Source organism: Micromonospora sp. ATLC16, from assembly GCF_057196645.1.
In genome coordinates this window covers 1-57,324 of the sequence record NZ_JBXUOW010000022.1, presented here as the reverse complement: position 1 = coordinate 57,324, position 57,324 = coordinate 1, and the positions used below count along the sequence as shown (strand labels likewise).

The following is a 57,324-nucleotide window of genomic DNA, read 5'->3' as shown; positions in this document are numbered from 1 at the left end:
GTGTCGAACAGCTCGCCGAGATCCTCGACCGGCAGCCGGGCGGTGACCCGCACCGCACCGTCGGGCAACTGCTCGACAGGTGGGCGCTCGACGTCGTACTCGTCGGTGATCTCCCCGACTATCTCTTCGAGAATGTCCTCGATGGTGACCAGGCCGCCGGTGCCGCCGTACTCGTCGACCACGATGACCAGGTGGTTACGGGCGGCCTGCATCTCCGACAGCAGATCGTCGACGGGCTTGGACTCGGGCACGAAGGTCGCCGGCCGCATCAGCTCGGCCACCGGCAGCTGACGGTCCTCGACGGCCCCGCCCTGGGTACGCCGGATCAGGTCCTTGAGGTAGAGGATGCCGAGCACGTCGTCGACGCTCTCACCGATCACCGGAATCCGGGAGAAGCCGGAGCGCAGGAACAGCGCGAGCGCCTGGGAGAGGTTCTTGCCCGACTCGATCCACACCATCTCGGTACGCGGCACCATCACCTCGCGGGCGATGGTGTCACCGAGCGCGAAGACCGAATGGATCATCTGCCGCTCGCCGTGCTCCACCACGCCCCGCTGCTCGGCGAGGTCGACCAGCTCGCGCAGCTCGACCTGGGTGGCGAACGGCCCCTCCCGAAAACCACGGCCCGGCGTGACCGCGTTGCCGATCAGGATCAGCAGGGAGGCCAGCGGGTTGAGCACCCGGCCCAGCCAGCGCACCAGCGGCGCGGCCGAACGGCCCACCGCGTACGCGTGCTGTCGGCCGAGGGTGCGCGGACCCACGCCGACCACGACGAAGCTGACCACGGTCATCGCCCCGGCGGTGACCAGCGCCGCCCGCCAGCCGGCGCCGAAGGTGTCCACCGCCACCAGCGCCACCAGCGTGGTGGCCGTCAGCTCGGCGAGCAGCCGGAGCAGCAGCAGGAGATTGAGATGCCGGACCACGTCACCGGCGACCGTCTGGAGGGTACGGGCTCCCCGGATCCCCTCCCGGGCCAGCTCGGCCGCCCGGGCCGGGGAGACCGCGGCCAGGGCGGCCTCGGTCATCGCGATCAGGCCGGCAAGCACCACCAGCCCGGCAGCGAACACGAGCAGTTGCAGGTCGGGTAGGCCGGTGGCGGCCGCAGCCAGCGGATTTTCCATCACCGGGAGCGGGCCGACCGCCAGCTCGCCAGCAACCGAGTCTGGAGCCCGAACATCTCCCGCTCCTCCTCCGGCTCCGCATGGTCGTAGCCGAGCAGGTGCAGGACACCGTGCACGGTGAGCAGATGCAGCTCGTCGGCGGTGCGGTGCCCGGCAGTGGCGGCCTGCTTCGCCGCCACCTCCGGACATAGCACGATGTCGCCGAGCAGTGCGGGCTCACCACCGGCGGCGGCGGTCTCACCCGGCCCGTGGTCGACGCTGCCCTCGTCCATGGGAAAGGCCAGCACGTCGGTCGGACCGTCGCCGCCCATCCAACGATGGTTCAGCTCGGTCATGTAGTCGATGTCGACCAGCAGCACGGAGAGCTCGGCGAGCGGGTTGACTCCCATCTCGTCGAGCGCGTGCCGGGCGACGGCGAGCACGGCGTCGGTGTCGACCTCGGCACCGGACTCGTTGGCGATCTCGATGGACAACTGTCTTCCCTCGGGTCTAGCGGCGCCGGCCGCCGCGGTTGCCCTGGGCGCTGCGCCCGGACACCGCGTGCACGCCCTGCGCCTGCTGGTTCTCGGCGTCCCACCGCGCGTACGCGTCGACGATCTCCCCCACCAACCGGTGACGTACCACGTCGGCACTGGACAGCTGCGCGAAGTGCACGTCCTCGACCCCGGCCAGGATGTCCCGGACGACCCGCAGCCCGCTTGTCGTCCCACCGGGCAGGTCGACCTGGGTGACGTCGCCGGTGACCACGATCTTGGAGCCGAAGCCGAGCCGGGTGAGGAACATCTTCATCTGCTCGGGCGTGGTGTTCTGCGCCTCGTCAAGAATGATGAACGCGTCATTGAGCGTGTTGTGCGTGACCAGGAAGTCATCGGTGACATACAGCGAATCCTCCGCCGCCACCTGGATGCACATCGTCTCCTGGACACCGGCGGGGACGATCGAGTCGATGAAACGCTCCGGCCGGCCGCCGCCGCACTCCGCGTACCGCTGGCGCTTACGCAAGAGCCGGAACGGCGGTACGCCCTCCGGCAAGCGGATCTCCACGACATATGCGTCCGACCGGTACGCGACCGGTCGGCCGTTCGCCAGGCCAGGCGTGCGGCCCTCAGCCACTCGAACGCGCCAGGTGGCCACCCCACCGAGCGACTGCACCAGGTGGACGACGTCGTCACGCAGTCGGGGAGAGGTTGTCGAGTACTGCACCCGGCAGGTGCGTCCCGCCTGGACGACCGGTCCGCCGTCGGTGTCCAGCAGCCCCTGCAGGACGGCGAGGCGGACATCGACGCTGTTCTGGAGATACACGGGAGGAACGAACTTGGTGCCCGACTTCGTCCCGGCCAGACCCAGCTCGCGGAGCGCGGCCGTCACCGGGTCCGCGACGATCACTCCGCCTCGGTGCCCCTTGGTGTGCCGGAGTACGTAGTCGTATTCGCTCTTGCGGTGCAGCTCGATGTCGACGAGGTTGTCCTCGATCGCCCGGGCGAGTTCGGCATCCGCTGTGGTGAACCCCGGCGTCGTCCGGCACGAGATCGACCCGTCACCGAGCAGCAGGCCGAGGACGTACGGATCGAGCGGCACGTCCTGCGGCTCCAACCGGACCGGAGCCACCACCGGCAGTTCGTAGCGGCGGATGTGACCCCGCCGCTCCTGCCCGATCATCTCCTGGGTCTCCAGCGTGCGTCGGCGACCACGCCGCTTGTCCTCGGGGGTGGCCACGGTCCAGAGGTGCTCACCGCAGCACAGGGTGGAGGCCCCGTCCTGCGTGGTCACCCGGTAGACCTGCTTGGGCCCCTGCGGGTAGATCCCGATCACCGGGGTCGGCATGCCGTTCGAGCCGATCACCAGGTCACCGACCTGGAGTGAGCCGAACCGCTTGAAGCCTTCCGGCGTCAGTACGCGGGCGTCGTACGGCTGCGCCCGGCCCCTCATGTATGCCAGGGGGGCGACCTCGATCGTGCCGGCGGCCATCAGCTTCGGGATGGTCTCGGGGTCGAGCATGTCGTGCAGGGCGTCGTAGAGCGGGCGCAGGTAGGGGTCGATCTTCTCGTTGAGCGTGCCGGGCAGGAAACCGAGTCGCTCCCCCGCCTCGACCGCCGGCCGGGTCAGGATGATCCGGTTGATCTGCTTGGCCTGCAACGACTGCACCGCCTTGGCCATGGCGAGGTAGGTCTTGCCGGTACCCGCCGGGCCGATGCCGAAGACGATGGTGTGCCCGTCGATCGCGTCGACGTAGCGCTTCTGACCGAGCGTCTTGGGACGGATGGTGCGCCCGCGCCGGGAGAGGATGTTGAGGGTCAGGACCTCGGCGGGACGCTCCGTGCCACCCTGTTCGAGCATGCCGACGGTACGCCGGACGGCATCTGTGGTCAGGGTCTCGCCTTTCTCGATGAGTTCGAGCAACTCGCTGAAGAGCCGCTCGGCGAGGGCGTTGTCGGCGGGAGCGCCGGTGATGGTGATCTCATTGCCACGCACGTGCACGTCACTGTTCACCGAGCGTTCGACCAGTCGCAGGATCTCGTCACCCGCGCCGAGCAGGTTGACCATGATCTTCGAATCGGGAACCGTGATCCTGGTCTGCACCCGGGACGGGCCGGGAGGTGGGGTGCCGGTCATAGGTCGGGCCCGAGGGGCCCTGCGCCACCTGCTCTCGATCTCGGTGCCGGGCCCGTGGCACGGCGTGTGAGTGTTGCCCCCATCGTATCGGTTCAACGGCGGGGGCACGCTGCCCATTTCCGCCGCTGTGACGCTCCGGCACGACCGGACAGGGCAGGGCATTCCACCCGAAGTACCGCCCGCTCAGACGCGGAAGTCGAAACCGTCGAAGGTCTCCTGGCGGCGGGTGAACCGATAGGTGGCCCAGTGCATCCGGACCACCGTGCCGGCGGAGTCCCGGGTCAACCGGAGCAGCTCGCCGTTCTCCCGGCCGCAGACGGTACGGAACACGTCCGGCTGGCCCGGCACCGGGGCGAACACCGCCGGTGGCTTGCCCGGCGGGTCACCGGCGCCACGGGCCCGCAGGGCCCCCTCGTGCCACGAGAAGACGTACTCGAAGCCCTCGCCCCACCAGCGGCCGAGCAGCCCGCGCACGTCCGGCGGCGCCGGTTCACCGGGATGCCACGGATCGATGTCGGCCGGATCGTGCTCGACTGCGGCGGCGAGCAGCCGGTGCGGCAGTTCCAGCAGTTCGACGGCGGTGCCGGAGGAGCCCAGCACGGCGGCGCCGAGCGCCCCCGGGGTGCCCTCGCCGCCCCGGCGGCCGTACGCCCCGGCGAGGAAGCCGGGCATCGCCCCGTCGTGCCCGACGTGCACCACCCGCTCACCCTGGGGCACCAGGATCAGGCCGAGACCGAACCCGCCGGCCCACACCGCCTCGTCGGTGACCGTCACCGGCCAGCGCATCTCGTCCAGCGTGGCCGGGGCGAGCACCCGACCCGCCGCGTCCAACGCCGCCGGGTCGGCCAGAAAGGCAGCCCACCGGGCCAGGTCGGTCGCCGTGCTCCACAGCTGCGCGGCGGGACTCACCGCGCCGAAGTCGGTGGGCGGCTCCGGATGCGCCTCGTCGGAGTACGCGTCGACCAGGTACCCGGTCGCGGCGCGCGGGCCCGGGACGGTGGTGGTGGCGGTCAACCCGAGCGGGGTCAGCACCCGCTCGGTCAGCACCTCCGCCCAGGTGCCGCCGCGTACCTGCCCGACCAGGTGGCCGAGCAGTGCCATGCCGAGGTTGGAGTAGTGGTAGCGGCGGCCGGTCGGCAGCACCCGCTCGGCCCGGGCCAGCTCGGTGATCAGCTGGTCGGCGTCCGGCGCCCGCAGCGTGTCCCAGACGTCGCCGTACGGTTCCCGTTGCAGGCCGGCGGTGTGCGACAGCAGCCGGCGTACGGTCAGCTCGCCGTGCGCCGGCAGGTCTAGGTGCCGGCGCAGCGGGTCGTCGAGGTCGAGAAGCCCGTCGTCGCGGCACTGCATGACCAGCACGGCGGTGAACGTCTTGGTGACCGAGCCGATCCGGAACCGGGTCTGGTCGTCCAGGGCGGTGGCGTTGCCGGTGCCGCCGGCGGCGCACGTCCACAGCGGCCGGTCGGCGCGATGCACCGCCGCCGAGATGGCGGGCACCCGGGCCTGCACCTGCACCTGGCGCACCATCCGGTCCAGACGATCGGAGGCGGAGGTGCGGCTGGCGGCGGAGGTCATCCGGGGTTCCGGGCCAGCATCGGGCCGAGTGGGGCGCCGCCGAGCACGTGGGCGTGCACGTGGAAGACCTCCTGGCCGCCGTACGCCCCGGTGTTGAACATCAGCCGGAACCCGTCGCCGAGCAGGCCCTCGTCCTCGGCCACCGCGGCGGCGGTGGCCAGCAACTCGCCGGCCAGTCCCGGATCACCCTGGCCGAGCGTGGCCACGTCGGCGTAGTGCTCCTTCGGAATGACCAGCACGTGCACCGGCGCCTTCGGGTCGATGTCGCGGAAGGCGAGCGTGGTGGGCGTCTCACGGACCACGGTGGCCGGAATCTCGCCATCGACGATGCGGCAGAACAGACAGTCGCTTCCCATCCGGGCAGTGTAAGGAAGGGGTCCTCGGCGATGTTCCCGCGACGCTCACCACCGCAGCAGGCGGGTGGCGAGGACCGCCAGGGCGGCCACCCCGGCGGTGGAGGTGCGCAGCACCGAGGGGCCGAGCCGCACCGGTCGGGCGCCGGCTTCCTGGAAGGCCGACAACTCGGCCGGGGTGATGCCACCCTCCGGCCCCACCACCAGCACGATCTCGCCGTACTCCGGCAGTTCGACGGTGGTCAGCCGGTCCGTCGCCTCCTCGTGCAGCACGTACCCGCCCGCTGCCCCGGCGATCCGGCGGGTCACCGATGCGGTGGTCTCGTCCGGTGCCCCCGCCACCACCGGCAGCCACGCCCGCCGGGCCTGCTTCGTCGCCTCCCGGGTGGTGGCTACCCACCGACTGCGGGCCCGTACGCCCCGGTCACCGCGCCACTGCACCACCGAGCGGCCCGCCGCCCAGGGGACCATCTCGTCCACGCCCGCCTCGGTCATGGCCTGCACGGCCAGCTCGCCCCGGTCGCCCTTGGCGATGCCCTGGACCACCACCAGTCGGGGGTTCGCCGCGTCGACGTACCCCCGGTCGGTCACGTCGAGGTCGAGGGTGCCCCGACCGACCGCGGTGACCACGGCGGTGGCCGTGCCGCCCCGGCCGTCGGCGAGCAGCACCTGCTCGCCGACGCGTAGCCGCTGCACGGTGGCGGCATGGTGGCCCTCGGGGCCGTCCAGCACCATCGAGGCGCTGGTGGGCAGCGACTCGACCAGGAACAGCGGGGCGGACACGTCAGGCGTGGCCGTTGAAGGCGTCGCGCATCCGGGAGAAGAAGCCGCCCTGCTTGGTCAGCTCGGCGACCTCCTCGCCGCGGGTCTTGGCGAAATCGCGCAGCATCCGCTCCTGATCGGCGTCGAGCTTGGTGGGGGTACGCACGTCCAGGTGGATGTAGAGGTCGCCCCGCCCGGCGCCGCGCAGGTGCGGTACGCCCCGGGCCCGCAGCCGCAGGGTGCTGCCCGGCTGGGTGCCCGGTTTGACGTCGACCGGCTCCTCGCTGTCGAGCGCACTGATGGTCAGCCGGGTGCCGAGTGCCGCGGCGGTCATCGGCACGGTGACCCGGCAGTGCAGGTCGTCCCCCTTACGGGAGAAGACGTCGTGTGGCCGTTCGTGGATCTCCACGTAGAGGTCCCCGGCGGTGCCGCCGCCCGGGCCGACCTCGCCCTGCTGGGCGAGGCGGATACGCATGCCGTCCTCCACCCCGGGGGGGATCTTGACGGTCAGCGAACGGCGGGTGCGCACCCGGCCGTCGCCGGCGCAGGTCGGGCAGGGGCTCGGGATGGTGGTGCCGTAGCCCTGGCAGACGGTGCACGGCCGGGCGGAGACCACCTGCCCGAGAAAGGTGCGCTGCACCGACTGCACCTCGCCCCGGCCACCGCACGCCTCGCAGGTGGCCAGGTGGGTGCCGGCGGCGGTGCCGGCACCGGAGCAGGTGGTGCAGAGCACGGCGGTGTCGACGGTGATTGGCGCCTCGACGCCGAAGGCGGTCTCCTGGAGGTCCAGCTCCAGGCGCAGGATCGCGTCGGCGCCCGGGCGGGTGCGCGGACGCGGGCCTCGCCCGGCGCCCGTGGCGCCGCCGAAGAACGCGTCCATGATGTCCTGGAAGCCGACGAAGGGACCGGCCCCGCCGGGGCCACCCGGACCGCCGGGCCCGCCCCCGCCGGGGGCCAGCGGGTCCCCGCCCAGGTCGACGATCTGCCGTTTCCGATCGTCCGAGAGGACCTCGTATGCGGCATTGATGTCCTTGAACTTCTCCTGTGCCTCCGGATCCGGATTCACGTCCGGATGGAACTGGCGCGCCAACTTGCGGTAGGCGCGCTTGATTTCGTCATCGGAGGCACCCTTGCTCACGCCGAGAATGCCGTAGTAGTCCCTCGCCACTGCGTTCCGTGTCCTCGTGTTCGTCTGGAGTTACGCCGTTCGGCGGCGGCAGCCTGCCGTCGGCCCTGACTTGTCAGTTCTGGGCCAGCAGCTCGCCCACGTAGCGTGCCACGGCCCTCACCGTGGCGATGGTTCCGGGGTAGTCCATCCGGGTCGGTCCGAGCACGCCCATCCCGCCGACGATCGTCACGCCCGGGCCGTACCCGGTGCTGACCACTGAGGCCGCCCGCAGGTTGTCGATCTCGTTCTCGTCACCGATGCGCACCCGCAGGGTGCTCGGCTCCACCTCGCCGATCAGCTTGAGCAGCACCACCTCCTCCTCGAGTGCTTCGAGGATCGGACGCAACGAGCCCTGGAAGTCGAGCAGGCCGCCCCGGGCGAGGTTGGCGGTGCCGGCCAGGGCGAGCCGCTCCTCGTGCCGTTCGACGAGCGTCTCCAGCAGCACCGTGGACAGGGTGGTCATCGCCGGGCGCAGGTGCGGCGCGCAGTCGTCGATGACGGCCTGCACCAGCGGCGGGGTCTCCGACAGGCGGACACCCACCAGCTTCTCGTTGACCAGCCGGCGCAGGTCCAGCACGTCGTCGGCGAGGACCGGTGCGGGCAGCTCCACCAGCCGCTGCTCGACCCGGCCGGTGTCGGCGATCATCACCAGCATCAGCCGGGTGGTGGAGATCGGCACCAGCTCCAGGTGACGCACCCGGGACCGGGCCAGGCTGGGGTATTGCACGACGGCGACCTGCCGGGTCAGCTGCGCCAGCAGTCGCACTGTGCGGTGCACCACATCGTCGAGGTCGACGGCGCCAGCCAGGAAGCGCTCGATCGCCCGGCGCTCGGCCGGGCTGAGCGGCTTGACCCGGCTCAGCCGGTCGACGAAGAGTCGGTAGCCACGGTCGGTGGGCACCCGCCCCGCGCTGGTGTGCGGCTGACGGATGTAGCCCTCTTCCTCCAGCACGGCCATGTCGTTCCGGACCGTGGCCGGCGAGACGCCGAGTTGGTGCCGCTCGACCAGCGACTTGCTGCCGACCGGCTCCTGGGTGGCGACGTAGTCCTCGACGATCGCCCGGAGCACGGCGAGCTTCCGGTCGTCCAGAACCATCCTTGCCACCTCCTGTCGCAGGTCAGCCCGCAGCGTCACGGTCATCAGAGGAACACTCTGGCACTCGACTGTAGCGAGTGCCAGTCTACGTCGGCGTCCCCCTCGGCGCGATGATCAAGTCGGCCCGCCCGTCATCGAACCGATCGGCGGGTTGACACTGGCCGGTGTCGCTCTGGTGCGCCGTTGCCGCCGGCACCTACCGTGACCTCCATGACTGAACCACCTCGTCCCCCGGAGTCCGGCGACGAACCCACGACACCACTGTCCGGTTCGCCTGGCCAGGGCGGCTATCCCCCGCCCGGCGGCTATCCACCTCCCACCGGCGACCAGCCGCCGCCGGCCGGCTACCCGCCACCCGGGGGCTACCCGCCGCCGGGCGGTTACCCGCCCCCACCGGGAGCCCCCGGTGTCGGCTACCCGACCGGCGGTTACGGCGCTCCTGGCGGTGGCTACGCCAACAACGAGGACAAGAACTGGGTGCTGATCGCCCACTTCGGCGGCCCGCTCGGCGTGGTCGTCGGTGGCGGGCTCTTCGGCTGGGTGGCCCCGCTGATCGCGATGATGGTCCGCGGGCAGCAGTCCCCGATCGTCCGGGCGCACTCGGTGGCCGCGCTGAACTTCCAGCTCACCTGGGCGGTCGCCGGGGTGCTGAGCTGGGTGCTCGCGACCATCACCTGCTTCGTCCTGTCCTTCGTGCCGATCCTCGTCGCGATCGTGCCGCTGATCTTCGGCATCATCGGCGGTGTCAAGGCCAACGAGGGTGTGCTCTACCAGTACCCGATGACGTACGCGTTCGTGAAGCGCTGACCGCGCCGGCCGGTCTGACGACGGGGATCAGGGCAGCAGGTCGCGGACCACGGCGTCGGCGAGCAGCCGGCCGCGCAGGGTGAGCACGGCGCGGCCGGCGGCGTGGGCGGGCTGGTCGAGCAGCCCCTGGGCCGCCGCCCGGGCCGCACCCGCCCGACCGGCGTCGGTCAGCACGTCCAGCGGCAGGCCGGCGGCCAGCCGCAACCGGAGCATGACGTCCTCCATGTGCGCCTCGCCGCCGGTGAGCACCTCCCGGGCCTGCCCGGGAGACTCCCCGGCGGCGAGGCGTTGCGCGTACGCGGCGGGATGTTTGACGTTCCACCAGCGCACTCCGCCGACGTGGCTGTGTGCCCCTGGCCCGAGGCCCCACCAGTTCCCGCCGGTCCAGTAGAGCAGGTTGTGCCGGCAGCGCGCCTCCGGCGTGCGGGCCCAGTTGGAGACCTCGTACCAGGAGAAGCCGGCGGCGCCGAGGGCGGACTCGGCGGCCAGGTACCGGTCCGCGGCCACGTCCTCGTCCGGGTACGGCAGTTCGCCCCGGCGCATCCGGGCGGCCAGCCGGGTGCCATCCTCCACGATCAGGGCGTACGCGCTGACGTGGTCCACGCCCGCGGCGATCACCTGGTCCAGCGAGGCGGCGAAGTCCTCGGACCGCTCCCCCGGTGTCCCGTAGATCAGGTCGAGATTGACGTGGTCGAAGCCGGCGTCGCGGGCCTCCAGCGCGGCGGCGGTGGCCCGGCCGGCGTGGTGCCGGCGGTCGAGCACGGCGAGCACCCCGGGCGCGGCCGACTGCATGCCCAGCGAGATCCGGGTGTACCCGGCGGCACGCAGCTCCTTCAGCGAGGTGGGCGTCACCGACTCCGGGTTGGCCTCGGTGGTCACCTCCGCGTCGGCGGCCAACCCCCAGGTCCGGTCGATCGCGTCGAGGATCCGGGCCAGGTCGTCGGCGGCCAGCAGGGTGGGGGTGCCGCCGCCGACGAAGACCGTCTCCACCCGTGCCGGTGGGGCCTCGCCGAGCACCCGGGCGGCGAGCGTCAGTTCCGCCAGCACGGTGTCGGCGAAGCCCTCCCGGCTCGCACCGCCGCCCAGCTCGTCGGCGGTGTACGTGTTGAAGTCGCAGTAGCCGCAGCGGCTCGCGCAGAAGGGCACGTGCACGTAGACCCCGAAACCCCGGGCGCCCACTGACGCACGGGCGGACGCGGGCAGCGATCCGTCGGCGGGGACGGGCTCGCCTGCTGGAAGGACGCCGGGCATGGCCACTAGTGTGCCCTGGCATGACCTCTCCCGACGCGCTCGTGCGGGTCGCCACGGCCCACGGGGTGACCACGCTCACGTTGGACAGTCCGCACAACCGCAACGCGCTCTCCACGCCGTTGATGACCGAACTGCTGGCGGGGCTGGCCGCCGCGGTCGCCGACGACGCGGTCCGGGTGATCGTGCTCGACCACACCGGGCCGGTCTTCTGCTCCGGCGCCGACCTGAAGGAGACCGCGGCGGCGTACGCCAGCGGCACGGTGCCCGCCGGGATGCTGGGTGACGTGCTCGCGGCGGTCTGGGAGTGCCCGAAGCCGGTGCTGGCGAGGGTGGCCGGCCCGGCCCGGGCCGGCGGCCTGGGCCTGATCGCGGCAGCCGACCTGGCGGTCTGCGCGACCGAGGCCACGTTCGCCTTCACCGAGGTGCGGATCGGGGTGATCCCAGCGGTGATCTCCGCGACGGTGCTGCCCCGCCTGACCACCCGGGCGGCGGCCGAGCTGTACCTGACCGGCGACACCTTCGACGGCCGGCAGGCCGCCGAGATCGGCCTGGTCACCACCGCGGTGCCGGCCGAGGAGCTGGATGCCGCGGTGCGGCGGTACTGCGACTCGCTGGTCCGTGGCGCCCCGACGGCGTTGGCCGGCGCGAAGCGTCTGCTGCGCCGTCCGGCCGCCGCCGACCTGCGGGCCGACCTGGCGGAGCTGGCCGAGCTGTCCACCGGGTACTTCCTGTCGGCGGACGGGATCGAGGGGGTCACCGCTTTCCGGGAGAAGCGGTCGCCACGCTGGGTGGCGGAACTTGGTGGGTGAGGTACGGCCGGGACGGGGAACCTCGGGTTACGCGTGACCGCCACAGGAGGTGGGAACCGGTCGGACGACCCGAACGGGTCGATGAGGGACGTACGCTTGGCGGACCTTGACCCCAGGAGGTGCGGGTGCGAACTCGGGCTGTCGCGACGGGCTTCGTGGTCCTTGTCCTGATCGCCGCGATCGGAGTGGTCGTGGTGCTGAGGCAGGCCGGTGAGGGGCTCCGGCTGCCGTTGGCCGGCCGGGCCTGCACGGTGCAGGCCGACGGCGAGGTGACGCTCGACTCGCAGCAGATGGCGAACGCGGCGACCATCGCGGCGATCGGCGTGCGGCGCGAGATGCCGGAGCGGGCGGTGGTGGTGGCGCTGGCCACCGCGTACCAGGAGTCCGGGTTGCGCAACCTGACGGGTGGTGACCGCGACTCCGTGGGGCTGTTCCAGCAGCGACCGAGCCAGGGTTGGGGCACGCCGACACAGATCCGCGAACCCAGGTACGCGGCGGGGAAGTTCTACGCGGCGTTGAAGAAGGTGCACGGCTGGGAGGACATGCGAATCACCGACGCCGCACAGAAGGTGCAGCGCTCGGCCTTCCCGGAGGCGTACGAGAAGTGGGCCGACGAGTCGCAGGTGCTCACCCGGGCGCTGCTCGGCCACGCCACCACGGCGGTCACCTGCGCGGTGGGCGGCGATCCGGTGCTGCGCGGTGCCGCCGCCATCGCCGCGCTGACCGAGGGACTGGCCCTCGACTGGGGCCTGAGAGCCTTCACCTCCGACGACCGGCAGACGGGCAGGGGCTACTTCAGCTCCGCCGTCGACAGCTACGGCAACCCCACCCTGCTGAAGGTGGGGATCAACGACTTCGAGCGGAGCCCCGCCGGCAGCATGACGACCTCTGCCGAGGGCGTGCGGGCCGGCTGGCGGTACACGCACTGGCTGGTTTCCCACGCGAAGGAGCACGGGGTGAAGCGGGTGACCTACGACGGCCGGGAATGGACCGCCAAGCGCGGCGACTGGAAGCGCCTGCCGGACAGCGACCGGGGTGACACGGAGGTCTTCGCCGAGGTCCACGCCGACGTCTGACTGACCTCGATCTCCTTACCCGCAGTCACCGCAAGATCCGGCATTGCGGTATGTAAGGCCGCGGCTCTCCACGTTGGGTGACATGTGGTAGTCGTTCAACCGCCTTCAGTCGCCGTACCCGTGGAAAGGTCGCGGGGTGCCCCCCGAGCCGCGCGGACGCGCGTTACGATCGGCGGCCTGTGCCAGAAATGGTTTCACCTCTTGGGGAGGGGTACTACGTGGCGTTCGACTACGGCGACCGGACCGGCTACGAACCGATCAGTGACGTCGACCGCAAGGAGTTCCACGAGCAGGGTTTTCTCCTGCTGCGCAACGTCCTGACCGAGGATCACCGGACCGCTCTCGAGGCCGCGGTCGACCGGGTGTACGAGGAGGAGAAGGCCAAGGGCAACACCACCAAGGACGGCACCCTGCACCTGCTGGGTTTCCTTGAGCGTGACGAGCTCTTCGGCGAGCTGCTCACCCACCCGATCGCGTTCCCCTACATGTGGGGCCTGGCGGGCTGGAACATCTACACCCACCACAACCACCTCGACGTCACTCCGCCGGCGTTGGAGCCCGAGAAGCCGTACTGGGGTTGGCACCAGGACGGGTACCGGCAGAACTCCGACCCGGAGACGATGGACCCGAACCTGCCCCGGCCGATGTTCTCGCTGAAGGTCGCCTACGTGCTCTCCGACCTGTCGGAGAATGGACGGGGCGCGACGAAGGTGATCCCCGGCAGCCACCTGTGGAACTCGCTGCCGCGCCCGGCGGACCTGAGCGTGCACAACCCGGATCCCGAGGGCGCGGTCGAGATCACCGCCAACCCGGGTGACGCCTTCATCTTCGACCGCCGCCAGTGGCACTCCCGGTCGACCAACCTGTCGAACATCACCCGCAAGATGCTGTTCGTCGGTTACACCTACCGGTGGATCCGCCCGCTCGACGAGCTGCACCCCGACAAGGACGGCGAGTGGTACCGCAACCGCACGCCGGTGCAGCGCCAGTTGCTCGGGGAGGGCACCCACACGGCCAACTACTGGGGCATCAACTGGGACGGCTACATCGACGACGAGATCCCGCTGCGCAAGGAACTCAAGCAGCGCGGTCTGCTCAACCGCAACATCCCCTGGCTCCGCTGACCAGACCGTGACGACAGGCCCCGTGGCACGCCTGGACGTGCCACGGGGCCTGTCGTGTCATCTCGGGACGGATCTGCCGGTCGGTCAACCGGCCGGCTCGCCCAGCCGGCGACGCGCCTTACCGCGAACCGGCTCGGGCAGCTCGTCGGCGGTCAGCAACCTGGGCAGCAGCGCCGGATCCACGGTGAGCGCCCGGAACACCTCGCCGATGGTCACCCCGTGCGCCGGCCGGTGCACGATCTCGATCGGGTCGCCGACGCCCACCGCACCCTCGCGCACCACCCGCAGGTAAGCGCCGGGCGTGGCACGAACGGTGAACCGCTTGATCAGATCCGGTACGCCCCAGAAGCCGGCAAAGGTGGTGCACGGCGTACGCGGCATGGTGACCTGGAGCAGCGCCGCACCGACGGCCCACTGCTCGCCGATCACCGCGCCGGTCAGGTCGACCGCGTACGTCGTGAGGTTCTCGCCGAAGCCGCCGGGTCGGATGGTGCGCCCGAGGTCCGCCTCCCACCAGGCCGCGTCCTCCCCCGCGTACGCGTAGACAGCCTGGTCCGGACCACCGTGGTGGGTCCGTTCACCGATGAAGTCGCCGGCCACCCCGTCGACGCGGAAGAGCACCGGCGCCTCGGCCGGCCGCTTGTCGATGCCGCTGCGTCCGCTCGCGTCCCCGGCCCACGCCGCCTCGGTCACGATGCCGACGTTCACCGATGCCACCCTGCCCGTCATGATCACATCCTACGGGAGCGACCTCGGCACGCCGCCGCCCGCTGGTCAGGTCGGTCGCGGCACGGGCACGATAATCGGGCGTACGAATGCGAAAGGCGCCCGACCTCGACGGTCGGGCGCCTTTCGACGGTTCAGCTGTTACCGGTGGGTGACACCCCGACGGTTGCGACCCACCCCGGCGACCAGCGCCACCGCGACGGCGGCCAGCAGCACCTGGAGCATCAGCTCCCGCCAGTCGATACCGGAGGTCTCGGCGAAGCCGGACGCACGGGCGATAACGGTGCCGAGCAGCGCCGCACCGACACCGATGAGCATGTGCAGCCAGATCGGCATGTTCTGCTTGCCCGGCACCACCAGTCGGCCAAGCGCACCGACGATCAGACCAACGATCAGGGCGGTGATGATGCCCCAAACGGTGAACTCCATGGTCGCTCTCCTTCACAAAAGACGTTCAACGTTTGTAGTGTTCCTGTGGTGACCGTCTAATGCCCGACCATGGAAGATCCCAAACCGGCTTTTCTGACCGAGAGGTCGCGCCCACCCCGAAAGATCGCGCCACGCAGACGGGCGCCCGGCCGGCTGGCCGAACGCCCGTCACAAGGGATGCGCCTCCCGAGGGCCGACGGGCGGCCGAACCGCCCGGCACGCCGTCAGCCGGCGAAAGCCATCACTTCTTGCCGCTCGCCTTGCCGTCGGAGTCGGAGGAGAGCGCGGCGATGAACGCTTCCTGTGGGACCTCCACCCGGCCCACCATCTTCATCCGCTTCTTGCCCTCCTTCTGCTTCTCCAGCAGCTTGCGCTTACGGCTGATGTCACCGCCGTAGCACTTGGCGAGCACGTCCTTGCGGATGGCGCGGATCGTCTCCCGGGCGATCACCCGGCTGCCGATGGCCGCCTGGATCGGCACCTCGAACTGCTGGCGCGGGATGAGGTTGCGCAGCTTCGCCGCGATGGTGGTGCCGTAGGCGTACGCCTTCTCCTTGTGCACGATGGCGCTGAACGCGTCCACCGGTTCGCCGTGCAGCAGGATGTCGACCTTGACCAGGTCGGACGCCTGCTCGCCGGAGGGCTCGTAGTCCAGCGACGCGTAGCCCTTCGTACGGCTCTTCAACTGGTCGAAGAAGTCGAAGATGATCTCAGCGAGGGGCAGCGTGTAACGCAACTCCACCCGGTCGGCGGAGAGGTAGTCCATGCCCAGGAGGCTGCCGCGCCGGCCCTGACACAGCTCCATCACCGCACCGACATAGTCGTTGGGGGTGAGCACCGTGGCCCGCACGGTCGGCTCGTACACCTCGGCGATCTTTCCGGTCGGATACTCGCTGGGGTTGGTGACCACGACCTCGTCGCCGTCCTCCTGGATGGCCCGGTAGACCACGTTCGGCGCGGTCGAGATGAGGTCGAGGTTGAACTCCCGCTCCAACCGCTCGCGGATGATCTCCAGATGCAGCAGGCCGAGGAAGCCGCAACGGAAACCGAACCCGAGCGCACCGGAGGTCTCCGGCTCGTAGGTCAACGCGGCGTCGTTGAGCTTGAGCTTGTCCAGCGCGTCCCGCAGCGCGGGGTAGTCCGACCCGTCGATCGGATACAGGCCGGAGTAGACCATCGGCTTCGGGTCCTTGTAACCACCCAGCGCCTCGGCCGCCGGCCGTCCGTTGATGGTGACCGTGTCACCGACCCGGGACTGCCGGACGTCCTTCACCCCGGTGATCAGGTAGCCGACCTCACCGACGCCGAGCGCGTCGGCCTTGACCATCTCCGGCGAGATGACCCCGATCTCCAGCAGTTCGTGCACCGCGCCGGTGGACATCATCTTGATCCGGTCCCGGGCGCTGATCCGCCCGTCCACCACCCGCACGTAGGTGACCACGCCCCGGTAGACGTCGTACACCGAGTCGAAGATCATGGCACGGGCCGGGGCATCGGCGTCGCCGACCGGCGGGGTGAACTGCCGGACGATCTCGTCGAGCAGGTACGGCACTCCCTCACCGGTCTTGCCGGAGACCCTGATGCAGTCCGACGGGTCGCCGCCGATCAGGTGCGCCAGTTCCTCGGCGTACTTCTCCGGCTGGGCCGCCGGCAGGTCGATCTTGTTGAGCACCGGGATGACGTGCAGGTCGTTCTCGAGCGCGAGATAGAGGTTCGCCAGCGTCTGCGCCTCGATGCCCTGGGCCGCATCGACCAACAGGATCGCACCCTCGCAGGCCGCCAACGACCGGGACACCTCGTAGGTGAAGTCGACGTGACCAGGCGTGTCGATCATGTTGAGCACGGCCTGCTCGCCGGCCCGCTCGCCCTCGGCGACGGTCCACGGCATCCGGACCGCCTGGCTCTTGATGGTGATGCCACGCTCGCGCTCGATGTCCATCCGGTCGAGGTACTGAGCGCGCATCTGCCGCGGGTCGACCACGCCGGTGAGCTGCAACATCCGGTCGGCCAGGGTCGACTTTCCGTGGTCGATGTGGGCGATGATGCAGAAGTTCCTGATCCGCCCCGGGTCGGTGGCACCAGGAGCGTTCGCGCCGGGATCGAGCTTCGGTGGCACAGCGGTCCGTTCTGGTCGGCTGACGTGAGCGGGCCGGCACGCGCCGGCCCCCTCTATGCTCCCATGTCCCCGGCGGGCATCGGCCGGGCGTCCGTCACTCCTGCGGCGGCTCGACGAAGAGGGCGGCGAGCCGGGGCAGTCGGCGGCGGGCCTCCTCCTCGTCGTCGAAGTCCCAGAAGTCGTTCAGGTCGGGCTGCGGCGTCGGCGCGCGCTCCCCCGGCAGGTCGGTCGCGGTGGCCCTGCGGTACGCGTCCCACGGCACCGCGAGCATGTCCTCGCACTCGAACTCCTCGCCGCTGAGCGAGGCGGACCGGATCTGCGGCAGCTCAGCCAGCGAGTCCGGATCAGCGACCGCCCGGGCGAACACCTCCCGTCCCTGGGTCATCAGCCAACCCCGGAAATACTCGAACCCGTCGTCGGAGGCACCGCCGTTGATCAGGTACGCGGCGCCCCACAGGTCGACCCGGTAGGACGCGGCGAGGACCCGCTGCTGGTGGTGGGCGTACCCGGCGATCTCCTCGGGGTCGCGGGCGGCGAGCAGCGCGAGGGCCCGGGCGGCGATGGCGTCCGGCTCTCCCCCGCCGGTGCGGGCGCGGTCGATCAGCTGCCAGAAGTCGTCGGTCCTCATGGCCCGCCAGTCTGGCAGACGCCGCCCCGGGTGCCCGGATCCGCGCCGGAGGTCGCCGCCTCACCGGCCACCGGGCAGCATGGTCCGGTGAGTTCTGCCTCCCCACCCGCATACCACGCGACCGCGCAGCGGCCCGAATGGTCGGCCCTGCCGGCGCGGCTACGGGCCGCGGTGGCCACCCGGCTGGGCGCTCAGGTGGTCCAGGTCACGACCGCCGGTGCCGGCTTCACCCGGGGGTTCGCCGCGCTGCTGCGCACCGTCGACGGGCGCCGCGCGTTCGTCAAGGCCGCGCCGCACGCCGAGCAGCCACACCTGGTCGACTGGTACGCCCGGGAGGCCGCGATCCTGCACCGGCTGCCGGCCGGGCTGCCGGTGCCCCGCCCGCACTGGACGCTGTGGGAGGCGGGCTGGTACGTCCTGTGCCTCGACGCCGTCGACGGTCACACTCCTCGGCTGCCCTGGGATCAGGTCGAACTGAGCGCCACCCTCACCGCCTTCGCCGACGTCGCCGCGGCGCTCGCCGATCCACCGGCCGAGTTGACCGCCCTCGGCCTGCCCCGCCTCGCCGACCTGGCCCGCGACGACATCCTCTGGTGGGGCGAGGTCGCCGCCGGTCGGGAAGCCGTGCCGCCACTGCCCGCACCGGCCCGGGGACGGCTGGCCGAACTGGTCACCCTGGAGTCGCGCCTGCCCGGATACGCCGCCGCGACCGGGCTGACCCACGGCGACCTGCGGGTCGACAACGTGCTGATCGACACCGCCGGCGCGGCGTGGTTCTGCGACTGGTCGTGGCTGTGCCAGGGGCCGGCCTGGTTCGACCTGGTCACCCTGCTGATCACCGGGTACGCCGACGGGCTGGACGTCGATTCGCTCTTCGCCGCCCACCCGGCCGCGGCCGGCGCGCCCGACGACGCGCTGGACGTCGCGCTGGCCGCCCTGGCCGGCTACCACCTCACCGCCTCGACGTCGCCACCACCGACCGCGTCCACCCACCTGCCCGCACACCACCGCTGGACCGGCGAGCAGGCCCTCGCCTGGCTATCCCACCGCCAAAACTGGACCTAACCCCACCCCACCCCCCGCCCCCCACCCCACCCCCACCCCGGTTGATCATGAGGTTGGCGGCAGTTTGAAGATCAACGATTGCCGCTAACCTCATGATCAACCTGGGTGGGTGGGGGGTGGGGTGTTGGGGGGGGTGGGGTGGGTGGGAGGCTGTTTTGGTCCGTCGGAACTGGACCTGGTAACCTGGCTCTTCGCGCAGCGATGACGCATGCTCGTCGCGCGCACAAGCTGACCAACCCGAGCTATCAAGACGAGGCTGTCGCGTGGCGAACATCAAGTCCCAGATCAAGCGCAACCGGCAGAACGAAAAGCGCCGGCTGCGTAACAAGTCGGTCAAGTCGTCGCTGAAGACCGCCATCCGCAAGTTCCACGAGGCCGCTGAGGCCGGTGACGTCGAGCAGGCCACCGCCCTCATGCAGGACGCCTCGCGCAAGCTGGACAAGGCGGCCAGCAAGGGCGTCATCCACGGCAACCAGGCTGCGAACCGTAAGTCCGCGATCGCCAAGCGCGTCGCGTCGCTCGCCGCCTGAGCCAGCGATCAGACCTGACGGAAGCCCCGGGGCGGTGCCCCGGGGCTTCCGCACGTCCATCAGCCCGGCGTTGATCCGCTTCCGGCCCGACCGGGCGCCCTACTCAGGAACCGGGTTCGGTGGTTTCCGGCCGAGTCCCGACGTCACTCCGTTGCGCGGCCTCCCCGCCGCGCCCCGCCGCCGCTGCACCCCGGCCCGTGCCGTCCGGAACCCGGTCGGACCGGCCGCCGACGGCACGCGGAGTCGGCCGCGCCGCGCCAGGGCGTACCACCTCCGCCGGTTCGGACCGCACCACGACGCCGGGCACGCTGTGCCGCAGCCAGTCGACCCGGGCGCGTCCGACCACCGGCTCCATCTGCTGGCGGAACCGGTCACGCTCCTGCTCGGGTACGGCCGCGGCGGAGCGCACCACCGCGGCGGCCACCAGGTCGTTGAGCTTGACCATCACGGCCACCGTGGCGGGCAGCACGAGCAGCGCCCACCAGGTCACCAGTTCGGCGAGCGCGAGCAGCGCCGCCAGCGCGATCGTCCCCTCGAAGAAGATGAAGCAGAGCACCCCACCCGGATTCACGAACCGCAGACCGAGCACCCGCGCGTAGAACGGACGGTACCGCTCCTCGTCGGCCGGGATCGTGGCCCACGAGCCACGGAGGGCTCCGCTCACCTGGCGCCGCCCTGCCGAGCGGCCGCCACCGAGAAGACCGCCCTCTCCAGCGCGTACGCCCGGTCGTCGGAGCCACCCTTGACCGCCGCGTTGCAGTCGGCCGCCGCTCGCATGGCCAGGACCAGCCCGTCCGGGGTCCAGCCTCGGGCCTGCCGTTGGGCCCTTTCGACCTTCCACGGCGGCATGCCGAGGCTGCTGGCCAGTTGGTACGGACTGCCCCGGCCGGCCGAGGCGACCCGGGCGACCGTACGGATGCCGTCGGCGAGGGCGTCGGCGATCGGCACCGGATCCACTCCCACGTGCAACGCCCAGCGCAGCGCCTCCAGGGCACCCGGGAGGTCACCGACCATCGTGGCGTCAGCCACCGTGAACCCGCTGACCTCCACCCGGCCCCGGTAGTAGCGCGCCACCGTGTCGGCACCGATCCGGCCGTCGGTGTCGGCGATGAGTTGCGAACAGGCTGCCGCGAGTTCACGCAGGTCGTTGCCGACGGCGGCGATCAGCGCCTCGGCGGCGTCGTCGGCGCACCGTCCGCCGGCCCGACGGATCTCGTCACGGACGAAGGCCACCCGGTCGCGGTGGCCCTTGAGCTTCGCGGCCGGCACGACCCGCGCACCGGCCGACTTCAGGCCGTCGGCGAACGCCTTGCCCTTCGCGCCCCCGAGGTGCGCCACCACGAGTTGCACCTCCGGGTCGGGGTTCTTCGCGTACGCCACCAGGGCGGCGACCAGATCCTTGCGGGCGTCCTGACCGGAGCGGAGCACCAGCACGCGACGCCCGCCGAACAGCGACGGACTCAGCATCTCGTCGATCTCACCGACGGTGAGCTGACTGGCCTGGTATTCGCGCACGTCGACGGCGGGGTCGGCGGCACGGGCGGCGGCAACGGTTTCGGTCACCGCGCGCGTGGCGAGCAGCTCCTCGTCGCCGAGGACGAGCACAATAGGAGCGGCACTGGCGGCGGTCACGCCGCCCATATTCGCACGCGCGGCCGTTCGGTCCAGCCTGCTCGTCATTACTCTGCCGGCAGACCCCGCACTCAGCGCAAATCCAGACATACACCCTATCTGCGACTTTTAACGTCATATCGCCGTTGACCCATCACGGTGGACGGACCCGGTCGACGCCAGCGCTCACCACCGCCAGCCCTCGGGGCGACCGCACCACCGCCACGTCACCTCCGACGTCGGTACGCAGCACCCGCGCCCCACCCCGGGCCAGCCGGGCCAGCACCGCCTCGTTGGGATGGCCGTAGCTGTTCTCCGCGCCGACCGACACCAGCGCCACCGCCGGCCGCACCGCGTCCAGAAAGGCCGGATCCTGGTACGCGCTGCCGTGGTGGGCGACCTTCAGCACGTCGGCCCGCAGCCCGTCCGGCGGCAGCCGCTCCCGCAGCGCACGCTGCTCCTCGACCTCGGCGTCGCCGGTCAGCAGGACCCGTACCCGGTCGACCGTGACGAGCGCCACCAGTGAGTTGTTGTTCGGGTCCGAGCGGGTTCCGCGCATCGGATACGGCGGGCCGAGCACGGTCAGATCGACCGCACCGGCCCGGTAGCGCCAGCCCGTCGGTGCGGCGACCACTGGCGTGCCGTGTGCCGCTGCGGTGCTGCGCACCAGGTCCCGACCGGCCACCGGCTCCGGCCACTGCGGAACCAACACGGTGTCCACCTGCCTTCCCCGGAAGATCCCGGCCACCCCGCCGGTATGGTCCAGGTGGAAGTGACTGACCACCAGCAGCGACACCCGACGTACGCCGAGCCGGCGCAGGCAGGCGTCCGCCGCCGCCGGATCCGGGCCGGTGTCCACCACGACCGCCCGGCCCGCCGCCACCGGCAGCAGCACCGCGTCGCCCTGACCCACCGCACAGGACGTGACGACCCAACCAGCCGGCGGCCAACCCGGCGCGATCACCCGCACCGGCAGGGCACCCAGCACGACCGCGACGAGGCAGACCACCACCAGGCGGCGTACCAGTGGCCGTCGGGAGGCGACCAGCAACGCCACGGTCAGCATCGCCAGCAGCAGCCCCCCGGACACCCCGCCGGGCCAGGGCAGGTTGCCAGCCGGCAGCCGGGCGCCGTGACGGGCGACCAGCACCAGCCACCAGGCCGGCCAGTGGGCCAGCCAGGCCAGAGCCTCCGCGCCGTCCGGCCAGATCGGCGAGACGATCGCCGACGCCACGCCGAGCACCGTCGCCGGAGCGATCGCCGGCACCGCGAGCAGGTTCGCCGGCACCGCGACCAGGCTGACCGTGCCCGTCAGCCCGGCGATCACCGGCGAACAGGCGAGTTGCGCGGCGGCCGGCACCGCGAGCGCCTCGGCCGCACCCGGCGGTACGCCCCGCCGACGCAGACCGTCCCGCCAACCCGGTGCGAGCAGCAGCAGCCCGCCGGTGGCCAGCACGGACAGCGCGAAGCCGGCGTCGCCGGCCAGATCCGGGTCGACCAACACCAGCACCGCCACGGCGGCAGCGAGCGCCGGCACCGCCGCCCGGGGTCGGCCGACGGCCAGCGCGGCGAGCCCGACAGCGCCCATGGTGGCTGCGCGTACCACGCTCGGCGACGGCCGAACCAGGATGACGAAGCCCACCAGGGCCGGCCCGCAGAGGCCGACGGCGAGGGTGGGACCAGCTCGGGCCCAGCGGGCCAGCAGCAGCACCGCGCCCACCACTATCGCGACATTCGATCCGGACACAGCATTCAAGTGGGTCATTCCGGTGGCCTGGAAATCCTCCTCCACCGTGTCGGGCAGCCGGCTGGTGTCCCCGACGACCAGGCCGGGCAGCAGGCCACCGGGATTGTCCGGCAAGGGTGCGCACGCCTGCTGGAGTCCGGCGCGGAGTCGGCCGGCCGCGCGTTGCAACACCGAGGGGGAATCCCGTCGAACCGGTGCGCCGACGGCCATCAGGACCGCCCCGGTGAGGTCGCCGCCGCGCGGCTCGGCCAGGCGTCCCTCCGCGGTGAGCCGTTGCCCGGGCAGCAGCCCTCGCCAAGCCGCATCATCGGCCAGCACCAGCACCCGCGCCGGTACGGCGAGCCGCTGGCCCTGCGGCCCGGTCAGAGTCACCAGTCTGGCCGGCACCAGCAGGGTCGGTGGACGACCCACGATGCCGCCGCGCACCGGCCTGGGATCGTCGCGGACGACCAGTTCGGCGGTGACCCGGGCCCGTTCGTCCACCAGGGCACGCAGCGGGCCCACGTCCCGAACGGTCAGCCGCGCCGAGGTGGCCGCCCCGCCGCAGACCACGCCGAGCAGGATCGCCACCGCGACCCAGCCGTGGCGGCGCACGGTCGGGCCGGGTCGCCCGACGAAGCCGAGCAGATGCAGTGTCGCCACCCCGGCGAGACCGACCGCGACGGCGGCCAGCAGCAGCGTCCGCCGGGCATCGAGATGCAGCCCCACCAACGCGGTGAGCCAGGCCGCCACCGCCAGCCCTGCCAGGCGGAGATCGGGTGCGGCCCGGCCGGTCGCCACACCGGGGAGGCCGGCCGGCGGCGCGACCGGGGCAGCCGACGCCCTCACACCGTCACCAGGTCCTTGAGCTGCTCGTACCGGGCATCGCCGATCCCGGTCACCTGGCGCAGCTCGCCGACGGACCGGAAGCCGCCGTGCTGATCGCGATACTCGATGATCCGCTGGGCGAGCACCGGCCCCACCCCGGGCAGGGTTTCGAGCTGTGCCGACGTCGCGGTGTTCAGGTTGACCCGCCCGCCCGTGCCCGGCCCGCCACCCGGTGCCGGGCCGGCTCCGGACCCGGAACCCACCGCCGCGCCCGAAGGTGCCGGTACACCGACCAGGATCAACTCGCCGTCGCTGATCCGGCGAGCCGGATTGAGCATCGCCACGTCCACCCCGGGCAACGCGCCTCCGGCGGCGTGCAGGGCGTCGGCCACCCGTGCGCCGGCCGCCAACCGCACCAGCCCGGGCCGTCGGACCTTGCCGGCGACGGCGACCACCAACTCACCGGTCGACTCCGTCTCCGGCTTTGCCGGCTCGTCGCCGGCCTCGACGGACGGGTCCGGCGTCACGGCGGCGCCGGTCTCGGCGACGACCGGCTCCACCTCGGGGCGGGACTGCCAGGCCCAGATGGCCGCGACCAGCACCACCAGGACGGCGACGGCGGCGAGCGCCCGCACTCCCCGCCGCCCCGGATCGAAGGCACCCGGCCCGGGAAGGGGCTTCGGCGACGCCTCGGCGACCGTCCGCCCCTGCCCGACGTCGAGCGGTCCCTCGTCGCTGACCCGAACCGGACCATCAGCCCAAGCCGGCCCGCCACCGCGAACCGGACCATCAGCCCAAGCCGGCCCGCCACCGCGAACCGGACCAGTGTCAGCGACCCGGTCGGCGGCCTGGACCGGCAGCAGCACGGTCGGCCACTCCGTGACCGGCCGCGACGCCCCGCCGAGCGGAGGCAGTTCGACGGACGGGGGCAGGTCCACAGGCGGCGGCCGCCCGACGGGCGGAGGCCACCCGGCGAGGGCCTGCATTCGGTCGCCGCCTGACATCGGCGGTACGGCGGCCTCCGCCGCCAGGTCCAGCGCGCCGGGCATCAGTTGCCACAGACGCCGCCGGACCACCAACTCCTCGTCCTCGTCCTTCGACACGGCGCGAGGTTAGGGCGGCCAGGCCCGGACGAGCGCGCCGCGCCGGTCGGCCTGTGGACAGCGGGAGGCTCTGTGGACATCGCCCTGATCATGTACCGGTTCTGCTATGACCGCCGCTTGCCGGCCCGCCGCCCGTCGTCACCGAGCCCTCGCCGGAACCGGCCACGCGGCAGAGCCGACACGTGCCGCGCGGTTCCCCGCCGCGCCGGTTCAGTCGGTGCGCGCCTGCGGGTCCAGACCGAGGATGGCGCGCCCGCCGTCGACCGGCAGGATCACCCCGTTGACGAAGCCGGCCGCCGGCGAGAGCAGGTACGCCACCGCCTCCGCCACGTCCTGCGGCTGCCCGATCCGGCCCACCGGGTGCAGCCGGGCAAGCTCCGCCTCGATCCGCCGCGCCTGGTCCGGCTCGGCCTCGGTGAGAAAAGCCTCGTGCCGTTCGGTGGCCACCGAACCGAGGGCGATCGCGTTGGCCCGGATGCCGTGCCGGCCGTACTCGACGGCCAGCGCACGGGTCAGCCCCTCCACCGCCGCCTTCGCCGTGGCGTACGGCAGGCAGCCCGGCACCGGCCGGCTCGCCTGGTGGGACGAGATGTTCACCACGACGCCAGGGGTGCCGGCGGCGAGGAAGCGGCGCACCGCGGTCGCGGCACCGACCACCGCGGGGCGCAGGTTACGGGTGATCAGGTCGACGACCTCGCCGACCGGCGCGTCGTGCACCGAGGCGTCGCGGAACACGGCGGCGTTGTTCACCCAACCGGTGAGCCGGCCGAAGCGCTCCGCCAGGTCCGCGGCCCGCCCGGCGACGCCCTCGTCACCGGCGTCACCGACCACCGCCGCGAGTTGATCGGCGCGGGCATGCTCCTCCACCCAGGACAACGCGCCCGGATCACGCTCGATCACCACGACCGTTCCACCGTCGGCGAGCAACCGCTCCACGATGCCCCGCCCGACCCCGCGTCCCCCGCCGGTCACCACACAGGACATCCGCCTTACCTCCCCGACGCGACCATCGGATCAATTCTCGCCCACGATGCCACCAGCAGCGAACAGGTCAGTCGGCGGTGTCCGGCCCACGGTGGACCACCACGCAGGCCAGACCGGGCCCGACGTGCACCGCGACGGCAGCACCGGCCTCGGAGACGTACGCCGCACGCAGCCGGTCGCCGAGCCGAACGGTCAGTGTGTCGAGGAGTTCCTCGGCCCGCTGCGGCGCGTCGAGGTGGTGGACGGCCAGGTCCACCGGCCCGTCGCCGGCCGCCTCGACGGCGAGGTCCGCCAGCCGCGCCATGCCCCGACTGGCGGTGCGGACCTTGTCCCGCAGCACGATGCGTCCCTCGGGCATGTGCAGGATGGGCTTGACCGACAGTGCGGTGCCGAGCAACGCCTCCGCCGCGTTGATCCGCCCGCCACGACGAAGGAACTCCAGTGTGTCCACGTAGAAGTGGATGCTGGTGCGATCGACGGCGGCTGCTGCCGCAGCCCGTACGCCGGCCAGGTCGACACCCCGCACGGCGGCCCGGGCCGCCGCGATGGCCGGGAAACCGAGACCCATCCCGCAGGAGCGGCTGTCGACCACGCTGACCCGGTCGCCCAGTTCCGCGGCGGCCAACTCGGCGGCCTCGACCGTGCCGGAGAGTCCGGCCGACAGGTGCACCGAGACGATGCCCTCCGCCCCGGCCGCCAGCAGCTCCCGGTACGTGCGGCCGAACTGCTCGGGCGACGGGCGGGAGGTGCTCACCGACACCCGCCGCGCGCGCAGCGCCCGGGTGGCGTCCGCCGGGAAGGTCTCGACGCCCTCCAGCCCTTCCACGCCGGCCAGCACGACGGTCAGCGGCACCACGGTCAGCGCGTGCTTCCGCGACATCTCGGGTGGAAGGTAGGCGGTGGAGTCGGTGACGACCGCGACTGGCATGCGGGCACCGTAGCGGATCAGGCTGGGCGGTTGCCTGACCGCGCCCGCTCAGACCGGCTCGGCGGAGACCGGGATGCCGGTCGCGGGAGTGTCGGTCGCGGCGGTGCGGACCTCCATCGGGCCGACGTTGTGGGCGCGCAGGTGCCACCCGCGCTCGACGTCGTGGCGCAGTTCCGTCCAGTGGCAGTTGCGCAGCGAGCCGACGGCACGTAGCACGGCGTGCTCCCAGCCGAGCAGGTGGCCGCAGCCCTGACGTGCGGCGCCGCCGTGGGTGGCGATCACCACGGTGCCCCCGGGCAGTTGGTCGGCGGCCTCCTGCAACGCGGTGCCGATACGTTTGCCCAACTCGTCCAACGGTTCGACGTCCGCTCCCGGGTCGGGATCCCCGGCCCGCCAGCGGGCGTACTCTGCGGGGAACCGCTCCGCCACCTCGGCCAGCAGCAGCCCCTGCCAGCTGCCGAAATGCCGCTCCCGCAGGCGGGCGTCGGAGCGTACCGGCAGGCCGGTCAACGCGGACAGCGCGGCGGCGGTGTCCGCGGCGCGGCTCAGGTCGCTGGCGACCAGGGCATCCGGGCGCAGCGCGGCCAGCAGCGGCGCGGCCCTGCGCGCCTGTTCCCGGCCGAGGTCGTTCAGCGGTATGTCGGTCTGTCCCTGCACCCTGCTGGCGGCGTTCCAGTCGGTGTTGCCGTGCCGCCAGATGATCAGCCGGGTCACTCGCCCGATCCGGCGGCGGACTCTGCCCGGGCGAGGTCCCGGTCGACGAACGGAATGGTCGGGCAGTCCTTCCAGAGCCGGTCGAGGGCGTAGAACTCCCGCTCCTCGGTGTGCTGCACGTGCACCACGACGTCGACGTAGTCGAGCAGCACCCAACGGCCGCCGCGCTCGCCCTCCCGCCGCACCGGCTTCGCCTTCTCCGGCAGGTCGAGCAGGGCCTCCTCGATGGCGTCGACGATGGCCAGCACCTGGCGCTCGCTCGGGGCCGCGGCGAGCAGGAACGCGTCGGTGATGGCGAGTTGGTCACCCACGTCGATGATGACGATGTCCTGAGCCTTCTTGTCGGCCGCGGCCTGGGCGGCGACGATCGCCAGCTCGTGAGCGCGTTCGGAAACTGTCACCGTTCTCCTTCGATCAACCGTGCGATGATTCCAGCCTCTCACACGGCCCGGATTCTCGACTCGCCAGTTTCAGCCGGAAAGCGGCATGAAACGGTCGAATCACTCCCGATACAGGCACCGTTTCGCGATGTACTGCACCACACCGTCCGGCACCAGATACCAGACCGGCTCCCCCCGGGCGACCCGCGCCCGGCAGTCGGTGGACGAGATCGCCATGGCCGGCACCTGCACCAAGCTGACCGTGTCGGCGGGCACGTGCGCGGCGGTCAGCTCGAAACCCGGCCGGGTGACCCCGACAAAGTGAGCCAGCTCGAAGATCTCGCCGAGGTCCTTCCAGCTCAGGATCCGCTCCAGCGCGTCCGCGCCGGTGATGAAGAACAGCTGCGCCTTGGCACCGTACTGGGCACGCAGGTCACGCAGCGTGTCGACGGTGTAGGTGGGCCCACCCCGATCGATGTCGACCCGGCTGACCTGGAACCGGGGATTGGACGCCGTGGCAATCACGGTCATCAGGTAACGATCCTCGGCCGAGCTGACCGGGACGTCGGCCTTCTGCCACGGCTGCCCGGTCGGTACGAAGATCACTTCGTCGAGTCCGAACCGGTCCGCCACCTCGCTCGCGGCCACGAGGTGCCCGTGATGGATCGGATCGAACGTCCCGCCCATGATGCCGATCCGCCGGATATCTTCCTCCACCCCATGATCTTAGGGCGTACACGACCGTGGCCGGGCCGGGCCGTGACCCTCCGGGCCGGCCACGTTCGTCACGCGCTCGTGGCGGCCACCGCCGTGCGCGCCACCAGGGCGCGGCGCAGGTCGTCGTCGGCGTCGGTGACCACGCGACGCAGCCCCGGCGTGAGGTCCTCGCGGGCCAGCAACGCCGCGGCCGCATCCCGGGTGGGCTGGGACACCGCGTGGCGGGGGAAGGCCAGCTTGGCGACCTCGTCGGCCACCCAGGGCGTACGCAGCTGCGCGGCGGCCGGCATGTCGGCGAAGTAGCTGGCCACGTAGGCGCTGGTCAACTCCGCCTGCTCGGGCTGCCAGAAGCCCTCTGCCGTCGCCTCGACCAGCCGATTCGATAATTCCCTGTTCGACACGATGATGTTCCATGCGGCCTGCTTGGCAGCGGGATCGGGCAGGGCGGCCCGGCACCGGGCGGCCCGCTCGGCACCGGTGGCGCTCGGGTCGGCCGCCGCCTCGGCCTCGATCTCGGCCGCTCCGGCGGCACCGAGCACCACCAGCCGGCCGAGCAGTGCCCACCGCAGTTCGGCGTCCACGGCCAACCCGGCGGGTACGGCCCGGCCGGCCAGCCATCCGGTGAGCAGCTCGGCATCGGTGCTCGCGGCGATCAGCCCCCGGGCGGCGGCCAGTTGCAACGACTCTCCCGGGGTGGCGCCGTCGAGCAACCGCCGGCAGGACTCCGCGACCCGGGCCAGAGCGGACTGTCGGGCCAGCGGGTCGAGATAGCGGTCGATCAGCATGCGACTCATCGTCAGCACGTCCTCGACGATGATCACTTGTGTCTCGGTGGGCAGTGCCGCGACGATCAGGTCGACCAGACCGGTGACCGGCCGTTCTCCGTCGGTCGCCGCGTCCAGTGCCTCGCCCCAGAGCAGGGCGCGGGCCAGCGGGTCGGTCAGGCGGGGCAGCAGCAGTGGTACCGCATCGGCCGACGCGGCGTCGAGACGGATCTTGGCGAAGGTGAGGTCGCCGTCGTTGGGCAGCAGAACCGCTGCCGCCGGCTCCCCGGCCAACCCGACGAGCCGGGTACGGCCGTCGTCGGTCTTGGGATCGAGGTCGACCTCGAATCGCTCGGCGGTGCCGTCCGCGGCGTACCGGCCCACGCCGATCCGGTGCGGGCGCAGCACCGGGTGCGTCGGCGGCGCGGTCTGGGCGATCACGACCTCGTCGTACCGGCCGTCGGCGTCCACCGCCACCTCGGCTCGCAGCGTGTTGACCTGCGCGGTCCGCAGCCAGGACTCCGCCCAGTCGGTCAGCTCCCGCCCACTGCTGGCGGCCAGGCTCTCGAGCAGATCGGCGAGGGTGGCGTTGCCGAAGCGGTGCCGGGTGAAATGATCGTTGAGGCCGGCCAGGAACGCCTCGTCACCGAGCCACGCCACCAGCTGCCGCAGCACACTGGCCCCCTTGGCGTACGAGATGCCGTCGAAGTTGAGCAGCCCCTCGGCGGCGTCGGCGACCCGCTCGGGTGCCACCGGATGGGTGGAGGGGCGCTGGTCGGCGGCGTATCCCCACGCCTTGCGGCGCAGCGCGAAAGTCGTCCAGGCCCGGTCGAACCGGGTCGCCTCGGCGGTGACCCGGGCGCCCAGATATTCCGCGAACGATTCGTTCAGCCACAGATCGTCCCACCAACGCATGGTGACCAGGTCGCCGAACCACATGTGCGCCATCTCGTGGGCGATCGTGGTGGCGCGCAGCTCGCGCTGGCTGTCAGTGACCGCCGAGCGGAACACGTAGTCGTCGCGGAAGGTGACCAGGCCCGGATTCTCCATGGCGCCGGCGTTGAACTCGGGTACGAACGCCTGGTCGTACTTGCCGAACGGGTAGCGCTCGTCGAACAGCTGATGGAACCGGTCGAGGCACTGCTTCGTGACGGTGAAGATCTCAGCCGCGTCGGCGTCGAGATGCGCGGCGAGCGAACGCCGGCAGTACACACCCAGCGGAATCCCGTCGTGGGTGTCCCGGCGTACGTGCCAGGGGCCGGCGACCAGAGTGAAGAAGTACGTCGCGATCGGCAGGGTGGGGGCGAACTCCCAGCGACCCGGCGCCGGGTCGCCCGCCAGTTCCGCGTTGGCCGCCACCGTCCAGTGCTCCGGCGCGCTCACCGACAACGTGACCGGCGCCTTCAGGTCCGGCTGGTCGAAGGCAGCGAAGACCCGCTGCACATCGTCCAGGAACGACATGACGTACAGGTAGGTCTCACCGTCGGCGGGGTCGACGAAGCGGTGCATCCCCTCGCCGGTGTTCGTGTACGCCATCTCGGCCTCGACGGTCAGCGTGTTCTGCGCCGCCAGGCCGGTCAGCGGCAGCCGGTTGTCGTCCAGCGTCGCGGGATCGAGATCGGTGCCGTTGAGGCGTACCGCCAGCAGTTTCGCCGGCTTGACCTCGGCGAAGGTGTCGGTGCCGGTGGCCCGGAACCGGATCGTGACGTGGGACCGGAAGCATTCACCGCCCCCGGTGAGGTCGAGGTCCACCTGGTAGGACTCGACGGTGATCGACGCGCCACGCGCGGTCGCCTCTGCACGGCTCAGGCTCGGCATCCGCTTATCCTGCCCGATGAGGGAACGAACCGGCTTCCCCATTTCCCCTGGTACTGGAGGGACGGGACCATGACAGCGCACCCCAAGGGCGACTTCGACCTCTCCCGGGCGGTCTGGCAACGGGCCGAGGGCGACACCTCGGAGGCCGCAGTGGAGGTCGCCTTCGTCGACGATCTCATCGGCATGCGCAACTCCGCCGAGCCGGACGGCGCGGTGCTGGTGTTCACTCAGGCCGAGTGGGATGCCTTCGTCGCGGGTGCTCAGGACGGCGAGTTCGATCTGGACTGAGCGGGGATGCGGTGCCCCGGAGACGTTCACGGGAGGCCGCCGGCACCGACGACCACCGGCGGCGTCCCCGGCCTAGTCACCATCGCCCCAGCCGAGGCCACCGGGACCGGGCGCGTGATGGAAACCGGCATGGCCGGCGACATCGACACAACGTTCGGCGTCCGGCCCGAGGGCACCGCAGAACAGCCGCTCCGCACGGTGCCAGGCATCGGCCGGCGACAACGCGCAGGCACCGATCGCCAACTCGGGCCGGAGCACGCTCAACGCCTCGGCGTACCCGACGGCCACCTCACGGGCGGCGACAAGATCGGCAGCGGTGAAGCCGAGATGCACGGTGAAGTGGCGGTCGGGCCGGGACGGCCGGCGTGGCGGCCCCACCAGCGGTGGCAGGTCCCTGCCGGCCGCCCCGGCTTGCCACCGGCGCCAGTACGCCGCACGGTTGTTTCGCATCCGTCCTCCCCGTGACCCGCCGAACCCCTGATCGACGACGCACCCACCGACCCGGCCCGGCGGCCGGATCACCGCCGGGGCAGGTCGACGACGCCGCCGGATTCAGCTAACCAGGCTTCCCCGAGCCTGGGAGGGGCCAGCAGCTCCGCTACCGGACCGGACCGGCCGCGCTGCCGCCCGTTGATGTCATCACCCCTTGCTGTGGCCGGAGCCGGAGCGGTTGTGGCCGGAGCGCTTCGCCGGCTGGGCCGGGTGACCCGTTCACACTCATACCGCAGGGCGGCGGAGACCATCTCACCGGACACCGCTACGCCGGGGAATGGGTCACCATCGAGTTGATGAAGCGGACGGTGGCGCTGCTGACCGAGGTCGTCCGCTACGACGTACCGCCGCAGGATCTCGCGGTGGACCTGAGCCGGATGCCGGCACTGCCCGGCAGCGGCTTCGTGGTCACCGCCGTGCGGCGCGCCCGCTGAGCCCGACCCAGCTGTGACCGATTGGCCGTTCTTCTGCGGAAACACCGGTTTCCCTCAGAGGATTGGAGGAAAGTCGGCGTCCTGAGGACAGGAACCGGCCACGGCCAGGCTGGGCGTCCCGCACATCCTTGGAGGTGACAGCGATGACACATCGGTCCAGCCAGCGGCCCGTACGGACCCAGGTCCAGCTCGCCGCCATGATCGTGTCGGGCTTTCTCCTCCTGCTCGGTCTACTCGGTTTCGTTCCGGGTGTCACCACGGGCTACCACGAGATGACTTTCGCTGGACACCGTAGTCGGGCTGAGCTGTTCGGCCTGTTCCAGGTGTCCGTGCTACGCAACCTGGTGTTCGTCCTCGTCGGTCTGATCGGCCTGGTGCTGGCGCGGCGGCTGACCGGGGCGCGAATCTTCCTGACTGTCGGCGGCGCGCTGTATCTCCTGTTCTGGATCTACGGCCTGGCAACGGCGGACGAGAGCGCCGCCAACTGGATGCCGGCGAATGGTCCCGGTGACTGGTTGCATCTGGCGCTCGGCCTCAGCATGCTGGCCCTTGGCCTGCTGCTGTCCGACCGGTTCGGTACCACTGGCCGGCTGGACCAACCGCTCGACCGCCTCTGATCCAGGCTCAGGCCGGAACGCTGATCCAGGCTCAGGCCGGTACCGGCAGCCGCTTGGCGAAGCACCTGCGATACAGCCCGCCATCAGGCCCACCGTCTCCGGTAATCGGCTCGTACCCGCAGGCCCGGAGGAACGTCACCGCCGTCGGCAGGTACGGCCCGGCCTCCACCCGGACGAGCGAGTGCCCCCGCTGGTACGCCAGTTCCTCCAGCGCGGCGAGCAGTTGGCGGCCGACCCCGCGACGCCGGTAGGCGGGGCGCACGTACAGATGCTCCAACTCGCCGGTGTCGTCGTCACGGACCTGGATCCCGCCGTACGCCACCGCCCGGCCGGCAAGCACGGCCGTCAGCCAGCAGGTGTCACCGTACGTACCGATGTCCCGCCCGGCGGCACCGCCCGCGAACTCACGCAGCTCGCGCTGCTCGGCCGCGGCAAGGGCGGCGACCTCCGGATCCGCCAACGGGCGGGACTGGATCAGCATCACTCCACGCTAGGGTGACGAAATTTCGTCAGGGTTTCCAACAGTCGTCCCCATTTCGGAGCGCATCAGGCTATTCGGCGTCATCCCTGCCGGCGGGCGCCGGCTCGGCCTCGTCGGCCGGTCGCTGCCGGCGTGCCTTGCGGGCCGCCAGCCGCTCGGCCGCACTGGCCCGGGTCGGCCTCTCCTCCAGCCGGACGTCACGGCCCCGGGCGCCCGGGACGAACTCCGCGCCGGCGTAGAGGGTGGGCTGCCAGTCGAACTCCCGCTCGCCGATGCGAACCAGGTCACCGGGCTGGGCGCCGGCCTTGGCCAACTGCTCCTCGACGCCGAGACGGGCCAGCCGGTCGGCGAGGTAGCCGACGGCCTCGTCGTTGTCGAAGTTCGTCTGACGCACCCAGCGCTCCGGGCGGACACCACGCACCGTGTACGAGCCGTCGTCCTCGGCCTCGATGGTGAAGCCGGCGTCGTCGACCGCCTTCGGCCGGATCACGATCCGCGTCGGCTCGGCCGGTGGTGCCGCCGACCGCGACTGTTCCACCAGTGCCGCCATCGCGTACGTGAGTTCCTTGAGCCCTTCCCTGGTGGCTGCGGAGACCTCGAAGACCCGCAGACCACGCGTCTCCAGGTCGGGCCGGACGATCTCGGCGAGATCGCGGCCGTCCGGCACGTCGACCTTGTTCAGCGCGACCAGCCGGGGCCGGTCGGCCAGTCCGCCGTACTCGGTCAGCTCCGCCTCGATGGTGTCGATGTCGGCCAGCGGGTCCCGTCCCGGCTCCAGGGTGGCGGTGTCGATGACGTGCACCAGCACGGCGCAGCGCTCGACGTGCCGAAGGAACTCCAGCCCCAACCCCTTGCCGGTGGCCGCGCCCGGAATCAGCCCCGGCACGTCGGCGACGGTGAAGGTGTGGTTGTCGAGCCGGACGACGCCGAGATTCGGCACCAGTGTGGTGAACGGATAGTCGGCGATCTTGGGCTTGGCGGCCGAGATCACCGAGATCAGGGACGACTTACCGGCTGACGGGAACCCCACCAGGCCGACGTCGGCGACACTCTTGAGCTCCAGCACCACGTCCATTTGCTCGCCCGGCTCACCCAGCTCGGCGAAGCCGGGTGCCTTGCGGCGCGCGTTGGCCAGCGACGCGTTGCCCCGGCCACCGCGACCGCCCCGGGCCACCTCGAAGGTGGTGCCGGCGCCGACCATGTCGGCCAGCACGGTGCCGTCGCTGGTCTGCACCACCGTGCCGTCAGGCACCTTGAGCACCAGGTCGGCACCGTTGCCGCCGTCCCGGTTCGATCCCGCGCCGCCCCGCCCGTTCTCCGCTTTGACGTGCGGCCGGAAGTGAAAGTCGAGCAGCGTGTGCACCTGCGGGTCGACCACCAGGGAGACGCTGCCACCGTGCCCGCCGTTGCCCCCGTCCGGGCCGCCGAACGGCTTGAACTTCTCCCGGTGGATCGAGACACAGCCGTGCCCGCCGTCGCCGGCCTGCAGATGCAGGACGACCCGGTCAACGAACGTCGTCACGACGTAATCCTTCCAGCAGGGTCCGGCCCTGCGCGAGAAATGGCGAAGCGGGCCGGGACATCAGGTCCACGGCCCGCTTACGCCGGACAGCTACTGCTGCGGCACGATGCTGACGGTCTTGCGACCGCGCCTGGTGCCGAACTGGACCGCACCAGCGGCCAGCGCGAAGAGCGTGTCGTCTCCGCCACGGCCGACCAGGTCACCGGGGTGGAACTTGGTGCCACGCTGACGGATGAGGATCTCACCCGCGCTGACGACCTGACCACCGAAGCGCTTCACGCCGAGTCGCTGGGCCGCGGAGTCACGACCGTTACGCGAGCTGGACGCACCCTTTTTGTGAGCCATTGGAGGACGACCTACTTCCCGCTGGAGATGCCGGTCACCTTGACCTGGGTCAACGGCTGGCGGTGACCCTGGCGCTTGTGGTAGCCGGTCTTGTTCTTGAACTTGTGGATCCGAATCTTCGGGCCCTTGGTGTGTGCGGCGATCTCGCCGGACACCTCGACCTGAGCGAGCTTCGCCGCGTCGGTCACCAGGTCGTCACCGTCGACGAGGAGCACCGCGGCGAGCTTCACCGCGTCACCGGGGACACCGGTGAGCTTCTCGACCTCGATCACGTCGCCTTCGGCGACCTTGTACTGCTTGCCGCCGGTCTTGACGATCGCGTACATCGGAGGCGGACTCCCTGTCGTTGAGGCTGCTAACGTCTTTTCCCACCGTTGCCGGTCGGTCGTCCCCACGGCGACTCGCCGGGCAGCAGAAGCACGGCGGCGCGGGCACGCGGGAACTCGGCACACCAGAGCGCGCCGCAGGCTAGCGTACGCCATGGTCGGGCCGCGGCCCAAACCGGGCCGGGCCGGTCAGCGGGCGCAGAGCTTGTCGAGGCGCTGTTGCAACCGGTCGAGCGCGGTCCCCTCAAACGCCTCGATGTCGGTGCCGAGCTGGCCGACCTCGGTCGACAACTCCGTCAGCAGCTCCTTGAGCCGCTGGTCGTCGGCGCGTGCCGCCTGCGCTCTGAGCGCCTTCTCCCAGTCGGCCAGGGCCGCCTCGGCCCGCCGGCCGGCGGCCTGCGCGTCGGCGGTGTCACCCGCGCCGGTCGCCGTGACCATCGCGGCGAGCTGCTCGACGTACTTCTTCCCCGCGTCACCGCTGGCCTGTTGGGCAGCGGCACAGACCTCTGGGGCGTTTCCGCCTGCCGCCCCGGGAGCGGGGGTCTCCACCGGCTGTTCCGGGGTGGGCGTCGCCGGTCCCGGGGTGGGCGTCGCCGGTCCGGTGGTGACGTCGGCGCGGGTCGAGGCCGGGGCGGACGGTGCGCCCACGTCGGGCCGCTCGGCCGAGCAGGCGGTGCCGACGAGCAGCGCGGCCGTGGCCACGGCGACGGCGAGCGGTCGGCGCATCGTCTCCTCCTCCGGCGGCCACACCTACCTCGCATGCCCAGGGGACGGGCAGTAGACCCCCGCCGGGCCGCGGCGACCGCTCATCGACCATACGGGACGGTCCCGCCCGGCGGACATCACCACCGGACGGGACCTGTCGAACCCTCGTCTACCCGCTGACGGGCCGAGCTGCCCCTACCGACGCCGTCAGGGCCGGGTACGGCGACGCGCGCCCCCGCGGCGGGAACGACGCCGACCGGTGCCGCCCTCGCCGCCGTCCTCCTCGTCGGTGTCGCCGAGCGCGTCCGGGTCGTCCGGGGCGGCGAGGCGTGCCGCCTCGCCCTGCTGGCTGTCGGCGACGTCCGGCGCGGCCGGAGTGTCCGTCTCGTAACGCGACAGGTCGTAGCCCATGGTGTCGTGGAAGTCCGCGTCGGCGGTGCTCGTCGTATCGGTCTCGGTGACCTCCACCACGGTCCGCTCCGCCGAGGCGGCGCCCTTACGGGCGCGGCGCCGGGACGAAGCAGTCGGTTGCTCGATAGCCGGGGCACTCGCCGAGGCAACCGCCTTGACCTTGTCCCCGCCACCGGAGCGTGGCTTCTCCGGCACCGGTTCGGTGTGGATGACCAGACCCCGCCCCTTGCAGCACTCGCAGGTCTCGCTGAACGCCTCCAGCAGTCCGGCGCCGATCCGCTTACGGGTCATCTGCACCAGGCCCAGCGAGGTGATCTCCGTGACCTGGTGCTTGGTGCGGTCCCGCCCCAGGCACTCGGTCAGCCGGCGCAGCACCAGTTCGCGGTTCGACTCCAACACCATGTCGATAAAGTCGATCACGACGATGCCGCCGATGTCCCGCAGCCGCAGCTGCCGGACGATCTCCTCGGCCGCCTCCAGGTTGTTGCGGGTGACCGTCTCCTCCAGGTTGCCTCCGGCACCGGTGTACTTGCCGGTGTTCACGTCGACCACCGTCATCGCCTCGGTCCGGTCGATCACCAGGTGCCCGCCGGAGGGCAGGAAGACCTTGCGGTCGAGCCCCTTGAGGATCTGCTCGTCGATGCGGTACTCGGCGAAGATGTCCTTGGTGCCGACGTGCCGGCGCAACCGGGCGACCAGGTCCGGCGACACGTGCGACAGGTACGACTCGACCATGTCGTACGCCTCGTCGCCCTCCATGACCAGCTCGCGGAAATCCTCGTTGAACAGGTCGCGGACCACCCTGATCACGAGATCGGGCTCCTGATAGAGAAGCACCGGCGCGCCGCCCTCGGCAGCCTTGGCCTGGATGTCCTCCCACTGCGCCTGGAGCCGCTTGACGTCCCGGGCCAGTTCGTCCTCACTGGCGCCCTCGGCCGCGGTCCGGACGATCACCCCGGCGCCTTCGGGCACGAGCTTCTTCAGCACGTCACGCAGCCGCTTGCGCTCGGTGTCCGGGAGCTTGCGGCTGATCCCGGAGGCGTTGCCGCCGGGCACGTAGACCAGGTGCCGGCCGGAGAGCGCGATATGGCTGGTCAACCGGGCGCCCTTGTGCCCGATCGGATCCTTGGTGACCTGGACCAGCACCGAATCACCGGACCTGAGCGCCTGCTCGATCGAGCGGGCCCTACCCTCCAGGCCGGTGGTGTCCCAGTTGACCTCGCCGGCGTACAGGACCGCGTTGCGGCCACGGCCGATGTCGACGAACGCCGCCTCCATGCTCGGCAGCACGTTCTGCACCTTGCCGAGGTAGACGTTTCCGGCCATCGTGCCGGCCGAACTGCGGGTGACGTAATGCTCGACCAGGACGCCGTCCTCCAGCACGGCGATCTGGGTCCGGTCGCCACGCTGGCGTACGGCCATGACCCGGTCGACCGCCTCGCGGCGGGCCAGGAACTCCGACTCGCTGAGGATCGGCGGGCGGGTACGGCGCTGCTCGCGGCCGTCCCGACGGCGCTGCCGCTTGGCCTCCAGCCGGGTCGAGCCGGAGACGCCCTGCACCTCGTCGACCGTTCGGCGTGGCTCCCTGATCTTCACCACGGTGGGCACACCGTCGTCGGCGGCACCGTCGGTGTCACCGGCCCCCCGGCGACGCCGCCGCCGACGACGACGGGTCATCCCGTCGCCCTCGGCCTCGTCGTCCTCCTCGGACTCGGCCTCGGTCTCCGACTCGGCCGGCTCGGCCTGCGCGGCTTCCGCGGTCTCGCCCTCCTCGGCCTCCTCGCCGTCGTCGACGCCGCCCTTGCCCCGGCCCCGGCCCCGGCGACCGCGACGGCGGCGACGCCGGCCGCCCGCGGTCTCCTCGTCGTCGTCGTCCTCCTCGGCGACCTCCTCGGTCGCCGCGGTGGGTTCCTCCTCGGTCTCGGCCTCCACCACCGGCTCGGTCTCCCGCCGACCCCGACGCCGCCGCCGGGACGGCTCGGCCGGTTCCTCGGCGGGCTCCGTCTCGGTGGGCTGCGCGGCGGCAGCCCGGGCGGCGAGCACCTCTTCCGGCGCCATGAACAGCACCGTCGGTGCGGTGAACGCGGCCCTGCGACGGCGGGAGCGGCCCTCGGGTTCGGCCGGCCCAGCGTCCGGGCCCGCCGGCTCCGTGGTCTCGGCCGGCTCGGCCACCTGCTCCGAATCGGCGGTGCCCTCGGCGGGCAGCGCGGCGGAACCGAAGTCGGTGCCGGCCGCCGGTGCGAGACCGGCGTCGGCGGCGGGCTGCGTCGGCTCGGCCTGGTCGGACGGCTCGATCACGGCGTCGGACGGTGGCTCGGCGGCCGCGGGCGGTGGCTCGGCGGCCGCGGGCGCGGACTTCCGGCGACGGGTACGGGTCACCTTGACCGGCGGCACCACGTCGCTGTCGGTGGGCTCCGCCTCGGCCACGGCCAACGGCTCCTCGACCGCCTTCTGCCCGGTGGTCGCCTTGCGGCGGCGTCGCGGCGTCTTCACGGCCGGGTCGAGGTCACCCGAAACCGGGGCGAACACCTCGGCCTGGGGAGCCTCTCCACTGCCTATCGCCGCGGCACCGGACGCCTCGACCGGCGCGTCGGTCTGCTCCGGCTGGCTGACCGAGGTGGCCCGACGTCGGGTGGTCCGACGTCGGGGGGCCGGCTCGGCGTTGGTCGCGCCACCCAGGTCGGCGGTGCCGCTCACGGCACCGGCGATCTCCTCCGGCGGGTCGGCGACCGGACCGGATTCGGGCGCGTCCTGCGGCGGACGCGAACCGGTCGCCTCAGCGGTGCTGCTCTCGGCGCTCTCGTCGGCCGGATTGATGCCGGCCCGTTCGCTGCCCTCGGGCTCGTTCTCGAGCATGGACGTTCTCCAGTTCTGGCTTCCCCGGGCGCGGGTGAGCGCTGCCACGCAGGGTTGCCGCAAAAGGTGTTTCCCCGGGCGCACGAGGTGCGCGTCGGCGAAGTCTGCCTGCCTGGACGCCGACCGTCGGTCAGCGCCCGCCGATGGTTGCCCCGTCGCGGTCCGCGTCCAGCGGATCCACGATCGCACCCTGCGCGGTCAGCGTGCCCTGAGCCAGCCGGATCACCTTCGGGGCCACCGGCGGCTCCAGGCCGGCCACCACGCGGAAGCCGGAAAGGACGTCATCGGGTCGTACGGACGGGGTGACCTGCCGCACGACCAGTTCGAGTATCGCACACGGTACGGCCGGGTCCTTGGAAGGCGTCGCCGATCCGGCAATCACATCGATGTCGACCACTGGGGAGCGTGCGTCGAAGGTGCGTCGCCCCTGCTTGGTCATCCGTTCGACCAGCACCTCGTCGGCGGCGGTGAAGACGGCCACGGCCGTGGCCAGCACGTCGGGATCCAACTGCGGCAACTCGATCCGCCAGCGGGACGCCTCGATCCGGTCGGGCAGGCTCGCGCCACCGGCCACCACGGCGTCGAGCACGTCGAGGCCGGGCGAGAGCGCCGCGTCCAGCGCCAACCGCAACTGCTCCGGATCGACCGGCTCACGCAGGCCGATCTCCAGATATTCGGCCTCGCTCGCCACCCCGGTCGGCGCCGCACTGGCGTACGAGATCTTCGGGTGCGGGGTGAAACCCTGGGAGAACGCGACCGGTACACCGGCCCGGCGCAGCGCCCGCTCGAAGGCCCGGGCGAAGTCCCGGTGCGAGGTGAACCGCAGCGGGCCACGCTTGGCGTACCGGATCCGGACGCGCTGGACGACCGGCGCCTGACCCCCCTGGGGCTGTGGTTTCCTACTGATCGTCGTGCTCCTCGGTGTCGGGCCCACCCGTGGCGCCGCGGTTACTGCTGGGCGCCGGCGGACAGCTTCAGGCCGTTGACCGGGGTCAACGGGAGCAGCTTCCGGCCGGTCGGGCCGATCTGGATCTCGGTGTCCATCGTCGGGCAGACACCGCAGTCGAAGCAGGGCGTCCACCGGCAGTCATCCTGCTCGTACTCGCTGAGCGAGTCCTGCCAGTCCTGCCAGAGCCAGTCCTTGTCCAGGCCGGAGTCCAGATGGTCCCAGGGCAGGACCTCCAGCTCGTCGCGCTCCCGGGTGGTGTACCAGTCGAGGTCCACCCCGAGATCGGGCAGCACCTCGGCCGCCGCGTCCACCCAGCGCTGGTACGAGAAGTGTTCGCTCCAGCCGTCGAACCGTCCGCCGTTCTCCCAGACCCGGCGGATCACCGCGCCGACCCGGCGGTCGCCTCGGGACAGCAGGCCCTCGATCAGCGAGGGCTCGCCGTCGTGGTAGCGGTAACCGATCGCCCGACCCAACGAGCGATCGGCGTTGATGGCCTGCTTGAGCAGCCCCAGCCGGTGATCGATGACCTCCGGCCGCTGCATGGCCGCCCACTGGAACGGGGTGTGTGGCTTGGGCACGAACCCGCCGATCGAGACGGTGCACCGGATGTCCTTGGAGCCGGTGGCGGCACGACCGGCCCGGATGACCTCGTGCGCCATGTCGGCGATCTCCAGGACGTCGTCGTCCGTCTCGGTCGGCAGACCGCACATGAAGTAGAGCTTCACCTGCCGCCAACCGTTGGTGTACGCGGTGACCACGGTGCGGATCAGGTCGTCCTTCGACACCATCTTGTTGATCACCTTGCGGATCCGCTCCGACCCGCCCTCGGGGGCGAAGGTCAGACCGGTCCGCCGGCCGTTGCGGGACAACTCCTGCGCCAACTCGATGTTGAACGCGTCCACCCGGGTGGACGGCAACGAGAGCGAGACGTTGGTGCCCTGGTACTGCTCGGCCAGGCCGGAGCACATGTCACCGATCTCGGAGTGGTCGGCCGACGACAGCGACAACAGGCCCACCTCGTGGAAGCCGGAGAACTCCAGCCCTTGCTGCACCATCTGACCCACCGTGGTGATCGAACGCTCCCGCACCGGCCGGGTGATCATGCCGGCCTGACAGAACCGGCAACCCCGGGTGCAGCCCCGGAAGATCTCCACCGCGTACCGCTCGTGCACCGTCTCGGCCAGCGGGACGAGCGGCTTCTTCGGGTACGGCCAGGCGTCCAGGTCCATCGTCGTACGCTTGTGCACCCGGAACGGCACGTCCGCCCGGTTCGGCACGACCCGCTGGATCCGGCCGTCGGGCAGGTAGTCCACGTCGTAGAAGCGCGGCACGTAGACGCTCTCGGTACGCGCCAACCGCAGCAGCAGCTCGTCCCGGCCGCCGGGGCCGCCCTCGGCCTTCCACTCCCGGACGATCCCGGTGATCTCCAGGACCGCCTCCTCGCCGTCGCCGAGCACGGCGGCGTCGACGAAGTCGGCGATGGGCTCCGGATTGAACGCGGCGTGCCCACCCGCCACGATCACCGGATCGGCGTCGGTGCGGTCGGCGGCGAACAGCGGGATGCCGGCCAGGTCGATCGCGGTGAGCAGATTGGTGTAGCCCAACTCGGTGGCGAACGACACGCCGAACAGGTCGAAGTCGCGAACCGGGCGGTGGGCGTCGACGGTGAACTGCGGCACGCCGTGGGCGCGCATCAGCTTCTCCAGATCCGGCCAGACCGCGTACGTCCGTTCGGCCAGGGTGTCCGGCAGCTCGTTGAGCACCTCGTAAAGGATCTGCACGCCCTGGTTGGGCAGCCCCACCTCGTACGCGTCCGGATACATCAGCGCCCACCGTACGGTCGCCGCGTCCCACTCCTTGACCACCGCGCCCAGCTCGCCACCGACGTACTGGATGGGCTTGGTCACCTGGGGCAGCAGCGGCTCCAGCCGGGGCCACACGGAGTTGGCCGCGACGGGACGCGAAGTCGGGGACGGGACGCTCATGATGCCCAAGGGTAGACGGTACTCCGCCGCCAGCCGCGCCGACGGGCGAGCACAAACGTCGCCGAAGCCCGTAATCCGGCCGGTATCGCTCACCGGTGATGTGCCGGGCTTCGGCTGCGACTCGGACACAGTCCGAGACCAAGAGCAATCACCCGGCCACCATTGGTGAACAGCACCTGCCGACGGACAGCTTGGATCAGCCGGCCCGTCATCCCGGGTCCGGCCCGGTGGCACACCGGTACTAACCTCGAACCGGCGCGAGAGGAGATTGCCGCGATGCCGGAGCCGCAGCCGGGAGCCGACCGGCCGGTCGACGGGAGCCGTCCGGATCAACATCGGGACGGGGAGCCGGCGGTCACCCACGAACTGCCCACCGACCCGCCCCCAGCCGACGACCAGTCGACCAGGCCGGAAGACGCTGAGCCGGCCGGAAACAGGTCCGACGAGACCGAGCCGGCCGACGCCGGATCCACCGAGGTCGGCCCGCCCACCGACGCGCACCCCACCGAGGACGGCCCACCGCCGGTGCCGGCGGAGCCAGAGGTCGGTCCGCAGGGCACCCGGGTGCTGCCCGAGTCCGCACCGGAGGCGGCCACCCCGCGCTGGAGCGGCTCGGCACCGGTACCCCCGTCCGTACCGCGCCGACGCGGCTGGGGCGAGTCGGCGGATCCCACCCCGCCGCCGGTGCCGGCGGTACCGCAGCCGGAGCACCAGACACCTGTCGACCCATGGGCCGGCGTCGACACCAGCGGCTGGGACCTTCCCTCGACCGACTTTCCCGCCCTGCCACCGACGACGTCCTACCCGAGCCCGCCGCCGACCCGGCCGTACTCCGGGCCCCCGGTCTCCCCGGCACCGGTCTCGCCCCTACCGCCGCCGGTAGCGCCACAGCAGCAAACCCTGCCTCCGGTCGCGCCGCAGCAGCCGCAACCGCCCGGGCCCTACCTGCCCGCCCCGGCCGGCCCGCCGCCGCACGGTCGGCGGGGCAGGAAAAAGGCCAAGGCTGAACCGGTCGCACCCCCACCGGGTTGGCAGCCGCCCTCGGGGTACGTCCCGGTGCCGGTCCGCAAGCGTCGCCGCTGGCCCTGGTTGCTGCTGCTGACCCTGGCGTGCTGCTGCGGCTGCCCGGCCTACTACGGCATGCCGATGGCCAGCCAGTACCCGGCGAAGGCGGCGTTGCCACAGGAAGTGGCCGACCTGCGGCTGCGAGAGGACCCGCGCAGCACCCGCGACGCCCGCCAGCTCGAGACCCAGATGCGCCAGTCGCACTGGCTCGCCGAGGAGACCTTCGCCGGGATCTACCACACGAGCAGCGGCAAGCGGGTGACCGTCTTCGGCGGCACCGGCTTCCGGTTCGCCCCGTCGGCGGACGCCGACGCCGAGATCGAGCGCCTCACCGACCAGTACGCACTCGGCGACAAGCAGATCATGGAGACCGGTGTCCGGGGTCGCCACGAACGTTGCGCGGTGGGACGCACCGACGGGCTCGGTGCGGTGGTGTGCACCTCGGTCGACCACGGCAGCATCACCACCGGTGTCTTCACCGGACTCTCCGTGGACGACAGCTCCCGACTGCTGGCCACCCTACGGGACCAGATCGTCACCACGGACGGCTGAACGGATCGACGACGGCACGCGGTGGGCGCACCTGGCCGGACGGCTCAGCGGGCGTCGGTCTCCCCGGTGACCGGCGGATGCGCCCGCGGCGGCGCGTAGCGGGATACGTACTCCTGACCGGTGAGCTTCTGGATCTCACCCATCATCTCGTCGGTCAGCTGCCGCAGCGACACCCGATCGTCCGGCCGACCGGTGAAGTCGAGCGGCTTACCGAACCTCACGGTGATCTTGCCGGTGAAGGGACGCGGCAGCCGAGCACCGATCGGCTGCACCTTCTCAGTGCCGATCATGCCCACCGGAATGATCGGCACACCGGCCGCGATGGCGAGCCGGACCGCCCCGGTGCGTCCCCGGTACAGTCGCCCGTCCGGCGAGCGGGTGCCCTCCGGGTACACGACCACCAGGTCGCCACCCTTGAGTGCCGGGATGGCGGCGTCGAACGCGGCGAGCGCGGCACGCCCGCCGGCCCGCTCCACCGGGATCGCGCCGAGACCGGTGAGGACGAACTTGGAGAAGCGGCCCTTGACGCCGGTGCCGGTGAAGTACTCGGACTTCGCCCAGAACGCCAGGTGTCGGGGTACCACCGTGCCGAGGAACAGTTCGTCAGCCACCGACAGGTGGTTGCCAGCGAAGATCGCGCCACCCTTGTCCGGAATGTGCTCCAGCCCCTCCACCGTCGGACGGAACGCCAGCCGCATCGCGGGCCCCACGGTGAGCTTGCCGATGGTGTAGAGCAGCGGCACTGGTCCTCCGGCGGATCGAGTGAGGTAAGAGGCGGTGTCACCGTAGCGGACCGCCCCACGACAGCATGCGTGAGGTCGGGCTGGTCCGCTGGCTGGGTACGGGTTGCCGGAAAGGGGCCCTTCTGGCCGGAAAGGACCCCCTCCGGGCAACTCAGACGCGACGAACGACCACCGTCACCGGCACGCCCTCGCCGACCTCACCGGCGAAGCCGTCTATCCCCTCGGCGAAGTCGATGCTGTCGGCGAGCACCTCCCGGGACACGAAGTCCCGGTAGCCGGCCACCGCCGCCCGTACCTCGTCGGCGCCCGACGCGGTCACCACGATCCGGTCGGACACGTCGAGGTCGGCGTCGCGGCGGGCCTGCTGCACCACCCGGACGAGGTCCCGGGCCAACCCCTCGGCGGCCAGTTCGGCGGTGACCGTGGTGTCCAGCACCACCACCCCCTCGCCGCCGGGCAGTGGCGCCGAGTGCTCCGCGTCGGCGGCGACCAGGCGCAGCTCGTACTCGCCCTCGGCCAGGGTCACTCCGGCGGCCACCGGTGCGCCGTCGACCAGCTCCCACTCCCCCGCCTTGACCGCCTTGATCACCTGCTGGACCTGCTTGCCGACCCGGGGCCCGAGCGCCCGGGGCACCACGGTCAGCACCTGCTGGCAGTACGCGGACAGCTCGGCGCTGAACTCCACCGCCTTGACGTTCACCTCGTCGGCGATCAGGTCGGCGAACGGGCGCAGTTGCTCCGCCGCCGGGGACGCCACGGTCAACGTCGACAGCGGCAGCCGTACCCGCAGTCCCTTGGCCTTGCGCAGCGACAGCGCCGCCGAGGCGACCGCCCGCACGTTGTCCATGGCAGCCACCAGGTCGTGGTCGGCCGGGAACTCCTCGGCCGACGGCCAGTCGGTCAGGTGCACCGACCGCTCGCCGGTCAGGCCACGCCAGATCTCCTCCGCGGTCAGCGGCGCGAGCGGCGCCACCACCCGGCAGAGCGTCTCCAGCACCGTCGACAGCGTGTCGAAGGCGTTGGCGTCCCCGGACCAGAACCGGTCCCGCGAGCGGCGCACGTACCAGTTGGTCAGGGCGTCCAGGTAGGACCGCACGGTGGCGCAGGCGCCGGAGATGTCGTACGTGTCCATCTGCGTGCCGACCGTTTCGACCAGCTCCCGCGTCTTGGCGAGCACGTACCGGTCGAGCAGGTGCGTGGAGTCGGTACGACGACGGGCGGTGTAGGAGTCGGCGTTGGCGTAGAGCGAGAAGAAGTACCAGACGTTCCACAGCGGCAGCAGCACCTGCCGGACCGCGTCCCGGATGGCCGATTCGGTGACGAGGGCGTCGCCGCCGCGCACCACCGGCGAGGACATCAGCATCCACCGCATCGCGTCCGAGCCGTACGCGTCGAAGACGTGGTAGACGTCCGGGTAGTTGCGCAGGCTCTTGGACATCTTGCGGCCGTCCGAGCCGAGCAGGATGCCGTGGCTGACGCAGTTGCGGAACGCCGGCCGGTCGAAGAGCGCGGTGGCCAGCACGTGCATCGTGTAGAACCAGCCACGGGTCTGCGGCATGTACTCGACGATGAAGTCGCCCGGGTAGTGGTGCTCGAACCACTCACGGTTCTCGAACGGATAGTGCACCTGGGCGAACGGCATCGAGCCGGACTCGAACCAGCAGTCCAGCACCTCCGGCACCCGACGCATCATCGACCGGCCGGTCGGGTCGTCCGGGTTGGGGCGGACCAGCTCGTCGACCGCCGGCCGGTGCAGGTCGGTCAGGCGTACGCCGAAGTCCCGCTCGATGTCGGCGAGTGAGCCGTAGACGTCCAGCCGCGGGTAGTTCGGGTCGTCGGAGCGCCACACCGGGATCGGCGAGCCCCAGAACCGGTTGCGGCTGATCGACCAGTCCCGGGCGTTGGCCAGCCACTTGCCGAACGAGCCGTCCTTGATGTGGCCGGGCGTCCAGTTGATCTCCTGGTTCAGCTCGACCATCCGGTCCCGGAACTTCGTCACCGCGACGAACCACGACGACACCGCCTTGTAGACCAGCGGGGTGTCGCAGCGCCAGCAGTGCGGGTACGAGTGGGTGTAGGTGTCCTGCCTGAGCACCACCCCCCGGTCCTTCAGCTCCCGGATCACCGGCTTGTTGACGTCGAAGACCTGCTCGCCCTGGAAGGGCGGCACCAGCGCGGTGAATCGGGTGTGGTCGTCGACGGTGACGATGGTGGGGATGCCGGCGGCGTTGCAGACGTTCTGGTCGTCCTCACCGAACGCCGGGGCCAGGTGCACGATCCCGGTGCCGTCCTCGGTGGTCACGAACTCCCCCCCGAGCACCTGGTACGCGTTCGGCCCGGCCTGCTCCACCAGGAAGTCGAACAACGGGGTGTAGCGGCGTCCGACCAGGTCCCGGCCGCACACCGTGCCGAGGCGCTCGTAGCCGTCCAGTTCCTTGGCGTACGCGGCCAGCCGCGCCGCGCCGACCACGTACCGCTCGCCCTCGCGTTCCAGCACCGCGTACTCGATGTCCGGGCCGACGGCGAGCGCCAGGTTCGACGGCAGGGTCCACGGCGTGGTGGTCCAGACGCCCAGCTTGACCGACCCGCGCACCAGCTCCGGGGCGGAGTCGTCGGCGGTCAGCCCGAACCACACGGTCAGGGTGGGGTCGTGCCGGTCCCGGTAGACGTCGTCCATCCGGGTCTCGGTGTTCGACAGCGGCGTCTCGCAGCGCCAGCAGTACGCCAGCACCCGGAAGCCCTCGTAGACCAAGCCCTTGTCGTGCAGGGTCTTGAAGGCCCACATGACGCTTTCCATGTAGTCCAGGTCGAGGGTCTTGTAGTCGTTGGTGAAGTCGACCCAGCGGGCCTGGCGGGTGACGTACCGCTCCCAGTCCTGGGCGAACTCCAGCACCGAGCTGCGGCACGCGTCGTTGAACCGGGCCACACCGAGGTCGAGGATCTCCGCCTTGCTGGTGATGCCGAGTTGCTTCTCGGCCACCACCTCGGCGGGCAGGCCGTGGCAGTCCCAGCCGAAGCGCCGCTCGACGTGCCGCCCGCGCATCGTCTGGTAGCGCGGCACCACGTCCTTGACGTAGCCGGTGAACAGGTGGCCGTAGTGCGGCAGCCCGTTGGCGAACGGCGGGCCGTCGTAGAAGACGTACTCGTTCTTGCCGTCGTCGCCGGCGGGACGGGCCTCGACCGAGGCCTCGAAGGTCTTGTCGGCCGTCCAGTGCTCCAGTACCCGGCGCTCGACCGCGGGCAGGTCCGGGCTCGCCGGTACGCCGCCGGCGGTCGGGTCGTGCAACGGATAGGCCATCGGGGGTCGCTCTCCTCGCTGACGCTCACTGTCGTGGGTCTGCGAGGACGAGCCTTGCCGGTACGCCGTCACCGGCGCCCCGGGTCAAGCCCGCGGTACCACCCCGCTTGACGGTCAGGTTCGACCGCCCGCTCGTTGGTCGGCGATAACGGGCCGCCCCGTCCGGTTCTACTGAGCCGGTCACCCGGCCGTTCTTCCGGAAGCTCCCCGGTGATGGCCGGATCATCGCCCTGCCCGCCCATGATACCCGCCCCACCCCCGCCCCCTCCCCCCAATAACCCCCAACCCCCAACCCAACCACCGCGATCATGCAGTAGTGGCACCTACCAAACGTGCCATCCAGTGCAATTCGGCAACCACAACTGCATGATCGGCGTGCGTCGGTGACCGTCGCCGGAACTGTGCATGATCGGCGTCACACGCCCCATTTGTCACGCAACGGACCGGGCGATCCATCGTGGTGGTGTCACACCGTTTGGGGAGGTTGTCTTGCAGCGGATCAACGCGGCCGAGGTGGCGCCGGAGGCATTCGGCGCCGTGCTGGGGCTGGAGAAGTACGTCCGGGCTAACGTCGACTACACAGTGTTGGAGCTGGTGAAGCTGCGCGCGTCGATGCTGAACGGCTGCACGTACTGCGTCGACATGCACAGCCGGGAAGCGCTCGGCGCCGGCGAGTCGAGCCGGCGACTGTTCGCGGTGGCCGCCTGGCGGGAGGCGCCCTTCTTCGACGAGCGGGAACGCGCCGCGCTCGCGTTGACCGACGCGGTCACCCAACTCGGCGAACACGGCGTGCCCGACGACGTCTGGGACGCCGCGTCGAAGGTGTGGCCGGAGAAGGCTCTCGCCGACCTGGTTCTGGCGATTGCCACAATCAACGTGTGGAACCGGATCGCGGTGACCTTCCGCGACGAACTGCCGACGGACGTGTGAGTCCGCTCGACGCGGCGGATGCGGCCGGTGCGCTCGACGCGCACCGGCCGATGCTGCTCGGGCTGGCCTACCGGCTGCTGGGTAGCCGCCACGACGCCGAGGACGTCCTTCAGGAGGCTTACCTGCGCTGGTTACGGGTCGACCGCGCCGAGGTGCGCGAGCCGCGTCGTTACCTGTCCCGGGTGGTGACCCACCTGTCGATGGACCGGCTACGGGCCCGGCAGGCCGCCCGCGAGACGTACGTCGGGTCATGGTTGCCGGAGCCGGTGCCCACAGCGCCGTCGCCGTTCGGGCCGCTGGAGCGCGCCGAGTTGCGCGACTCGCTCTCCACCGCGCTGCTGCACCTGCTGGAGCGGCTCACCCCGCCGGAGCGCGCCGTCTACGTGCTGCACACCGCCTTCGAGCTGCCCTACGCCGAGATCGCCGAGGTGCTGGACCGCTCCGCCGAGGACTGCCGACAGCTGCACCACCGGGCGAGCGTCCGCATCGGGCGCGACCAGCGCCGCTTCACCGCCGACCGGGCCGAGCAGGAACGGCTGCTGGAGGCGTTCATCACCGCCGCGACCGAGGGCGACCTGGCCGCGCTGACCGAGCTGGTCGCCGCGGACGCGACCGCGTGGAGCGACGGCGGGGGCCGGGTACGGACCGCCCGCAACCCGGTCACCGGCGCCAACCGGGTCGTCCGGTTCCTGCTGGGCCTCCGGCACAAGGGCGGGCCGCTCACCGTGCGGCGCACGGAACTGAACGGCCAGCCGGCCGCCGTGTTGGCCACCGCGGCCGGTCACGCGTACGCGGTCACCCTCGGCACGGCCGCCGGTCGGATCACCGACATCTTCCTGGTGGCCAACCCGAACAAGCTGCCGTGGACGGCGTGAGTCGAGCGGCTGACTCAACCCAACTCGGGGAACCAGAGCGCCAGCTCGCGCTTGGCGCTGTCGGCCGAGTCGGAGGCGTGCACCAGGTTCTCCCGGTTGGACAGGGACAGGTCACCACGAATCGTGCCGGCGGCGGCCTTACGCCCGTCGGTGGCGCCGATCAGGCCCCGCACCACCTCGATGACCTGGTCGCCCGAGAGTACGAGCGCGACCAGCGGGCCACCGGTCATGAATGCCTTCAGCGGCGGGTAGAACGGCTTGTCGACGTGCTCGGCGTAGTGGTCGTCGGCCAGCGCGGCGTCCATGGTCCGGGACACCATCGCGTCGATCCGCAGCCCCTTGCGCTCGAACCGGGAGATGATCTCGCCCACCAGTCCTCGGCGGACCGCGTCGGGCTTGATCAGGACGAGCGTGCGGTCGTCCGGGCTGCTGCTGGACACGCTGGGTTCCTCCTCAGAGCGGAAGCCGGTCGGGCTGGGTACGGTCAGCCTAGCGACCCGGTCCCGGCGCCGGCGCGGTGGCCGGCCTTCCCCCGGCCCCCGATCCGGCCTAGCCTGGCCCTGACCCCCGGGAGGTCCACTGTGGCGAATGGTGGTGGCAACCGATCCATCGCACCGGTACGCAAGTTGATCGCCGCGGTGCTGGGCACCGTGGCCGCCTTCGTCATCCTCTTCGGCCTGGGCATGACCAGCTGGGCCATCGTCGCACTCGGTGTCGCCCTGCTGGCCCTGGCGATCGCGCTGGCCACCGTGCGCAGCGGGGGCCGCACCTGGGTGGTCGGCGCCGGTCATGTGCACAGCGCCTCCGAGCCACCGACCCAGTACGCCTTCGGTCGCTGCGAACTCCAACTGGTGATCGACGCTCCCGGGCTACCGCCCCGCTCGAAGAAGATCATCGAGCCGCGGGTGCCGGTGTCGAAGTGGCCGTCACTGGGGCAGACCCTGCCGATCCGGGTGGCGTTGGACGACCCGCGACACGTCCGGGTGCTCTGGGACGAGGTACTCACCCACACCGAGGCCGGCAGCACCGCCGACCTGCCCCCCGAGTTCGCCACGGTGCCGCCGGACGAGGTGCTGATCGGGCAGGAGGCGCCACCGTGGGCCGGTCGGGCGCCGGAGGACGACTTCCACGACCCCTCCGCCGATCCGTCCGAGGGTCCCCTCGGCGGTCCGTCGGACGGCCGACCGCACGATGCCGCGGCCGAACCGGTCGAGCACCACGAGACGGTGCGAGTACGCCAGCGCCCGGGCCGACCGGTGGTGCTGGAGGGAACTGTGGTGGAACGCTCCGACGAGCAGCGGCTGCCCCGCCGCGCCACCCCCGCGCCCCGGATGCCCGCCGAGGAACCGCCCAGCCCGGCGGCGACCTTCGCCGGAGACGAACCGGCCGATCCGACGGGCGATCCGGTGCCCTCGGGCAGATCAGCGCCGCCGCCTGCCGGCCCGTCCACGGGCCTGACCGAGCCGACGGACCCCCTCGACCCGCTCGACCTGCCGCTGGACGATCCGCAACCGCGCCCGACGGCCACCACCGACCGGCCGACGACCAACAGCCAAACGACGCCCGCCGACCGCCCGACCTTCGACGCTCCCCCGCAGTCCGCTGGGGACCGGGCGGAGGCGGTCGACGCGGAGGAACTGGACGAGGCGATCTTCGGCTTCGACCCGGACGCCGCCGACCCGGCGGCCTCGATCAGCGGGGTGGGCATCACCCTGCTGGTGACCGAGCTGTCCCGCTCACTGGAGTTCTACCGGGATCGACTCGGCTTCACCGAGGTCGACCGGGGCGCCGCCAACGCGGTGCTCTCCTCGGGGGCGACCCGCCTGGTGTTGCGCGAGGTGACCGGGGCGCAGCCGATCAGCCGTCGGCTGGTCCACGTCAACCTCGATGTGGACGACATCCAGTCGGCGTACGAGCGGCTGCGCGAGTCCGGTGTCCGATTCACCTACCCGCCCCGGGTGGTCAACCGGGGCAGCAAGTTGGAGGTGTGGGCGGCGGCGTTCCGCGACCCCGACGGGCACGGCATCGCGCTGACCCAGTGGCGGGAACTCGCCGAGGCGTGATCGAGGCCCTGGGCCGCCGGTAGCCTGGCACCACCACCGTCAGCCCAGAATCACCCGACGTACGTGCAGCGCGTACGCCCACACCAGCGCGAACATCACGCCCAGCACGGACAGCGACCAGTGCAGCAGGCCGGACAGCAGCAGCAGTCCCTGCAACACGGTGCCGGCGTGCCAGGCCCACGCCCGGCGCATCATGCCGGCGAGCACGGCGGCGACCACGGCCAGCGCCACGACCACGGCGATCGCCGCGCCACCGAGATCAGCACCGACCGCCCGGATCGGCTGGATCGCCAGCAGCAGCACCAACGCCTCCAGAACGAGCGCAGCCGCACCGAGCCCGCGTACCGCCCGCTGCGGATTGCGCAGGCCCGATCGGCGGGGCCGGCCGTCGCCGTCGCCGGTCATCGCTTCAGCAGCCGACGGGCGTCGGCCACGGTCACCACGGAGCCGGTGATGAGCACACCGACCCCGGCCAGCTCGCCCGGCACGTCCTCCTCGGCCAACGCCACCGCCGCCTCGATGGCGTCCGGCATCTCCTCGGCCACCTCGACCCGGTCCGGGCCGAAGACCTCCGCGGCCAGCGCGGCCAGTTCCTTGACCGGCAGCGCCCGGGGTGAGCTGTTCCGCGTCACCACCAGTTGATCGACCACCGGTTCCAGCAGCTCCAGCATGCTGGCCGCGTCCTTGTCGGCGAGGGTACCCATGACGGCGACCAGCTTGCTGAACGCGAACTCCTCCTGCAACGCGGTGACCGTGGCCGCCATGCCCTGCGGGTTGTGTGCGCCGTCGAGCAGGATCGTCGGCGCGGAACGCACCCGCTCCAGCCGCCCCGGGGAACTGGCGGTGGCGAAGCCTTCCCGCACCGCCTCCACGTCGAGCTGCCGGCGGGCACCCGCACCGAGGAACGCCTCGACGGCCGCCAGCGCCACCGCAGCGTTCTGCGCCTGGTGCGCGCCGTGCAGCGGGACGAACACCTCCTCGTACACCCCACCCAGCCCTTGCAGGGTGAGCACCTGACCGCCGACCGCCACAGCCCGGCGCAGGACGCCGAACTCCGAGCCCTCCCGGGCCACTGTCGCGCCCACCTCCGCGCAGCGTTGCAGGATCGGTCGGGCAGCCTCCTCCTCCTGCGCGGCGGCGATCACTGTCGCACCGGGATGAATGATGCCGGCCTTGGCCACCGCGATGTCCTGGAGCGTGTCACCGAGCCACTCGGTGTGGTCGAGCCCGATCGGGGTCAGGACGCACACCCCCGCCTGGATGACGTTCGTGGCGTCCTCGGCACCACCGAGACCCACCTCGACGACGGCCACGTCGACCGGAGCGTCGGCGAAGGTGGCGAAGGCCAACGCGGTGGTCATGTCGAAGTAGGTAAGCGGCTCGGCCGAACGGTCGTCGACCAGTTCGGCCAGCGGCTTCACCTCCTGGTACACGGCGGTGAACCGGGCCTCGTCCACCGGCTCGCCATCCAGGCTGATCCGCTCCCGCACCGTCTCCAGGTGCGGGCTGGTGTACCGCCCGGTGTGCAGCCCGAACGCCCGCAGCAGTGAATCGATCATCCTGGCCGTGGAGGTCTTGCCGTTGGTCCCGGTCAGGTGAATCGACGGGTACGCCCGCTGCGGGCTGCCCAGCAGGTCCAGCAGGGACGAGATGCGGTCCAGCTCGAAGACCATCCGGGTGAAGCCGCGCGCGGCCAGCTCGGCCTCCACCTGCGCGAAGGCGGCACGCTCGGCCCGACCGGTCCGCTCCCGGCGGTCCGCGCCCGCACGATCACCGGTACGGGCACGGTCGGTCGGTTCGCTGAATTCGGCATCCGGCCGTTCGGCACGGACGCGATCGGTGTGGTCGACAGGGTCGGTCACGAGGAAAGTGCCTCCAGGGCGGCATCGATACGAGCCAGGTCGGCCTCGGCGACCGCCAGTCGTTCGCGGATCTTGGATACGACGTGCTCGGGGGCCTTACCGACGAACGCCGGGTTGTCCAGCTTCGCCCGCGCCTGCCCCGCCTCCTTCTCCGCCGCCGCGCGATCCTTGGTCAACCGAGCCCGCTCCGCGGCGACGTCGATCGAGCCCCGGGTGTCCAACGCGACACTGACCTCACCCGGCATGGCCAGCGTCGCGCTGGCCTGGAAATCGTCACCGGCCGGATCCAGCCGCGCCAGCGACCGGATCAACGGCTCGTGCGCCGCCACCCCGGCACCCGACAACCCGTCGAGCCGCGCCGCGACCCGCTGGGTCGGGCGCAGGCCCTGGTCGGAACGGAACCGGCGGACCTCGGTCACCACCCGCTGGAGGGTCGCCACCTCCGTCTCGGCGGCGTCGTCGATCAGCGCCCGGTCAGCCGAGGGCCAGGCTGCCGTCAGCACCGTCTCGCCGCCGGTGAGTGCCGTCCACAGTTCCTCCGTGACGAACGGGATCACCGGGTGCAGCAGCCGCAGCAGTTGGTCCAGCACGTGACCGAGGACTCGGCGGCTGACCTCGGCCGGTTCGCCACCACCGGCCAGCACCGGCTTGCTCAACTCCACGTACCAGTCGCAGACGTCGTCCCAGGCGAAGTGGTACAGCAGGTCACAGACCTTGGCGAACTCGTACGCCTCGAACTGCTCGTCGACCTCGGCGGTGACGTGGGCCAGCCGGGACAGGATCCACCGGTCGACGGTCGACAGCCGTCCGGCGGCCGGCATCGGGCCATCGGTGTGCGCACCGTTGATCAACGCGAACCGGGTGGCGTTCCAGAGCTTGTTGCAGAAGTTGCGTGACCCCTGGCACCACTCCTCGCTGACCGGCACGTCCCCGCCGGGGTTGGCGCCCCGGGCCAGGGTGAACCGGGTGGCGTCGGCGCCGTACCGGTCGATCCAGTCCAGTGGGTCCACCACGTTGCCGAAGGACTTGGACATCTTCTTGCCGTGTTCGTCCCGGACCATCCCGTGCAGGGCGATCACGTCGAACGGCTGCCGGCCGTCCATCGCGTACAGGCCGAACATCATCATCCGGGCGACCCAGAAGAACAGGATGTCGTACCCGGTGACCAGCACACTGGTCGGGTAGAACTTCGCCAGGTCCGGGGTCTGCTCCGGCCAGCCCAGCGTGGAGAACGGCCAGAGTCCGCTGGAGAACCAGGTGTCCAGCACGTCCTCGTCCTGGTGCCAGCCCTCGCCGGTCGGCGGTTGCTCGTCGGGGCCGACGCAGACCACCTCGCCGGCGGGGCCGTACCAGACCGGGATCCGGTGGCCCCACCAGAGCTGCCGGGAGATGCACCAGTCGTGCATGTTGTCGACCCAGGCGAAGTAGCGCTTGGCCAGTTCCGCCGGCTCGATGCGCACCCGACCGTCGCGTACCGCGTCGCCGGCCGCCTTGGCCAGCGGCGAGGTGTTGACGAACCACTGCAACGACAGCCGTGGCTCGACGGTGGTCCGACACCGGGAGCAGTGGCCGACAGCGTGCACGTACGGCCGCTTCTCGGCGACGACGCGTCCCTCGGACCGCAGCGCCGCCACGATCGCCGGCCGGGCCTCGAACCGGTCCAGACCCTCGAACGGGCCGGGCGCGGTGATCACCCCCCGCTCGTCCATGACCGTCAAGGCGGGCAGGTCGTGCCGCTGCCCGATCTCGAAGTCGTTCGGGTCGTGCGCCGGGGTCACCTTCACCATGCCAGTGCCGAACGACGGGTCCACGTGCGCGTCGCCCACGATCGGGATGCGGCGCCCGGTCAACGGCAGCTCGACCTCCGTGCCGATCAGGTGGCGGTACCGCTCGTCGTCGGGATGCACGGCGACCGCCGTGTCGCCGAGCATGGTCTCCGCCCGGGTGGTGGCCACCACCACCTCGTCGCTGTAGCGGATCGACACCAGCTCACCGTCGTCGTCGGTGTGCTCCACCTCGATGTCCGACAGGGCGGTCAGGCAGCGCGGGCACCAGTTGATGATGCGGTTCGCCCGGTAGATCAGGCCGTCGTCGTACAGCTTCTTGAACATGGTCTGGACGGCGCGGGACAGGCCCTCGTCCATGGTGAAGCGTTCCCGGTCCCAGTCGACCGAGTCGCCGAGCCGGCGCATCTGGCCGAGGATCGCGCCGCCGGAGGAGGCCTTCCACTCCCACACCCGCTCGACGAACTTCTCCCGGCCCAGGTCGTGACGGGAGAGCCCCTGCGCGGCAAGTTGCCGCTCGACCACGTTCTGGGTGGCGATGCCGGCGTGGTCCATGCCCGGCAGCCAGAGCGCCTCGTGGCCCTGCATCCGCTTGCGCCGCACCAGGGCGTCCTGCACCGTGTGGTCCAGCGCGTGACCCATGTGCAGCGAGCCGGTGACGTTCGGCGGTGGGATGACGATGGTGAAGGGCGGCCGATCACTGTCCGCGGCGGCCCGGAATCGACCGTCGGCTACCCACTGCTCGTACCGTCGCTGCTCTACCTCAGCCGGCTGATACTGGCCGGCGAGGGTCGGGGCGTCGGGGCGTCGGGCATCCAGTCTGTCGGTCACCCTGAAAGTCTACGGAGCGCTTCGACGGAGCCGACGTGCGCCACCTGTCGTTCGCGTACGGTGTCGGCTATGTCCGACGCACATCTCAGTGCCCGCCAGCTCGACGAGGGCGCTCCGCCGGTCGAGCTGACCGACGAGCCGATCGAGCTGGGCGACCGCGAGCCGGCAGCCGGCACCGACCGGCCCGACGTACGGTCTCGGCGACGACGTCTGGTCGTGGTGGCGCTCGCGATCATCGCGCTCGTGGGGGTGGGCGCGCTCGGCACCTGGGGCTGGCGGATCGTGCAGCAGAAGGACGCGCGGATCACCACCCCCGACCAGGTCGCCGGTCTGCGGCTGGACAGCAGCGACCGGGCGGCCAGCACGGCCGACTATCTGCGTAGCGGGCTGGCTGCTGACATTCAGCTGGACAGCAGCTTCGGCGCCGTCTACCAGGACCCCGCCGATGCCCGGCGATCTGTTCTGATCTTCGGCGGCACCACCCTGCTGTGGCAGCCTGAGCGAGATCTGGAAAGTCTGTTCGAGCTGATGGCCGACGAGACCGCGGCGGTGACCGGACTCCGCGGCGTGCCGGCGGGGCGTCTGGGCGGCGTGATGAAGTGCGGAAGCACCGGCGGCGAGGGCGGCGATTTCGCGGTCTGCGGCTGGGCCGACCACGGCAGCGTGGTGCTCGCCATGTTCCCCGCCCGTTCGGTGGACGAGTCCGCCGGTCTGCTGCGGCAGATCCGGGACAGCCTGCAGACCCGCGCCTGACAGCTGCGCGGTGGCTGGCTCGGATGCCCGGACGCCGCTGCCGCGCGAGGGATCGTGCCGCCACTTGCGAGGTGGCATCCGGCGGCCGACACGGGAAAGAGTGCCCCTGTGTCCATCGGAGCCTGGCTGCCTGCCGAGGTTGGGCCCGTGTTCGGTGTCGGCCAGCGACGATCTGACCCCGGAAATGCGTTCAGGGCCACCCCTGGGGGTGGCCCTGAACGGAAGAATGTCCGGCGGTGTCCTACTCTCCCACACCCTCCCGGGTGCAGTACCATCGGCGCTGGAGGGCTTAGCTTCCGGGTTCGGAATGAGACCGGGCGTTTCCCCTCCGCCATGAC

51 protein-coding genes, 1 rRNA gene and 3 pseudogenes (1 of these 55 only partly in view) are annotated in these 57,324 nt (G+C 71.4%); 14 read left to right on the top strand and 41 right to left on the bottom strand.

Annotated features, from left to right (window positions below; genetic code table 11):
* The 10 genes and pseudogenes from AC2CHE_RS12130 to hrcA all read right to left on the bottom strand — a co-directional run.
* Window positions 1–1,121 carry the 5' portion of a hemolysin family protein gene (locus AC2CHE_RS12130; RefSeq protein WP_484505003.1) on the bottom strand. The gene continues 262 nt to the left of window position 1, outside the view, so only the first 1,121 of its 1,383 coding nucleotides appear in the window; its start codon is at window positions 1,119–1,121; its stop codon lies off the left edge, out of view.
* A complete protein-coding gene (ybeY, locus tag AC2CHE_RS12125; RefSeq protein ID WP_484505002.1) occupies window positions 1,121–1,594 on the bottom strand; it encodes an rRNA maturation RNase YbeY in 474 nt (157 codons plus the stop codon). Before ybeY ends, AC2CHE_RS12130 begins: the two co-directional genes overlap by 1 nt.
* 16 nt (window positions 1,595–1,610) lie before the next feature.
* Window positions 1,611–1,967 (bottom strand): annotated as a pseudogene (locus AC2CHE_RS12120) (PhoH family protein); the annotation flags it as partial.
* 273 nt (window positions 1,968–2,240) lie between these two features.
* Window positions 2,241–2,780, bottom strand: a pseudogene (locus AC2CHE_RS12115) (LAGLIDADG family homing endonuclease); the annotation flags it as partial.
* 115 nt (window positions 2,781–2,895) lie between these two features.
* Window positions 2,896–3,734 (bottom strand): annotated as a pseudogene (locus AC2CHE_RS12110) (PhoH family protein); the annotation flags it as partial.
* A gap of 183 nt (window positions 3,735–3,917) precedes the next feature.
* Window positions 3,918–5,306: a serine hydrolase domain-containing protein gene (locus AC2CHE_RS12105; protein WP_484505001.1), complete on the bottom strand. Its 1,389-nt coding sequence runs from the start codon at window positions 5,304–5,306 to the stop codon at window positions 3,918–3,920.
* Window positions 5,303–5,662, bottom strand: a complete 360-nt coding sequence (locus AC2CHE_RS12100; RefSeq protein WP_484505000.1) for a histidine triad nucleotide-binding protein — start codon at window positions 5,660–5,662, stop codon at window positions 5,303–5,305. Before AC2CHE_RS12100 ends, AC2CHE_RS12105 begins: the two co-directional genes overlap by 4 nt.
* Window positions 5,663–5,707: 45 nt before the next feature.
* Window positions 5,708–6,442, bottom strand: a complete 735-nt coding sequence (locus tag AC2CHE_RS12095; RefSeq protein WP_484504999.1) for a 16S rRNA (uracil(1498)-N(3))-methyltransferase — start codon at window positions 6,440–6,442, stop codon at window positions 5,708–5,710.
* Between the two features lies 1 nt (window position 6,443).
* Window positions 6,444–7,589: a molecular chaperone DnaJ gene (dnaJ, locus tag AC2CHE_RS12090; RefSeq protein ID WP_484504998.1), complete on the bottom strand. Its 1,146-nt coding sequence runs from the start codon at window positions 7,587–7,589 to the stop codon at window positions 6,444–6,446.
* 73 nt (window positions 7,590–7,662) lie between these two features.
* Entirely contained in the window at window positions 7,663–8,685 is a 1,023-nt protein-coding gene (gene hrcA, locus AC2CHE_RS12085; RefSeq protein ID WP_484504997.1) for a heat-inducible transcriptional repressor HrcA, read from the bottom strand.
* A gap of 210 nt (window positions 8,686–8,895) precedes the next feature.
* Here hrcA and AC2CHE_RS12080 point away from each other — a divergent pair, with 210 nt between their 5' ends.
* Window positions 8,896–9,492 (top strand): DUF4870 domain-containing protein, encoded by a 597-nt coding sequence (locus tag AC2CHE_RS12080; protein WP_484504996.1) that lies wholly within the window; start codon window positions 8,896–8,898, stop codon window positions 9,490–9,492.
* Window positions 9,493–9,519: 27 nt separating this feature from the next.
* Here the strand turns inward: AC2CHE_RS12080 and hemW are convergent, their stop codons facing one another.
* Complete coding sequence (gene hemW / locus AC2CHE_RS12075; RefSeq protein ID WP_484504995.1) at window positions 9,520–10,743, bottom strand: radical SAM family heme chaperone HemW; 1,224 nt, start codon at window positions 10,741–10,743, stop codon at window positions 9,520–9,522.
* 20 nt (window positions 10,744–10,763) lie between these two features.
* Between hemW and AC2CHE_RS12070 the strand changes: the two genes are divergently transcribed.
* From AC2CHE_RS12070 to AC2CHE_RS12060, 3 genes are all read left to right on the top strand, one after another.
* The gene (locus AC2CHE_RS12070) at window positions 10,764–11,552 is read left to right on the top strand and encodes an enoyl-CoA hydratase-related protein (RefSeq protein WP_484504994.1); all 789 of its coding nucleotides are present in this window, start codon (window positions 10,764–10,766) and stop codon (window positions 11,550–11,552) included.
* 119 nt (window positions 11,553–11,671) lie between these two features.
* Complete coding sequence (locus AC2CHE_RS12065) at window positions 11,672–12,628, top strand: hypothetical protein (RefSeq protein ID WP_484504993.1); 957 nt, start codon at window positions 11,672–11,674, stop codon at window positions 12,626–12,628.
* A gap of 218 nt (window positions 12,629–12,846) precedes the next feature.
* Window positions 12,847–13,752 (top strand): phytanoyl-CoA dioxygenase family protein, encoded by a 906-nt coding sequence (locus AC2CHE_RS12060; RefSeq protein WP_484504992.1) that lies wholly within the window; start codon window positions 12,847–12,849, stop codon window positions 13,750–13,752.
* Window positions 13,753–13,836: 84 nt separating this feature from the next.
* Here the strand turns inward: AC2CHE_RS12060 and AC2CHE_RS12055 are convergent, their stop codons facing one another.
* From AC2CHE_RS12055 to AC2CHE_RS12040, 4 genes are all read right to left on the bottom strand, one after another.
* Entirely contained in the window at window positions 13,837–14,481 is a 645-nt protein-coding gene (locus AC2CHE_RS12055; RefSeq protein WP_484504991.1) for an MOSC domain-containing protein, read from the bottom strand.
* A gap of 138 nt (window positions 14,482–14,619) precedes the next feature.
* A complete protein-coding gene (locus AC2CHE_RS12050; RefSeq protein WP_484504990.1) occupies window positions 14,620–14,907 on the bottom strand; it encodes a GlsB/YeaQ/YmgE family stress response membrane protein in 288 nt (95 codons plus the stop codon).
* Between the two features lie 241 nt (window positions 14,908–15,148).
* Window positions 15,149–17,023, bottom strand: a complete 1,875-nt coding sequence (gene lepA / locus AC2CHE_RS12045; protein ID WP_484504989.1) for a translation elongation factor 4 — start codon at window positions 17,021–17,023, stop codon at window positions 15,149–15,151.
* Between the two features lie 94 nt (window positions 17,024–17,117).
* Window positions 17,118–17,651, bottom strand: a complete 534-nt coding sequence (locus AC2CHE_RS12040) for a DUF4240 domain-containing protein (RefSeq protein WP_484504988.1) — start codon at window positions 17,649–17,651, stop codon at window positions 17,118–17,120.
* Between the two features lie 87 nt (window positions 17,652–17,738).
* Here AC2CHE_RS12040 and AC2CHE_RS12035 point away from each other — a divergent pair, with 87 nt between their 5' ends.
* Entirely contained in the window at window positions 17,739–18,716 is a 978-nt protein-coding gene (locus AC2CHE_RS12035) for a phosphotransferase family protein (protein ID WP_484504987.1), read from the top strand.
* 263 nt (window positions 18,717–18,979) lie between these two features.
* A complete protein-coding gene (gene rpsT / locus AC2CHE_RS12030) occupies window positions 18,980–19,246 on the top strand; it encodes a 30S ribosomal protein S20 (RefSeq protein WP_484504986.1) in 267 nt (88 codons plus the stop codon).
* Between the two features lie 103 nt (window positions 19,247–19,349).
* On the opposite strand, the gene AC2CHE_RS12025 is transcribed toward rpsT, so the two are convergent.
* From AC2CHE_RS12025 to pepN, 10 genes are all read right to left on the bottom strand, one after another.
* Window positions 19,350–19,910: a hypothetical protein gene (locus tag AC2CHE_RS12025; RefSeq protein ID WP_484504985.1), complete on the bottom strand. Its 561-nt coding sequence runs from the start codon at window positions 19,908–19,910 to the stop codon at window positions 19,350–19,352.
* Complete coding sequence (holA, locus tag AC2CHE_RS12020; protein ID WP_484504984.1) at window positions 19,907–20,887, bottom strand: DNA polymerase III subunit delta; 981 nt, start codon at window positions 20,885–20,887, stop codon at window positions 19,907–19,909. The genes AC2CHE_RS12025 and holA overlap by 4 nt, the downstream gene beginning before the upstream one ends.
* A gap of 124 nt (window positions 20,888–21,011) precedes the next feature.
* Window positions 21,012–23,384 (bottom strand): ComEC/Rec2 family competence protein, encoded by a 2,373-nt coding sequence (locus tag AC2CHE_RS12015; RefSeq protein ID WP_484505029.1) that lies wholly within the window; start codon window positions 23,382–23,384, stop codon window positions 21,012–21,014.
* 44 nt (window positions 23,385–23,428) lie between these two features.
* Window positions 23,429–24,277 (bottom strand): ComEA family DNA-binding protein, encoded by an 849-nt coding sequence (locus AC2CHE_RS12010; RefSeq protein ID WP_484505028.1) that lies wholly within the window; start codon window positions 24,275–24,277, stop codon window positions 23,429–23,431.
* 447 nt (window positions 24,278–24,724) lie between these two features.
* Window positions 24,725–25,498 (bottom strand): SDR family NAD(P)-dependent oxidoreductase, encoded by a 774-nt coding sequence (locus AC2CHE_RS12005; protein WP_484504983.1) that lies wholly within the window; start codon window positions 25,496–25,498, stop codon window positions 24,725–24,727.
* 67 nt (window positions 25,499–25,565) lie between these two features.
* Window positions 25,566–26,426, bottom strand: a complete 861-nt coding sequence (locus tag AC2CHE_RS12000) for a DegV family protein (protein ID WP_484504982.1) — start codon at window positions 26,424–26,426, stop codon at window positions 25,566–25,568.
* 48 nt (window positions 26,427–26,474) lie between these two features.
* Window positions 26,475–27,140: a histidine phosphatase family protein gene (locus AC2CHE_RS11995; protein ID WP_484504981.1), complete on the bottom strand. Its 666-nt coding sequence runs from the start codon at window positions 27,138–27,140 to the stop codon at window positions 26,475–26,477.
* A complete protein-coding gene (gene rsfS / locus AC2CHE_RS11990) occupies window positions 27,137–27,541 on the bottom strand; it encodes a ribosome silencing factor (protein ID WP_484504980.1) in 405 nt (134 codons plus the stop codon). The genes AC2CHE_RS11995 and rsfS overlap by 4 nt, the downstream gene beginning before the upstream one ends.
* Window positions 27,542–27,640: 99 nt before the next feature.
* A complete protein-coding gene (nadD, locus tag AC2CHE_RS11985; protein WP_484504979.1) occupies window positions 27,641–28,237 on the bottom strand; it encodes a nicotinate-nucleotide adenylyltransferase in 597 nt (198 codons plus the stop codon).
* Between the two features lie 68 nt (window positions 28,238–28,305).
* Window positions 28,306–30,819: an aminopeptidase N gene (gene pepN, locus AC2CHE_RS11980; protein WP_484504978.1), complete on the bottom strand. Its 2,514-nt coding sequence runs from the start codon at window positions 30,817–30,819 to the stop codon at window positions 28,306–28,308.
* A 69-nt stretch (window positions 30,820–30,888) separates the two neighbouring features.
* Between pepN and AC2CHE_RS11975 the strand changes: the two genes are divergently transcribed.
* Window positions 30,889–31,107, top strand: a complete 219-nt coding sequence (locus tag AC2CHE_RS11975) for a DUF397 domain-containing protein (RefSeq protein WP_484504977.1) — start codon at window positions 30,889–30,891, stop codon at window positions 31,105–31,107.
* A gap of 72 nt (window positions 31,108–31,179) precedes the next feature.
* On the opposite strand, the gene AC2CHE_RS11970 is transcribed toward AC2CHE_RS11975, so the two are convergent.
* Entirely contained in the window at window positions 31,180–31,557 is a 378-nt protein-coding gene (locus AC2CHE_RS11970; protein ID WP_484504976.1) for a hypothetical protein, read from the bottom strand.
* A gap of 338 nt (window positions 31,558–31,895) precedes the next feature.
* On the opposite strand from AC2CHE_RS11970, the gene AC2CHE_RS11965 reads away from it, so the two are divergent.
* Window positions 31,896–32,033, top strand: a complete 138-nt coding sequence (locus AC2CHE_RS11965; RefSeq protein WP_484504975.1) for a hypothetical protein — start codon at window positions 31,896–31,898, stop codon at window positions 32,031–32,033.
* Between the two features lie 143 nt (window positions 32,034–32,176).
* Window positions 32,177–32,650, top strand: coding sequence for a DUF4383 domain-containing protein (locus AC2CHE_RS11960; RefSeq protein ID WP_484504974.1), 474 nt, complete (start codon window positions 32,177–32,179; stop codon window positions 32,648–32,650).
* Between the two features lie 31 nt (window positions 32,651–32,681).
* Here the strand turns inward: AC2CHE_RS11960 and AC2CHE_RS11955 are convergent, their stop codons facing one another.
* From AC2CHE_RS11955 to AC2CHE_RS11920, 8 genes are all read right to left on the bottom strand, one after another.
* A complete protein-coding gene (locus AC2CHE_RS11955) occupies window positions 32,682–33,131 on the bottom strand; it encodes a GNAT family N-acetyltransferase (RefSeq protein WP_484504973.1) in 450 nt (149 codons plus the stop codon).
* 70 nt (window positions 33,132–33,201) lie between these two features.
* The gene (obgE, locus tag AC2CHE_RS11950; RefSeq protein WP_484504972.1) at window positions 33,202–34,653 is read right to left on the bottom strand and encodes a GTPase ObgE; all 1,452 of its coding nucleotides are present in this window, start codon (window positions 34,651–34,653) and stop codon (window positions 33,202–33,204) included.
* A 90-nt stretch (window positions 34,654–34,743) separates the two neighbouring features.
* Entirely contained in the window at window positions 34,744–34,998 is a 255-nt protein-coding gene (gene rpmA / locus AC2CHE_RS11945; RefSeq protein ID WP_091197044.1) for a 50S ribosomal protein L27, read from the bottom strand.
* Between the two features lie 11 nt (window positions 34,999–35,009).
* Window positions 35,010–35,324 (bottom strand): 50S ribosomal protein L21, encoded by a 315-nt coding sequence (rplU, locus tag AC2CHE_RS11940; RefSeq protein ID WP_169597712.1) that lies wholly within the window; start codon window positions 35,322–35,324, stop codon window positions 35,010–35,012.
* A gap of 189 nt (window positions 35,325–35,513) precedes the next feature.
* Window positions 35,514–36,050: a hypothetical protein gene (locus AC2CHE_RS11935; RefSeq protein WP_484504971.1), complete on the bottom strand. Its 537-nt coding sequence runs from the start codon at window positions 36,048–36,050 to the stop codon at window positions 35,514–35,516.
* 186 nt (window positions 36,051–36,236) lie between these two features.
* Window positions 36,237–39,296 carry an Rne/Rng family ribonuclease gene (locus tag AC2CHE_RS11930; RefSeq protein WP_484504970.1) on the bottom strand — a complete coding sequence of 1,020 codons (3,060 nt, stop codon included), beginning with the start codon at window positions 39,294–39,296 and terminating at the stop codon, window positions 36,237–36,239.
* A 130-nt stretch (window positions 39,297–39,426) separates the two neighbouring features.
* Window positions 39,427–40,146 (bottom strand): TIGR03936 family radical SAM-associated protein, encoded by a 720-nt coding sequence (locus AC2CHE_RS11925; protein ID WP_484505027.1) that lies wholly within the window; start codon window positions 40,144–40,146, stop codon window positions 39,427–39,429.
* Window positions 40,147–40,244: 98 nt separating this feature from the next.
* Window positions 40,245–42,230 carry a TIGR03960 family B12-binding radical SAM protein gene (locus AC2CHE_RS11920; protein ID WP_484504969.1) on the bottom strand — a complete coding sequence of 662 codons (1,986 nt, stop codon included), beginning with the start codon at window positions 42,228–42,230 and terminating at the stop codon, window positions 40,245–40,247.
* Between the two features lie 276 nt (window positions 42,231–42,506).
* On the opposite strand from AC2CHE_RS11920, the gene AC2CHE_RS11915 reads away from it, so the two are divergent.
* Window positions 42,507–43,847, top strand: a complete 1,341-nt coding sequence (locus AC2CHE_RS11915; protein ID WP_484504968.1) for a hypothetical protein — start codon at window positions 42,507–42,509, stop codon at window positions 43,845–43,847.
* Between the two features lie 44 nt (window positions 43,848–43,891).
* Here the strand turns inward: AC2CHE_RS11915 and AC2CHE_RS11910 are convergent, their stop codons facing one another.
* On the bottom strand, window positions 43,892–44,590 hold the full coding sequence (locus AC2CHE_RS11910) for a lysophospholipid acyltransferase family protein (RefSeq protein ID WP_484504967.1): 699 nt from the start codon (window positions 44,588–44,590) through the stop codon (window positions 43,892–43,894).
* 151 nt (window positions 44,591–44,741) lie between these two features.
* Complete coding sequence (ileS, locus tag AC2CHE_RS11905; protein WP_484504966.1) at window positions 44,742–47,888, bottom strand: isoleucine--tRNA ligase; 3,147 nt, start codon at window positions 47,886–47,888, stop codon at window positions 44,742–44,744.
* Window positions 47,889–48,377: 489 nt separating this feature from the next.
* On the opposite strand from ileS, the gene AC2CHE_RS11900 reads away from it, so the two are divergent.
* Both AC2CHE_RS11900 and sigJ read left to right on the top strand, forming a co-directional pair.
* Complete coding sequence (locus tag AC2CHE_RS11900) at window positions 48,378–48,818, top strand: carboxymuconolactone decarboxylase family protein (protein ID WP_484504965.1); 441 nt, start codon at window positions 48,378–48,380, stop codon at window positions 48,816–48,818.
* Window positions 48,815–49,693: an RNA polymerase sigma factor SigJ gene (sigJ, locus tag AC2CHE_RS11895; protein WP_484504964.1), complete on the top strand. Its 879-nt coding sequence runs from the start codon at window positions 48,815–48,817 to the stop codon at window positions 49,691–49,693. Before AC2CHE_RS11900 ends, sigJ begins: the two co-directional genes overlap by 4 nt.
* Before the next feature lie 14 nt (window positions 49,694–49,707).
* Here sigJ and ndk read toward each other — a convergent pair whose 3' ends face one another.
* Window positions 49,708–50,133, bottom strand: a complete 426-nt coding sequence (gene ndk, locus AC2CHE_RS11890; RefSeq protein ID WP_484504963.1) for a nucleoside-diphosphate kinase — start codon at window positions 50,131–50,133, stop codon at window positions 49,708–49,710.
* A gap of 141 nt (window positions 50,134–50,274) precedes the next feature.
* Here ndk and AC2CHE_RS11885 point away from each other — a divergent pair, with 141 nt between their 5' ends.
* On the top strand, window positions 50,275–51,756 hold the full coding sequence (locus AC2CHE_RS11885) for a VOC family protein (RefSeq protein WP_484504962.1): 1,482 nt from the start codon (window positions 50,275–50,277) through the stop codon (window positions 51,754–51,756).
* 39 nt (window positions 51,757–51,795) lie between these two features.
* Here the strand turns inward: AC2CHE_RS11885 and AC2CHE_RS11880 are convergent, their stop codons facing one another.
* The 3 genes from AC2CHE_RS11880 to AC2CHE_RS11870 all read right to left on the bottom strand — a co-directional run bounded on the left by AC2CHE_RS11880 (window position 51,796) and on the right by AC2CHE_RS11870 (window position 56,233).
* Window positions 51,796–52,161: a DUF4233 domain-containing protein gene (locus AC2CHE_RS11880; RefSeq protein WP_484504961.1), complete on the bottom strand. Its 366-nt coding sequence runs from the start codon at window positions 52,159–52,161 to the stop codon at window positions 51,796–51,798.
* Complete coding sequence (locus AC2CHE_RS11875) at window positions 52,158–53,429, bottom strand: bifunctional folylpolyglutamate synthase/dihydrofolate synthase (protein ID WP_484505026.1); 1,272 nt, start codon at window positions 53,427–53,429, stop codon at window positions 52,158–52,160. Before AC2CHE_RS11875 ends, AC2CHE_RS11880 begins: the two co-directional genes overlap by 4 nt.
* A 185-nt stretch (window positions 53,430–53,614) precedes the next feature.
* Window positions 53,615–56,233: a valine--tRNA ligase gene (locus AC2CHE_RS11870; protein WP_484504960.1), complete on the bottom strand. Its 2,619-nt coding sequence runs from the start codon at window positions 56,231–56,233 to the stop codon at window positions 53,615–53,617.
* Window positions 56,234–56,302: 69 nt separating this feature from the next.
* On the opposite strand from AC2CHE_RS11870, the gene AC2CHE_RS11865 reads away from it, so the two are divergent.
* Entirely contained in the window at window positions 56,303–56,986 is a 684-nt protein-coding gene (locus AC2CHE_RS11865; RefSeq protein WP_484504959.1) for a hypothetical protein, read from the top strand.
* Between the two features lie 228 nt (window positions 56,987–57,214).
* Here the strand turns inward: AC2CHE_RS11865 and rrf are convergent.
* Window positions 57,215–57,324, bottom strand: a 5S ribosomal RNA gene (gene rrf / locus AC2CHE_RS11860); the annotation flags it as partial.

Coding starts and splice junctions, on each gene's coding strand:
- AC2CHE_RS12105 (WP_484505001.1), bottom strand. CDS start 5,306: ATGACCTCCGCCGCCAGCCGCACCTCCGCCTCCGATCGTCTGGACCGG.
- AC2CHE_RS12100 (WP_484505000.1), bottom strand. CDS start 5,662: ATGGGAAGCGACTGTCTGTTCTGCCGCATCGTCGATGGCGAGATTCCG.
- hrcA (WP_484504997.1), bottom strand. CDS start 8,685: ATGGTTCTGGACGACCGGAAGCTCGCCGTGCTCCGGGCGATCGTCGAG.
- AC2CHE_RS12080 (WP_484504996.1), top strand. CDS start 8,896: ATGACTGAACCACCTCGTCCCCCGGAGTCCGGCGACGAACCCACGACA.
- hemW (WP_484504995.1), bottom strand. CDS start 10,743: ATGCCCGGCGTCCTTCCAGCAGGCGAGCCCGTCCCCGCCGACGGATCG.
- AC2CHE_RS12070 (WP_484504994.1), top strand. CDS start 10,764: ATGACCTCTCCCGACGCGCTCGTGCGGGTCGCCACGGCCCACGGGGTG.
- AC2CHE_RS12055 (WP_484504991.1), bottom strand. CDS start 14,481: ATGACGGGCAGGGTGGCATCGGTGAACGTCGGCATCGTGACCGAGGCG.
- AC2CHE_RS12050 (WP_484504990.1), bottom strand. CDS start 14,907: ATGGAGTTCACCGTTTGGGGCATCATCACCGCCCTGATCGTTGGTCTG.
- AC2CHE_RS12040 (WP_484504988.1), bottom strand. CDS start 17,651: ATGAGGACCGACGACTTCTGGCAGCTGATCGACCGCGCCCGCACCGGC.
- holA (WP_484504984.1), bottom strand. CDS start 20,887: ATGGGCGGCGTGACCGCCGCCAGTGCCGCTCCTATTGTGCTCGTCCTC.
- AC2CHE_RS12005 (WP_484504983.1), bottom strand. CDS start 25,498: ATGTCCTGTGTGGTGACCGGCGGGGGACGCGGGGTCGGGCGGGGCATC.
- AC2CHE_RS12000 (WP_484504982.1), bottom strand. CDS start 26,426: ATGCCAGTCGCGGTCGTCACCGACTCCACCGCCTACCTTCCACCCGAG.
- pepN (WP_484504978.1), bottom strand. CDS start 30,819: ATGCCGAGCCTGAGCCGTGCAGAGGCGACCGCGCGTGGCGCGTCGATC.
- AC2CHE_RS11975 (WP_484504977.1), top strand. CDS start 30,889: ATGACAGCGCACCCCAAGGGCGACTTCGACCTCTCCCGGGCGGTCTGG.
- AC2CHE_RS11970 (WP_484504976.1), bottom strand. CDS start 31,557: ATGCGAAACAACCGTGCGGCGTACTGGCGCCGGTGGCAAGCCGGGGCG.
- AC2CHE_RS11965 (WP_484504975.1), top strand. CDS start 31,896: ATGAAGCGGACGGTGGCGCTGCTGACCGAGGTCGTCCGCTACGACGTA.
- AC2CHE_RS11960 (WP_484504974.1), top strand. CDS start 32,177: ATGACACATCGGTCCAGCCAGCGGCCCGTACGGACCCAGGTCCAGCTC.
- AC2CHE_RS11955 (WP_484504973.1), bottom strand. CDS start 33,131: ATGCTGATCCAGTCCCGCCCGTTGGCGGATCCGGAGGTCGCCGCCCTT.
- rpmA (WP_091197044.1), bottom strand. CDS start 34,998: ATGGCTCACAAAAAGGGTGCGTCCAGCTCGCGTAACGGTCGTGACTCC.
- rplU (WP_169597712.1), bottom strand. CDS start 35,324: ATGTACGCGATCGTCAAGACCGGCGGCAAGCAGTACAAGGTCGCCGAA.
- AC2CHE_RS11935 (WP_484504971.1), bottom strand. CDS start 36,050: ATGCGCCGACCGCTCGCCGTCGCCGTGGCCACGGCCGCGCTGCTCGTC.
- AC2CHE_RS11930 (WP_484504970.1), bottom strand. CDS start 39,296: ATGCTCGAGAACGAGCCCGAGGGCAGCGAACGGGCCGGCATCAATCCG.
- AC2CHE_RS11920 (WP_484504969.1), bottom strand. CDS start 42,230: ATGAGCGTCCCGTCCCCGACTTCGCGTCCCGTCGCGGCCAACTCCGTG.
- AC2CHE_RS11915 (WP_484504968.1), top strand. CDS start 42,507: ATGCCGGAGCCGCAGCCGGGAGCCGACCGGCCGGTCGACGGGAGCCGT.
- ileS (WP_484504966.1), bottom strand. CDS start 47,888: ATGGCCTATCCGTTGCACGACCCGACCGCCGGCGGCGTACCGGCGAGC.
- AC2CHE_RS11880 (WP_484504961.1), bottom strand. CDS start 52,161: ATGACCGGCGACGGCGACGGCCGGCCCCGCCGATCGGGCCTGCGCAAT.
- AC2CHE_RS11875 (WP_484505026.1), bottom strand. CDS start 53,429: ATGGTCTTCGAGCTGGACCGCATCTCGTCCCTGCTGGACCTGCTGGGC.
- AC2CHE_RS11865 (WP_484504959.1), top strand. CDS start 56,303: ATGTCCGACGCACATCTCAGTGCCCGCCAGCTCGACGAGGGCGCTCCG.